Origin of the sequence: Streptococcus respiraculi (assembly GCF_003595525.1) — a bacterium.
Taxonomy (GTDB): Bacteria; Bacillota; Bacilli; order Lactobacillales; family Streptococcaceae; genus Streptococcus; species Streptococcus respiraculi.
The window spans coordinates 57672-115342 of record NZ_CP022680.1; the positions used below are offsets into that span (position 1 = coordinate 57672).

Below are 57671 nucleotides of genomic sequence, written 5' to 3' on the forward strand. Positions count from 1 at the left end.
TGGAAGCAAATCAACCAATACAGCAGAATCATCAACTCCTGCTTCATCTTCAAAAGAAGAGGCTGTTTCAGGAGCGTCAGAGAAGGTCTATACAGACCCAGCTGAGTTGAAGGACAGCTATGATATTGTCATTATCGGTTCAGGTGGTGCTGGTATGGCTGCTGCTATTTCTGCTCATGATGCAGGAGCAAGCGTAGCGATTCTTGAAAAAATGCCAGTCATCGGCGGGAATACAAGCAAGTCTTCAGGAGGGATGAATGCTTCTGAAACTAAATTCCAAAAAGAACAAGGGATTGACGATACCAATGATCTCTTCTATGAAGAGACCTTGAAAGGTGGAAAAGGTGCTAATAATCCTGAGTTGCTTCGTTACATGGTTGACCATTCTTCAGAAGCAATTGACTGGCTTGATAGCATGGGGATTACTCTTAATAATGTCACTTTCTCAGGTGGTTTTAGTAAGGCTCGTATTCATAGACCAGCAGACGGTTCAGCAGTTGGTGGCTACCTTGTTAATGGTCTGTACAACAACTTAATGGAGAGAAAAGTCCCTATTTTTGTCAATGCCAATGTCACTGAGATTGTAGAAAAAGACGGTGTTGCAGCTGGTGTTAAAGTAACAGTTGATAAAAAAGAGAAAGCCATTTCTGCTAAATCAGTTGTTGTGACATCAGGTGGATTTGGTGCCAATATGGCGACTGTTACAAAATACAAACCAGAATTGAAAGGGTATGTCACAACTAACCATGAGGGTGCAACTGGTGACGGAATTGAAATGGCGCAAAAATTGGGTGCAGATGTAGTGGATATGGAGCAAATCCAAATTCACCCGACAGTGTACCAAGAAAAAGCCTTCCTTGTTTCAGAAGCAATTCGCGGTGAAGGTGCTGTCCTTGTCAATGCACAAGGAAATCGCTTCTACAATGAAATGGAAACACGGGATAAGGTTTCAGCTGCTATCAATGCACTCCCAGAACAGTATGCCTATGTTGTCTTTGACCAACAACTGCGTGAGCATTCAAAATCAATTGATACTTATGAAAAAAAAGGTATGGTTGTCAAGGCAGACAGCGTAGAAGAGCTGGCAAAAGCTCTCAATGTTTCGGAAGAAAACTTGAAGAAAACGATTGAAAACTGGAACACATCTGTTGAAGCGAAAAACGATGCTGAATTTGGTCGGACAACAGGAATGGATCGCAACATTTCTAAAGCACCTTACTATGCGATTAAGGTAGCACCCGGTATTCACCACACTATGGGTGGTCTGAAAATCAATACTAATACAGAAGTGTTGAACAAAGAAGGTCAAGCAATCCCAGGACTTTACGCAGCGGGTGAAGTAACAGGTGGTGTTCACGGTAAAAATCGTATCGGTGGAAATGCCGTTGCAGATATCATCGTATTTGGTCGCCAAGCTGGTGAACAATCTGCAAAATTCGTGAAAAAATAATTCAGAAAGAAGTTGAGGAATAGGTGTTCTCAGCTTCTTGTTTTTGTGTGATATAATAGGAAAAGAAAAGGAGGGCTTGTATGAAGAAGCGCTACTGGCTGTTGCTAGTCTGTCTAGGGGTTGGCTTGCTGTCTTTCTTATTTCCGCAATCGTCTGTAAGAGATTCGTATGTGGCAGAAAGTTGGACAAATTCCCAACAGATTTGGTTAGTGACAGACATCCACTATCTTTCTCCTAGCTTGCATGATAATGGTAAGGCATTTTCTTATATTCAAAATACCGCAGCGGGAAAAGATGTCCGCTATAGTAAGGAGAGAATGGATGCTTTAGTGGTCCAAGTCGAAAAAGAAAAGCCCAAACTCCTAATTGTTAGCGGGGATTTGAGCTTAAACGGTGAGAAGAAAAGCATGGAAGATTTGGCAGGGCATTTTAAGGCTATAGAAGCTGCTGGAACAGAGGTTCTCGTCATACCCGGTAATCATGATATTGCGAGTGGTTGGGCGCGTGGATTTAAGGGAGAAGAGCAGGTTCAAACTGATCAAGTAACCAAGCAGGATTTTGAGAAGATTTTTTCAGATTACGGGTATGCCCAAGCTGCTCAGAGAGATAAGGTCTCGCTCAGTTATATGGCAAAACCTTTTTCAAATCTTTGGCTCTTGATGATTGATAGTAATATTTACGCAGACGGACTTGGAAAGGGAGCGCCTGCAACCAACGGTCGCCTCAAAAAAGAGACCTTAAACTGGATAAAAGAACAATTGGAGGAAGCAAAGACAGCAGGTGTTCAGGTGATTCCTATTATGCACCACAATGTTTTGGATCAGCATGCTGCGCCAACACGTGGATTTACACTTGATAATGCGATTGATGTGCGGGAGTTATATGATCAATATGGCATTTCGCTCACCTTTTCAGGTCATATCCACACCCAGCATATTAGCCGATCAGAGGGCAAGCAGTCCTCCCTTACAGAGGTTGTCAATGGTGCTTTTTCTATGTATCCAATGACGCTTGGTCGCCTATATCTGAAAGAGAAGCACTTGATCTATGACCAGACTCGACTTGATGTCACTTTATGGCGCAATAATGCCAATCCTGATTTGGCAGATCACGAGAAATATTTAATCGATGTATTTAACCGAGCTAGTGAGATTATGGTTCATACTGCCCTGCATGATGAGGCGGCTTATGACAGGAAATTGGCCGACCAATTATCTGAAGTCATGGCGCCAATCAATCTTGCTTTCTTTTCAGGTGAGCGCCTAAGTGACGATTGGTTTGAAACAAATGTGTATCGTAGTTCAGCCTATGCTACTCTTTTGAAACAAGAACCTGAGAGCATGCTGGTGGAGTATATGGGTATGATGATAGATGAAATGAACGAAGGTCCAGTTAACCATTTAGAGCTTGAGTGGAAGAAATAAAAAAGCCCAATTGGGGCTTTTTGACTGGAATAATATACTTGAACAATCAGCTTCTTCTGTCGTTAATTCACTTTGCTGAACCACTTGGGGAGAAAGAACTCAAATGGTTAAAGAGGGATTCAATGTTCAATTACCCTCGGTTTCGGTGCTTAATCAGATTGTGATAGAGTATTAGTTGTTTTCCACAGGAAGTAAGATTTTTAGTTGAACCCAGTTGTCCTCCTTGTTGAGCGTTAGATTGCCACCGTATTTTTGAACAATAAAGGCCATGCTTTTAAGGCCAATACCATGGAGAGCTTTCTCCTTTTTTGAAGTTTGTGGAAATTGCCCTGTGGATAAGTCGATATCTGAAGTGTCATAATTATCGAGACGAATGACGATAAATTGGCTATGTTGAGAGACTTTTAGGGTCATCAGGCGTTGTTCAGGATTGCTGATTTTCTCGACGGCCTCAATGGCGTTATCAATGGCATTTCCAAAGAGGGCGGAAATATCCATTACATCCATAAAATGAAGGAGCTGTCCTTGTACGATACAGGTAAAGTTAATTCCATTTTGGAGACAGTATTGATTTTTTTGTGTCAAAATGGTATCAAGGACGGGATTTCCTGTCTCAATCTTGGCTTCCAAATTCTGAATGGCTACCGTCATTTCCTTTAGGTATTGTTGTTGCTTTTGCTTGTTTGCTTCTTGCTGGATAATGTAGAGCTGATGCTTGAGATCATGGGCTTTTCGGCTGATGAGGTCGTTGTTTTCTCGATAGGCTTGGTATTGTTTATACTGCATTTGGAACATGTTGTGGATGGCAACCAATTCTTCACGAAGATAGCGATCATATTGCTGGGACTCTTGTGTGAGAAGGAGTAGGATACCAGAGAAATTAACCGTTGTTCTGAGGATAAAGATACTTGTTGAATCCTGAAATTGGGGTGTCCCAGAGAGGATAAATCCAATATTGCTTAAAATAAAAATACTTAATGAAGTAAAAACAGCGACCCAAACCTCTCGTTTTTCTATACTATTTTGCAATTCTTCGAGGTTGATTTTTCGATTTTGCTGATAGAAGAGAAGGAAAGCGATGCTGGAAATAATTCCCATGAATAGAGTCTGTGTCCACAAGTTATCCACAGGTTGTGAATAAATCGTGAGGCAGTAAAGATGCCAGGCAAGAGAGGCGACTAATTCTGCTGCAATAAAGGCTTTTGCAGTCAGATAAAGGGCGGTCTTTTGCTGTTTAACACCTAGTAGGTAAATCGAGGCAAACATCCAAGAGATATTGATACCCATACCAACTGTCCACAAGAGGATAGGGAATTGACCAGCCAGGAGTTGCAGTAGGATTTGGGCAGTAAAGATAAGAAGTAAGGTCCTCATCTTTCGTAACCAGTCCATGTTCATAATCAGGGGGAGGCACACCAAGCAACAGGCGATTGATTCGGAGAGTGCGGTATAGACCCGTGGAATATCAGGAAAGTGTGTCATCATAGCAGTGTGTCTCCGATGTAATTGGTTAGAGCAGTCAAGAAATCTTTCTTACGTGGACGACTGATTTGTAAGGCCTCGCCTTGGATATATGCCAAATTACCCTCAATCTTTTCAACATAGGCGAGATTAACAATATAGCCTGAATTGGAGCGGAAAAAGGTTTTTTTATCCAGTAATTGCTCCATGTTTTTCAGTGTATTGTTAGTGGTAATGGTTTCTTGCTTGCTATGGATATGGAGTTGATGTCCTTCGCTTTCAATATAGTAAATCTCTTTTTGGGCAATCTTAAAGGTAGACGCTTTGTTTTTGATATAGAGATACTGCTGCTCCTCCTCTAGATTTGGCAATTTTCGTAGCATTTTCTTGAAATGTTCTTTAAAGACGAAGTTGCTGAGGGGCTTGAGGAGAAAATCAATGGCTTCGACAGAGTAGCCCTGAATTGCTACCTGAGAATGATTGGTCACAAAGACAATCAGCACTTCCTTATCTATCGCACGAATCTTTTTAGCTGTTGTCATGCCATCCATGATTTCCATTTCGACATCTAAATAGATAATGTCAAAACGAGGCTGGTAGTCACTAATAATATCAATGCCGTCGTTAAAACAGGTAATCTCGATAGGCCGCTTGATAGTTTGGCAATAGTCTGTGATATACTTGCTTAATCTTTCTTGTTCGACTTTTTGGTCTTCGACAATCGCAATGTTCATAAGGGTCCTTTCTAGCCTTTTTCTTTAGTATACCAAAATTTAGCGAAAGACCATACTATTTGAAAACAGACAAATTATGCAGTCAAAATGACAGATTATGAAGAAAGGGTTTTCATCAAGTGTCCCGTTTGGTAAAGTAAGGGATGTACAAAAGAAAAGGCTTTCAAGCCGAGGAATACTAATGAGGAGGGTCTTATGAAGAAAAGGACTAAAAAACAAAGGGGTAAACTATATAAAGCTGCTATGACTATATTGTCAGCACTAGTGTCACTCATTCTGATAGGTGTTATTATTGTGACTAATACTATTTTACCGAACTTTAGTAAAATGGGAAATATGATTCTAAACGGTTATTCTCAGACCATTGATAACTCAAAAATAAAAGCTGAGGGCTTAGACTTAGAATACAATCCAAATACTTATACAGCAGAAACAATCAAAGAAGCCGAGAGACAGCTATATGATGAAATCTCAGCAGAGGGATTAGTACTATTAAAAAATACAGATAAAACTCTTCCATTTTCAAAGGGAACAACATTTTCTTTTGTTAGTGCTAATAGTAAAGATTTTAAAATTAACACTTCTCTTCTAGGAAGCTCATCTACAGGAGATTTGAAAGAAAGTTTTGAAAAAGAAGGTTTTTTAGTAAATAAAACTCTTTGGGATTTTTATAAAAAGGGGGCAGGAAAAAAGTATGGTCTTGCAAAAGGTTCTATTGATTTTGGAGATGCCGAGGATTTTAGAATTAACGAAGCACCATTGACTCTCTTGGAAGAAAATGGGGTTTTGGACTCTTTGACAGACACTGTCCCAGTTTTTGTTTTAAGTCGAGTTGCTGGAGAAGGACGAGATATGCCACGTTCTATGTATCAACACGCGGATAAAGAGGAGGATAAAGTAAAATCCTATCTTCAATTAGATTCGACAGAAACAGAGATTATCAAATACTTAAACGAACATTTTAAAGAGGTAGTTATTCTTGTCAAATCTAATGCAGCCTTAGATTTGAGCTGGGTTGAACAGTATCCAAATATTAAAGGAGTAGTGTATTCTCAAGGTACAGCAGAAGCAACTGCTAAGGTATTTGCAGGAGAAGTTAATCCTTCTGGTCGATTGGTTGATACATTTGCTTCAAATGCACTAGCCTCACCAGCTGCTCAAAACTTTGGTAGTTACCAATATTACGATGAAGAAGGTAACCCAACAAAGTATAATTATATCTCTTATGCCGAAGGAATATACGTTGGATATAAATATTATGAAACAAGATATGAAGATGTTGTCCTAAAACAAGGAAATGCAGGAGACTTTGACTATAAGAAGGAGGTTGTCTATCCTTTTGGTTACGGTCTATCTTATACAGATTTTAAATGGTCTAATTATCAGTTGACCGATCAAAAAGACACAATAACAGCAACTATTGAGGTAACAAATACCGGTGATGTTGCAGGTAAGGATGTAGTAGAACTCTATCTTCAGAGCCCGTATACTAATTATGATAAAGAAAATAAAGTAGAGAAATCTTCAGTTAGCCTAGTTGGATATGCTAAAACTAAGAATTTAGCACCAGGAGAAACTGAGAAAGTAAGTGTTACCTTTAATAAGGAGCAACTGAAATCGTATGATTATACCAATGCAAAAACCTATATTTTAGATGCTGGGGATTACTATGTAACAATAGCTCGAAATGCTAATGGAGCAACTAATAATATCTTGTCTAAAAAAGGGAAGACTACCGCAGACGGTATGACGGAAGCAGGTAATCCAGATCTAGTAGGAGTATATAGCCCAGATAATGTGGAGGTAGATATAACTACTTATGCTAAGGATAATTATTCTGGCCATAAGATTACGAATTTATTTGATCGAGCTCATGGAAGTGTGAAGTATCTCAGCCGTCAAGATTGGCTGGGCACATTCCCAAAACATGATGGAGAACCTTCTGCTGAACTTAGTACATGGGGAAATGAAATCAACGGAGTTGATAAGGACGGAAAACCAACTTCTTATACATGGTATAAGGTTGCAGGGAAAGATTTAATTCATGAGTTAGACAGTACCGATTCTGGAAATCCTGTAGATAAGGGGACAATTAGTGTAGATATTGTTTATAATCAAGATAATGGTTTGCAGTTGATTGATTTACGAGGATTGGATTTTGATGATGTTAAATGGGAGAAATTGCTAGATCAATTAAGTCCAGAAGATTATTATACTTTATTGACAGATTCTGGATATGGTACAGAACCTATTCACTCAATTGATAAACCATTCTCTATTGATGCCGATACAGCTGCAGGCTTGATTTATGGTGGTACTGGCTTTATGTTTCCGAATACAATGGTGCTAGCACAAACATGGAATACAGACTTGGCTAAACGCTTTGGAGAGATGATTGGAGAGCAAGCTAACATTGGTGGAGCCAGTGGTTGGTATGCACCGTCTATGAACTTACATCGTACACCATTTTCAGGACGAAATGGAGAATATTATTCCGAGGATGCGTTGTTGTCAGGAACAGTAGGCTCACTATCTATGCAAGGTGCAGCATCAAAGGGTATGTATACTTTTATAAAACACTTTGCATTGAATGACCAAGAAAACCATCGTGGAGATCGAACTGGTCAATTTGGTTTGGCTACTTGGACGAATGAACAAGCGATTCGAGAATTGTATTTATTGCCATTTGAAATGTCTATGAAAGCTAAGGATATTCCTCTAAATTACATAAAACAAAATCAAGATGGGACGTTTGAGAACGCAACAAAAAATATTAGGTCTGCTCAGGCTGTGATGACTGCTTTTAACCGCATCGGATCTACATGGACAGGCGGGTCATATCCATTGATTAATGGTATTTTAAGAGATGAATGGGATTTTGATGGCTTTGTTATTACGGATAATGCAAATACAGGGGTATTTATGGATACCTATCAGATGATTGAGGCTGGTGCAGATGCTAAATTGCTGAATGCAAAAGATCCAACGAATTATACATTTGATGCGGAAGATCCGGCAACTTATTACTATGCAAGAAATGCTGTTCATAGATTACTCTATACAATTGTAAATTCAAAATCTGTAGAAGGAGCAATGTCTGGTAGTCAATTTAAACAAGGTATTCACGTGATAACTAAAATCCGAGTAGGCCTTACTGGCATTAGTGTAGCGCTCATTTCCTTAATGGGCTGGTTTACCTATCGTAGATTTCATAAGCCTGTTGCAAAGAAAAAAGAAGTCGCATAGTGAAATAGGAGTTGTGGGGACAAAGTGTCCTCCTCTCCGTTAGAAGGAGAAATATGAAAGAGTGGATTGCCAAACATCCTGATTTGTGGGAATTTATTAAGTTTAATGTCTTGTCCAATATCGCAACGATTACGAATTTTGCGGTCTTGTGGTTGTCAACGAACTTTCTATTTACAGCTTTTTCAGGACAAGATTTTCATTGGATGATATTCCATTATTCCGTTGACAATGGTGGCTTAAACGGTTTTCTATCTTTCTTATTAGCCTATGTAGTCGCACAAATTGTCAACTATATCGTTCAGCGGAAATTGGTTTTTGGAGCTGAAAATGATATATCAAAAACCCTCCATTGGTATATTCTAACGGTTGTGGTTGCAGGGATTTTGTCGATTGTTCTACCACCTTATACGACTCAACTGTTCACTTCATGGGGTTTGAGTCTAGGTTGGGCACAGACAGCTGCCAACTGGGTTAATATCTTCGTCCAAGTTGCAGTCAACTATCCAATGATGAAATTTGTCATTATGAAATAGTATGAAGGTCCTCTCTTAACGGTTTTGTTAGGAGAGGATTTTCTGAATAAAAGTTTTCTAAAACAAATTATGTCGTAAACTTGTCAATTTATGAAGAAAGCGTTTTAATTACAGTTGTTCTTTGATATGCTAGGCTTAGCAGAATAGAAATAGGTGGGAATGTATGAAACATCGTGAGATTATTGAGCAATTAACATTAGAAGAAAAAGCAGCCTTAATGGCAGGAAAATCTGTTTGGGAAACGAAGGATTTTCCGGAAAAAGGAATTCCGTCGGTCTTTCTTTCAGACGGTCCGCATGGGATTCGCAAGCAAGAAGGAAGCGGAGATCACTTGGGTTTGAATGCTTCTGTACCTGCAACCTGTTTTCCGACAGCAGCAACCCTTGCCAACAGCTGGGATCAATCCTTGGTCGAAGAGGTAGGAGCAGCTCTAGGAGCAGAAGCCAGCAGTTTAGGCGTTCAGGTGGTACTGGGACCTGGTCTTAATATCAAGCGGAATCCCTTGTGTGGGCGTAATTTTGAATATTATTCAGAAGACCCTTATCAGGCTGGAAAAATGGCGGCAGCGATGATTCGGGGACTACAATCTCAAGGGGTGGCCGCAACACCCAAACATTTTGCAGTCAACAGCCAGGAACTCCGTCGCATGGCGTCTGATTCGATTGTAGATGAGCGTACCTTACGCGAAATTTACTTGACAGGTTTTGAAATCGCTGTTCGTGAGGGAAATCCAAAGGCGATTATGTCTGCCTACAACAAGATAAATGGCATTTATGCTAACGAGGACAAGCGTTTATTACGAGATATTCTACGAGATGAATGGGGCTTTACAGGTTTTGTCGTCTCAGACTGGGGTGGCTCAAATGACCATGTATTGGGAGTAGAAAATGGTAGCCATTTGGAGATGCCAGGAACGACAACCGTTGGTCAGAAGGAAGTGATTGACGCGGTTACATCTAGTCGCTTGTCTGAGCGTGTGCTTGATGAGCGTGTGGACGAACTCTTACAGATTGTCTTAGACTTGGCGGCACAGGAAAAACGAAGTATTGATGTTGACAAGCAACATCAACTGGCTAGGCGTGCAGCAGCAGAAAGCATTGTCCTTTTGAAAAACGAGGAGCAGTTGCTACCGCTTCAAGCAGAAAAAACAATTGCGATTATTGGTGAATTTGCACAAAATCCGCGCTACCAAGGTGCTGGTTCTTCCCTCATTAATGCGCGTCAGGTTGAAAATACGGTGGACAGTATTGCGGATTATCCTATCAATCTAATCGGTTATGCCCAAGGTTATCAGCGGATTGACCAGCCTGATGAAGCCTTGGTAACGGAGGCTATCAGCTTAGCGCAACAAGCAGATACCGTCTTGTACTACATGGGTCTGGATGAGATTAGTGAGAGTGAAGGACTAGACCGTCGTCACATGAATTTACCGCAAAATCAGCTTCACCTACTTGGAAAATTAGCGGCAGTTCATTCCAATATTGTAGTTGTCTTATCGGCTGGATCTGTTGTTGATATGAGCTGGGATAAGCATGTTAAGGCAGTTGTACATGGTTATTTATCGGGTGAAGCAGGGGCTAGGGCTATGCTGGATGCGTTGACAGGGGTCGTCAATCCAAGTGGAAAATTGAGCGAGACTTATCCACTTGCCTTAGCTGATGTTCCGTCATCAACTGATTTTCCAGCTGAAGGCGACTACGCACTTTATCGTGAGGGCTTGTACGTTGGTTACCGTTATTTTGACACGACCAAAACACCTGTCCAATACCCATTTGGCTATGGTCTATCGTATACTAGCTTTGCTTATAGCAATCTGCGTGTACATGAGGCGGGAATTTCCGCTACAGTGACTAATACGGGTGAGCGTGCGGGTGCTGAAGTGGTGCAGTTCTACATCGGAAAAGAAGATACACAGATCTTTTGTCCTAAAAAGGAATTAAAAGGTTTTGCCAAAGTTTATCTTGAGGCAGGTCAGTCAGAAGAAATAACGATTTCCTTTGATGATAAGACCTTCCGCTATTTCAATACCGTAACCAATGCCTTTGAGGTCGAAGGGGGCACTTACCAACTGTATCTCGGTGCTAGCGTTTCGGATATTCGCTTGGTTGCAGAAATCACACGGGAAGCTACGACGGAGCAACTGCCAGACATGACAGGGCTTGAAAGCTATCAATCTGGACAAGTTCAAAACGTTTCAGATGAGGAATTTGCCCGTATTCTTGGCCGCCCTGTTCCTCTAGAGTCATGGCACATTGGTCAAGAACTTCGTCTAAATGACCCCTTGTCTAAGATGCAGTATGCCAAGAGCCCTTTGGGTCGCCTAGTTTATAAAGTCTTACACCATTTACTGAAAAAAGCAGAGCAAAAAGGTAAGCCAGACCTCAACTTGCTCTTCCTCTACAATATGCCATTCAGAGCATTGGGAAAAATGACAGGTGATATGATTGACCAGCAAATGGTAGCTGCGATTTTGGTGATTGTTAACGGGCAGTTTATCAAAGGTGTCAATCAATTGTGGAAAGCCTTTCGGGCCAAACAAGGCTACCAAAAGCAACTTTCTTAAAATTGTGGTAAAATAGTACAAAATCTGCCAGTTTCTTCTGGCAGATGATTTGTTGATAGGGAGTAGGAAATGACCTTATTAAGTATTGCAATTCCAAGCTATAACGCAGAAGCCTACCTGCATTATGCGGTAGCATCACTGGTCGTGGGTGGCGATCAAGTCGAAATTTTAATTATCAATGATGGATCAAGCGACCGCACGCAAGAAATCGCAGAAGAACTAGCAGCTAAGTACGCAAATGTCCGGGCCATTTATCAGGAAAATAAGGGTCACGGTGGCGCAGTTAATACGGGTATTCGAGAAGCCAAGGGCCGTTATTTCAAGGTGGTAGATAGTGACGACTGGGTGGATGCCAGAGCCTATCTCAAGATTCTTGAAACCTTGACCAGTTTAGAAGCACAAGGCCATTCAGTCGATGCCTTTATTTCAAATTTCGTCTACGAAAAAGAAGGCCAATCTCGCAAAAAGAGTATGAATTATCAGAATGTCCTGCCAGAAAATCGCATGTTCACTTGGGATGATGTCGGTGCTTTTTCAAAAGGACAGTACATGATGATGCACTCGCTGATTTATCGGACAGACTTATTGAGAGAAGTAGGCTTGGTCTTACCAGAGCATACATTTTATGTGGACAATATTTTCGTCTTTACGCCGCTCCAAGCAGTGGAGACCATGTATTATCTGCCGGTTGATTTTTACCGTTACTTTATCGGACGAAATGATCAGTCAGTCAATGAGTCCGTCATGATTAAGCGGATTGACCAGCAGCTTAAGGTCAATCGCATTTTGGTGGACAGCTTAGACTTGGATGCCATTACGCAGCCTGATTTGCGTAGCTATTTGCTCAACCATGTAGAAATTACGACCATTATTTCTTGTGCTCTTCTTAATCGAGGGGGAACAGCTGAGCATATGCTGAAAAAGCAGGAATTGTGGCAATATATTCAAGAACAGAATCCAGCCCTCTTTAAGATTGTACGTAGTGGGTTACTGGGTCAGTTGACCAACCTATATGGCTATCCAGGGCGGAAGATTTCAAACGCTGTCTACAAGATTGCAAAGAGTATTTATGGCTTTAATTGATAGGAGAAAGCGATGCAAAAATTGGGGAAAACAGGACTAGAAGTATCTCGAATCGCACTAGGCTGTATGCGAATGGCTAGTTTGGAGGCCTCAGCAGCTCAAGCAGTTGTTAAAACAGCCTTAGAAAATGGTATTACTTTTTTTGACCACGCCGATATCTATGGCAGTGGAGAATCTGAACGCCGATTTGCAGCAGCTATGAAAGGCTTGGGAGTAAGTCGTGAGAACCTCATCCTCCAATCCAAGTGCGGCATTCGCAAGGGCTATTTTGATTTTTCAAAGGAGCATATTCTAGCTTCTGTAGACGGAATTTTATCGCGTTTAGAGACAGATTATCTGGATGTCCTAGCCCTTCATCGCCCAGATGCTTTAATGGAGCCAGAAGAAGTGGCTGAGGCCTTTTTAGCATTGAAAAAAGAAGGAAAGGTTCGTTATTTTGGTGTCAGCAATCAAAATGCCTACCAGATTGAGTTGCTTCAGTCCTATTTGGCAGAGCCATTGGTAGTCAATCAGTTGCAGTTGTCACCTGCCCACACACCGCTGATTGATGCGGGTCTCCATGTCAATATGAAAGAAGAGGCTGCAATAGTCCGAGATGGAAGCGTCTTAGATTATTGTAGCTTGAAAAACATAACCATTCAAGCCTGGTCGCCTTTTTTAATTGATTTGCAAAAAGGAATTTTTGTCGATCATCCAGACTATGTGCTATTGAATCAGACTATTGAGCGCTTAGCAAGTCAATATCATGTTTCACGTGAAGCAATCATTGTTGCGTGGATCATGCGTCATCCAGCTAAGGTTCAGACCATTGTAGGGTCGATGAGTCCAGAACGGCTCGCAAAGATTGCAGAAGCTGAAAAAGTGCACCTCACGCGACCAGAATGGTACGAGATTTACACTAGCGCAGGAAATAGTCTGCCATAGTAGAAAGGGCTAGTTAGTGTATTAAGCTCTGTCTAGAACAGAAATGTGAACAAGGTTGGGGAGAGTTACCCAGCCTTGTTCTATTCGACAAGGATTTTCAAGAAAATTCACTCGAATTGTTCCCGAATTACTGGCTTTTATGATAGAATAGTTAGGTATATAGTCATTCTGTTTTCATTTATCGCATCGTTAACTCATCTTGCTACTATTAAGTGAAAAGAGAAAGATTCTAAAACCAAGAATAGGTGGAGAGCTAGGCTACTCCATGCTATCCGGAGAGAGGAAAATATGAAACGTTCGATGTATGCAGGACGTGTTCGGAAAGAACACATCGGTCAAGAAATTACTTTGAAAGGCTGGGTTGGTCGTCGTCGTGATTTAGGTGGCTTGATTTTCATTGATTTGCGTGATCGCGAAGGAATTATGCAGTTGGTCATCAATCCTGAGACTGTATCAAGTGAGCTTATGGTACAAGCTGAAAAGGTACGGAGCGAGTTTGTTCTTGAAGTGACTGGACAAGTTGTAGCACGTGAACAGGCAAACCCTGCTCTACCGACAGGTGAAGTCGAGTTGCAAGTGTCTAGCTTGACCATTTTAAATACAGCTAAAACAACACCGTTTGAAATCAAAGACGGTATTGAAGCAAGTGACGATACGCGTCTTCGTTACCGTTATTTGGACTTGCGTCGTCCTGAGATGCTAGCCAACTTTAAATTGCGAGCTGCGGTAACGCACAGCATCCGCAACTATCTGGATGAGCTTGAGTTTATTGATGTTGAAACACCGATGCTGACCAAGTCCACACCAGAAGGTGCGCGTGATTATTTGGTGCCAAGCCGTATCAGCAAGGGGCATTTTTATGCTCTTCCACAAAGTCCACAGATTACCAAGCAATTGTTGATGAATGCTGGTTTTGACCGCTATTATCAAATTGTCAAATGCTTCCGCGATGAAGATTTGCGTGGGGATCGTCAACCTGAGTTTACACAAGTTGACTTGGAGACCTCATTCCTGTCTGAGCAAGAAATTCAAGATCTCGTCGAAGGTTTGCTTGCGCGTGTCATGAAAGAAACAAAGGGAATCGAAGTCACTCTGCCATTTCCTCGGATGAGCTATGACCATGCCATGAATGCCTATGGTAGTGATAAGCCGGACACTCGTTTTGAGATGTTGTTGCAAGATTTGACAGACCTTGTTAAGGGCGTTGACTTCAAAGTCTTTTCAGAAGCAGCGGCGGTTAAAGCTATTGTCGTTAAAAGTGCAGCAGACAACTACTCACGTAAAGATATTGATAAATTAACAGATTATGCAAAACAGTTCGGCGCAAAAGGTCTAGCTTGGATCAAAGTTGTAAATGGCGAATTGACAGGTCCAATTGCCAAGTTCTTGACAACTATTGCAGATAAGTTGACAGAAAGTTTACAGTTAGCAGACAATGATTTGGTCTTATTTGTTGCAGATGAACTAGAAGTAGCCAACAATACACTCGGAGCGCTTCGGACTCGTCTTGCTAAGGAACAGGGCTTGATTGACGAAGGCAAGTTTAACTTCTTGTGGATTATCGATTGGCCGATGTTTGAATGGTCAGAAGAAGAGGGGCGTTTCATGAGCGCCCACCATCCATTCACACTTCCGACAGAAGAATCCGCTCATCACTTAGAGGGTGATTTGGCAAGTGTTCGTGCAGTTGCCTACGACATCGTCTTAAATGGTTACGAGTTGGGCGGAGGTAGCCTGCGGATTAACCAAAAAGAGATGCAGGAGCGTATGTTTAAATCCCTTGGTTTTAGTGCAGAACAAGCCCACGAGCAATTTGGTTTCCTTTTGGAAGCTATGGACTACGGCTTCCCACCACATGGCGGACTTGCGATTGGTTTGGATCGCTTAGTCATGCTTTTAGCAGGTAAGGACAACATTCGTGAAGTCATTGCCTTTCCTAAGAACAATAAGGCGAGCGACCCGATGACCCAGGCGCCAAGCACGGTGGCTGATAGCCAATTAGAAGAATTAGCACTTCATATCCAAACAAACAATGAATAGGTATTTTAGAAAACTTCGGATTCGATTTTTGAGAAAGGCTAGACGCAATCGCTTTTGGTCTATCATCTCAAGTGTTTCAAAAGAGCGCTATGCTGAGCGGATTTCAGGCTCCATTATCTACGGGATTTTGTCCAGCATAGCTGTCAACTTCTTTTTCCAGCCAGGAAATGTTTACTCGTCAGGGGTGACAGGAATTGCGCAGATTGTTTCTGCCATTTCCGTCACCTATTGGGGCTTTGAAATTCCGCTTGCGCTGGTCTACTACGGCTTGAACATCCCCTTGCTCATCATTGCCTGGTACAAGATTGGTAATAAATTTACTATTTTCACCTTTATCACGGTTACGTTTAGCTCTTTCTTTATTCAATTTATGCCCCATATCACCTTAACGACAGACCCCTTGGTCAATGCGATTTTTGGAGGTCTCATGTTGGGGACGGGGATTGGTTTTGCACTCCGCAATAACGTATCAAGTGGCGGAACGGACATCGTCAGTATCTTGATCCGACAAAAGACAGGGCGTCAGGTGGGGAGTATTTCCCTCATAGTAAATGTTTTGATTATGCTTGCAGCAGGTGTGACCTTTGGTTGGAAATATGCCCTGTATTCTATGATTGCCCTTTTTGTTTGCAGCCAGATGACGGATGTCATCTATGTCAAGCAAAAGCGCATGCAAGCCATGATTATCACTAGTCATCCCAATCGTGTCATCAAGATGATTCAAAAGAAATTGCACCGCGGTGTGACCATTATCAACGGTGCAGAAGGAGCCTACAATCACGAACAAAAGACCGTGCTGATTACCATTATCACGCGGGCTGAATTTAACGATTTTAAGGCTATTATGAAAAAGACTGACCAGACAGCCTTTGTATCTGTTGCTGATAATGTCAATATTATCGGACGATTTGTCGAGGCAGATGAATAGTGAGCTATTGTTTTAAATTGACAAACATAAATATATTGAGGCTGGGGGAGTCCAGCTTCTTTTATAAGAGTTAGTATAGTGAATTGAATAAAGGTTAGGACATCGTTAAGTCGCTTTGATGAACGCCAGTTCTATCTGAAGCTCCTAGCCTTGTCCTATTCTGTTCTCAATCCACTATAAAACAGATTGACGCAGTGATTAATTGAAATCTTTGTTTACTTTATAAGTTCAAAAGATGATTGAATCAACTGTGCAGATATCAACAGTCAGGGAAGTGACTGTTGATACCTGAGCCTAGAAATAGGAAAGTGAGGTCTTTGTGGGGCGGGTTTGAGTTCTTTCCCACGTCCTATATATTGTGTTTTTTGAATGGAGAAGAGATGAAGAAAGTATACCTTGTTTATATCAGCTTGAGTGGCAATACAGAAAGTTTTGTCAAACGCTTGACGACTTTTTTACAGTTTCAGTCAGATTTGCAGGTGGAGCAAGTCCATGTCAAGGACTTGGTCAAGCAGGACATTCCCTTCTATGAACTTGATGCGCCTTTTGTGGCTTTTTTACCAACCTATTTAGAGGGTGGAAACGGTGTGGACAATGGCGATGTTGAGATTTTAACGACGCCTTTGGGAGATTTTATTGCTCATGGCAGCAATGTAGAGAAGTGTCTAGGGGTTGTCGGATCTGGAAATCGCAATTTCAATAACCAATATTGCCTAACAGCTAAGCAATACGCAGAACGTTTCGGATTTCCAGTCCTTGATAATTTTGAACTCCGCGGTCTCACTAATGATGTTGAGCGGGTGGGGAGAAAAATTATGGATTTGGTGTAAACGAGTGAAATAGAAAGAAACTCTAATCAGTATTCCGCTGATTAGAGTTTCTTTCTTATTTTGGTTCAGTTTCCAATATACATATACTCTGACCTGCAATCGTAATCTGATTGCTATCGTCTAGCATTGGTGGGAAAGTAAAGCGGACAGCCTGGTTCGCTTCTTTTTCATAGTTAAAGTCACTCGTTGAGAAGTTGATGATGAATTGAATGCTTTCATCATTGGATGTGACGGTGTAGCGGAGGACATATTCGGTCAGCCAATAGAAGTCGCAACTTTCTTGAATGGTGCGATAATCGCTCTGGCTCAAGATTGGATGCTCTTTTCGAAAGGCAATCAACTGGCTAATAAACTGGACATGCTCGCGGTAGCGAAGCGCTCTTGTCCAATCAAGACGGTTAATGCGATCAGGTACATTATAGGTGTTGTCGATTTCATCCTTGGTGCGGAAAAATTCTTGTCCGCTATGGAGAAAGGCCATGCCTTGGGAAATCAGAATTAGCTGAAGTCCAAAGCTAGCTGCGCGTTTCTGCTGATGTGGTGTCCAGTCAGGATTTTCGATGTGGAAATAATCAAAGGCGGTCGCATTGTCATGGCATTCAATATAGTTGACAGACTGCTCTGGACTGAGGAAATGACTAAAACGGCTTCCTGTTAGCAAGTGTTGTATCTTTTCATGCAGCTGCTTGTTTACCAAACGCTCTGGATTGAGCAAGACTTTTTTAACGGTATCACGGTAATCGTCATTGAAAAAAGCAAGTGTTTCTAGCTTTTCTGCATTGTACTGATGTGCTAGCTGGTCATAGCCCAGTCCTGTTGCCATTTTCCAGCCCTCGCCGTAGAGATAGACATTGTTGTGGAGTGTCCGCAATTCTGTCTCGATTTGATTCATGGTTTCGATGTCAAGAATGCCCATGAGGTCAAAACGGAATCCGTCAAATCCATAGAGACTGGTCCACTGGCGGAGTGATTGTTTGATATAGTTGCGGACCATGCTGCGTTCGCTTGCGACATCATTTCCACAGAAAGTACCGTCTGTGCGAAGACCATTTTCCTGGTAACGATAGAAATAACCAGGGACAATACGCTCAAAGGCATATTCTTCTGCGTGGTAAACATGATTGTAAACTACATCCATAATGACGCTGATATCGGCATCGTGGTAGGCTTGAATGGCTGTTTGCAATTCGCAAATTCGTGCGTACGGGTCATCTGGGTTGCTGGCAAAAGAACCTTCGGGGACATTGTACTGTACAGGGTCATATCCCCAGTTATACACAAGCTGTGGATAACGTTCATCGATACTCCCAAAATCATAAAGGGGCATGAGTTGGATATGAGTTACTCCAAGTTTTTTGATGTAGTCCATGCCAAGGGTCATGTCTTCTAGTTGAGGGGATTCTGTCAAGCCTAGGAATTGGCTGGGATGCGCAAATCCTGCACCTGCCTGCTGTGAGAAGTCACGGACACTCATTTCATAGATAATGGCTTGCGCAGGTACGAGCTGGGTACGGGCTCTTTTTGGAGTTGCAAGTCTAGCAAGATTGATGACGTAGCTGTCTCCGGAGTTTGCGGTTGAAGATAGTGCGTAAGGATCATGAATAGAAATCCATTCTCCATTGACCTTGTGGAGGTAGTGATAGCTAGACCCGTCAAAGTCACCTGCTACCGTCACCTGCCAGACACCTTTTTCCTGCTTTTGCATGGCGTAAGGTGTACCGTCAAGGATTAGAAAGACTGTCTTTGAAATGGGGGCCCAGAGTTTGAACTGGGTTTCTTTCAGACTGTAGTGAGAACCCAAATCCTGTCCGTCGTAGGTAAAGGTCTGCTCAAAGAGGTTTGAGCGAACAATCTGTCCGTAGGCTAGTTCAGTTTTGTTTCGATCTTGATCGTAAATAGTATAATCACCCGTCAAGCTGAGCGGATGAAGGCTGGCAAGCTGATAGGTTACCGTCTGATGTTCTTCAGTTCGGTTATGGATAACCAGTTCTTCTTCAGTCTTGTGAGAGGCAATGTGAAAGACCATATCAGGATGATCGAAGCGTTTTTCAAGAAGAACTCGGATGCTTGCTTCGTCATCAAGATAGGCTTTAAATTGTCGTAAGGCCATGAGCCAATGGCTCCTTTCTAAAGTTCAGTAATAGTATGTGGAATCACACGACGATAGCAAATCTGTTTTTCTTCTTTGCTATCATTGATAATTTGAAGTAGGGTATCGCAGGCGACACGTCCCAGTTGAATGGCATGAACGTCTACGTAGGCATCGATTGGAAGTTTCGGCTTGACAGAGTCAAAGGAAATAATTGGCAACTGCACATTGATTTCATTGAGATAGTGCAAGATTCCCTCTGCCACCATGGTATCGGTTGTGACAATAGCATCTGGTTTTTGTTTCATGAGTTTTTTCATGAGTTTATAGCTACTGTCCTCAAGAAGAAATCCTGAGCTGAACTTGACCTTGCTATCATCAAGTGGGATATTATAGGCTTTCAGAGCCTTTTTATAGCCCTTATAGCGGTCTTGAGACACAACCAGTTCCTTATTTCCAGCTACAAAAGCGAGATTCTGATACCCTTTTTGGATGAAGTAGCTCGTCGCTTCAAAGGCTGCCTGAATATTATCATTATCGACCAATGAGATAAAAGGTGATGCGGCCTTTCCCAAAATGAGAAATGGGAACTTGTGCTGAATAGCTAGTTGCACCAGCGGATCATCTGGCTTAGAGTAGAGGAAAATTAAGCCGTCAACTCGTCTGCCGTAGACCATTTGAGAAATGGCTTCTAACCGCTGAGCTTCATCTTTTCCGGTGCTAATTTGAATGGCATAGTTATGATCAGCTGCGACTTGCGAGATACCACGTAAGGCAGTCGGAAAGAATGGGTTTTGATAGAAAATATCCGAGTCATCTGGTAGAACAAGTCCAATCACCTGAGTATAGCTACTAACCAAGCTACGGGCATTGAGATTGGGATGATAATTGAGCTCTGTCATGGCCTTGCGGACACTTTCCTTGGTCTTTTGGCTGATAGCAGAGCTGTTTTGAATGACACGAGTGACAGTTGAGGGAGAAACCCCTGCTAATTTTGCAACATCTTTAATGGTAGCACGCATACAAACCTCCTAAGCATGATCTCGAAATTTTGTGGTGAAAAAGACCCAGAGTAAGACAAGCACAAACAGGATATTTTGTACCGTCATGACAGTTGTTACTGTTTGACCAAACAGGCCGACGAAACAGGCGATAATCGTTGGCAAACCGAGACAATTGAGGGCCAAATTATAGCACTCTTTAATGGATTGTAGGTGAAAGAGTGTCGATTTTTTTGTTAGGTAAAGAAAGAAGGTTGCTCCAAGAACAATAAAGAGCAGATTTGCGCCCAAGAGAAAGGCGGAAATAAGGGTAATCGTAAGGCTAATCGGAAGTCGATTTTGCTGGTACCAAGCCTGGGAAATCGCAGTGGTTAAGCCTTGTTTCGCATGGAAACTACTGGCCTCAAAGCCTTGATAAGAGGTTTCCACCAAGGTCGTCTCCCCCTTACGGATAATCAGCTTGTCAGTATCGAATTGGTAGGTAAAACCAGCTCCTTGTGGTACTTCTTTTCCAAAAGTGACGTCCTGAGTATGGGTTTCTCCTTGATAGGTCAACTGTCCATTAGAAAACTGGCTATGCTGGGCTAAATCTGTCACGACCTGTTCAGTCAAGGGTTCATAGATGCCGTCAATGAAGTTTTCAAGTGGGTAGGTGGTCAATTGAACGGTTTGTAAAGACGAGGGAATGACCAAGAGAGCAATCAGAAAGACAGTTGTAAACAGACGTTGCCAGAGGGTCATGGCATGCCGATTGGCAAACATTTTTTGTGGTGTTACAATGCTTGAAAAATAAGAAAAGGGGTAAGGTAACATAGGTATCCTCTCATTTCTTTCACTTTCTAGTTTTGCTTGATGACGCTGTTCATTCGTCCGATTGAGTAGGCTCCAAAAACGGAAAGATTGAATGATAATGTCTAGTCGTTTCTTAGAACCTTATTCACAGTTCAGCAACTCTATTCAGGGTTTATTTTTCAAAATACAGTCAGTATTTCTTCAAAAAATGCCTTGATTATCGTAAAATAAGCTCCCGATTAGAGTGACTTCGCTTATGAATAAGGTTCTTATACTCGTCAAAAATCAAAGTCTGACGCCGTTAACTCACCTTGCTTCAACAGTCCAGTGGACTGTTGAAGGTTGGAAATAAGGATTATTGTATAATCCTCAGTTAACATCAGTCCAGTGGACTGTTGAAGGTTGGAAATAAGGATTATTGTATAATCCTCAGCTACCATCAGTCCAGTGGACTGTTGAAGGTTGGAAATAAGGATTATTGTATAATCCTCAGTTAGCATTAGTCCGAACTAGTAGTTCAGTGGAGACGAGCTAAGCTCGCTCTATTTCTCACCTCCCACAATTCTTAATTGCAAGGGACGAGCTAGGCTCGTTTTATTTCTCATCTTCCACAATTTTTAATTGCAAGGGACGAGCTAGGCTCGTTTTATTTCTCATCTTCCACAATTCTTAATTGCAAGGGACGAGCTAAGCTCGCTCTATTTCTCACCTTCCACAATTCTTAATTGCAAGGGACGAGCTAGGCTCGTTTTATTTCTCATCTTCCACAATTCTTAATTGCAAGGGACGAGCTAGGCTCGTTCTATTTCTCACCTTCCACAATTCTTAATTGTGGAAGCTAGTCAGATTTTGATTTTTATAGAGTATTAAATGTTGGGTGTCACCTCTTGATTTCACTTCGTGCTCATAAGAAAAGGTGGGACAAAGATTATCCCTTGTCACCACCACTCGTTAAACCTGATACAAAGTTCTTTTGGAGGAAGAAGAATAGGGTACAAATTGGCAGAGCAATGAGAATTGCACCAGCTGCGAAGTATGCGATTTTCAAGTTTTTCGCATCGTTGACAAAGGTCTGAAGACCAACGGCAACGGTGTAGTATTCTTTTTCACGAAGCAAGAACTTAGATAAGATGTAATCGCCAAACGGTCCCATGAATGCCCAGAGTGCCTGTACCGCAATCATTGGACGAACGAGGGGAAGAACGATTTGCCAGAAACGTCTGAAGTGTCCAGCACCGTCTAGTTTTGCCGATTCATCAAGAGAAATTGGTACCGTATCAAAGTAACCTTTCATCAACCAAGCGTTCATCGGGATTCCGCCACCGACATAAAGGAAGATGAGGAACCAGCTTTGGTTGAGGGCGTTGAGCATTAAGGCCATAACGAAGAAGGCTGTAAGGGCAGCCATAGTCGGTACCATTTGGATAATCAAGAAGAAGACCAAACTTTGTTTACGAGCGAGGAAGTTATAACGACTGTAAGCGTATCCTGCTAGTACCACTATACTGGTTTGGACAACCATTGTCAAGAGGGCGATCACCAAGGTATTAAGGTACCAAGTGCCGTATAGGGTTTCGCTGAAAAGTTTGCTAAAATTCTCGAGGGTAAAGGTGATATTGCCGTCCAACTTGAAGGCCACCACGTTTCCTGATTTAAAGGCAGAGGTAATGGTAATCAAGAGTGGATAGATGATAACGACAGACAAGACAATCAAGTAGAGATAGGTCAAGGTCTGACTGAGACGACGTTTAAATTTTACAGAAAGTTTCATCTTACACATCCTCCATGTCAAACGCATTTAATTTCTTGAAGGCAATCATGGAGATACTGATGACAATCATTGAAATAATCAAGGTCACGGCTGCCGCCATTGAGTATTGAGGAGAAGTTCCTGTTGTCAATTTATAAATCCATGAAATCAGGATATCCGTTGAACCAGCTCCTCCACCGACACTACCAGGTCCACCGTTGTTAAAGAGGTAGATAATGGAGAAGTTGTTGAAGTTGAAGGTATATTGACTAATCAAGGTTGGTGCAGCAACCGCAAGAATCATCGGGAAGGTGATGCTACGGAATTTTTGCCAAGGACTAGCCCCGTCAATGTAAGCTGCTTCGTACAAATCATTTGGAATAGACTGCAAGATACCAAGGGTCAATACGTAGATGTAAGGGAAACCAAGCCAAGCCTGCATCATGATTAAAGCAACTTTTGTCCAGAATGGGTCTGTTTTCCATGGAATGAGGAAGTTGTCAATAAATGGCAAGAACTTACTCAAAAATGGGAGTACCTGCGTATTGATTGCACCGACACTATCGTTGAACATATTGCTAAAAGTCAAAATCGTCACAAAGGCAGGAACAGCCCATGGAAGCAGGAAGATGACACCGAAGATGCGTTTTCCTTTGATAAATGGCTGATTAGCGACAATAGCAGTTAAAATACCAATGACAATCTGAGCAGTTGAAGCGCACAGAGCCCAAATAATGGTCCATGATAAGACAGATCCAAAGGCACTGCGGAAGGTACTCAATGACCAGATATTCGAGAAGTTAGCAAGACCGACCCAGTCCAATAAGGCACCTGGTGGTAAATGTTGGAAGTCGTAGTTGGTAAAGGCAATTAAAAGCGTTACGACAACAGGGAAGATAATAGCAAAGGTCATGGCTACGTAGGACGGGATAATCAAGAGATACGGAAAACCATTCTCATAGATATTTTGAATCATTCCCTTGAGGGTTGTAGTGACAGGAATGCCACTATTCCAACGTTTTGCTGTATCTTTTGCGTCTTTCAAATTCAACACATAAAAGAAGAGATAGACTACAATGATGATAAGGTGGAAAGAACCACGAATCAGCATAAAAAGGGAATTGTCACGTCCACGTTGGCTGCCGAGTGTGACAAGATTTGCAATCTCTCCAGAAGCAATGGTGATTAAGTAAAGGAGAAAAGCAATGGTTACTCCGAGGAAAATAAATCCTTTTGCTTTTTGTTTATTATACAGTTGTCCTAGACCAGGAATCAAAGACAAAAGTAGGGCTTTACTAGGGTTTTGTTGGGTCATCCTGAAATTTCCTTTCTAGTAAGCGAGTATCACTGAAAATATAGCTCCTTGTGAGCTACCTGATCTTTCAATGAGTATAAAGCTGGAATAAAAGACTGGGAGTAAACCCAGCCTCATTCCATTCAATAGTCTGCTTATTGGCCGTATTTTTGTGAGATAGTATCTTCAATCAATTTCACAGCATCATTTGCAGCTGTTTTAGCGTCTTTTTTACCACTTGCAGCTTCAAAGAGCATGTTTGCAGCTGGTTCCCAAACTGTACTCATTTCAGAGATATTTGGAAGTGGTTGTGCAGAAGAGAATTGGGCAACAACGGCACTTGTCAATTCGTCTTTTTTACCGACAGCATATTCACGAGCCTCAGTATTTGCTGGAACTTCATTTGTCATATCGTAAAGTGCTTTTTGCTGATCAGTTGAAGTCAAGTAATCAACAAATTTTTGTGCCATATCAGGATTTTGTGATCCAACTGGGATAACCCATGCTTTACCACCACCAAATGCTTGGTAATCTTTGCCATTTGGAAGGGTTGGAATGGTTGCAACACCGTAGTTGACTTTTGCTTCTTTATAAGACGCTGCTTGCCATGGTCCATCGATGATTGCTGCAGTTTTACCTTCTGTAAATTGTGTCTTGATGAGATTTGCTGCTGCAGAAGTATCTTGAAGACCTTGAGGCCATTGTCCGTACCAAGTTTTTGCGTATTCAATTGCTTTGATTGCGCCGTCATTGTTCAAGCCAATGTCTTTTGGATTGGTACCATTGTCACCAAATACATAACCACCGTATCCAGCAAGAAGTCCATAAGTGTAGTAGAAGTTCGTCCAGTCAGCGAGGAAAGCAGTTGTTTTACCATTTTCACCTTCAAAGGCATATTTGGCATCTTTTGCCATTGCTTCTAATTCAGCAAATGTTTTTGGAGCTTCTTTGATAAGGTCTTTGTTGTAGTAAAGAACGAGTGTTTCGATAACAGCTGGTGAACCGTACACTTTTCCACCATTTGTGACAAGTGCTTTAGTTGTATCGTCTGTCATGCTCGTTTCAGCAAGTTTGACTTCTGACAATTGACCTTCTGAACCAAGGCTACCTACACGGTCGTATGGTGCCATCATGACATCAGGCGCTGACCCTGATTGGTTGTCAAGAGAAAGGTTTTCAAGTCCTCTAAGAGCATCCCCTGTTTTGACAGTGACTTTAACACCGTTGTCTTCTTCAAATTTTTTCGCTGCAGAGTCAATGTATTCTTTGTAACCTTGATCCACATAGACGGTCAATGATTTTCCATCAGCAGCTGAATCATTAGAAGCTGATTTATTTGAAGAACAAGCAGCAAGTACGCTTGTCGTAGCAGCAAGAAGAGCCATGCTCTTGATTAATTTGTGTTTCATATTATCCCCTCCAAGAATAATTGTAATATGGTGAGAAACGCCTACGCATAACGCAAACGTTTGCTTTTCGAACCTATTATATCGCAAAATGAATGCGTTTGCAAGTCTTTTTTGTGATATTTTTATAAAATTTTTGTCACGTGTCAAATAGTTGCTAAATCGGTATAAAACATAGAAAAAACATAGATTCTCGACAAATAGGACTTGATTTGTGAGCGCTAACATTATATAATGTTAGCGAGCAAACGTTTGCGATTAAAAAGCGCAAATAATCATTGTATTCTATATAAAAAGGGGTTAGTAATATGAAAGAACGGCAAAGTGGAGTCTTGCTGCATGTTTCCTCATTACCAGGAAAATACGGGATCGGAACTTTTGGACAGTCAGCCTATGACTTTGTAGATTTTTTGGTCAGAACCAAGCAGCGTTACTGGCAGATTTTACCATTAGGAACAACGAGTTATGGGGATTCTCCTTATCAGTCATTTTCAGCCTTTGCGGGGAACACCCATTTCATCGATTTCGATCGATTGATAGAAGAAGGATGGTTAGACGCCCATGAAGTAGAAGGGATTGACTTTGGCGAAAATCCGACAGAAGTTGATTATGCCAAGATTTTCTATGGTCGCCGTCCAGTTCTAGAAAAGGTTGTTGCACACATGAAAGCGCAAGGTCTACCAGCAGACTATCAGACTTTCTTGGAAGAGCAGGCTTCTTGGTTGGATAATTTTGCAGAATACATGGCTATTAAGGAACATTTTGACCTCAAAGCATGGACTGAGTGGGAAGATGCTGCCATTCGCAGACGAGAAGCGGCCGCCTTAGCCTCTTACCGTGAACAATTGGCTGACCAAATCGATTATCACCGTATTACTCAGTATCTGTTCTTTCGTCAATGGCGGGCCTTGAAAAACTATGCCAATGAGCGCGGTGTTGAGATTGTGGGAGATATGCCGATTTATATTGCGGCAGACTCATCTGATATGTGGGCCAATCCTCAATTCTTCAAAACAGATGAAGAAGGACGTCCGAGTGTGGTAGCAGGTTGCCCACCAGATGCTTTTTCAGAAATTGGTCAGTTGTGGGGCAATCCGATTTATGACTGGGACGCGATGAAGGCAGACGGTTTTTCTTGGTGGATTGCACGCTTGCGTGAGAGCTTTAAGTTGTACGATATGGTGCGTATTGACCACTTTATCGGTTTTGCGTCTTTCTGGGAAATCCCAGCGGGTGAAACAACAGCTGTCAATGGTTATCGCGTAGAGGCACCAGGTTTTGAATTATTTGCGGCCATTAAAGAAGCTTTGGGCGATTTGAATATTATTGCTGAGGATTTAGGTTCTGTGACAGATAAGGTTATTGAACTGCGTGAAACAACAGGCTTCCCTGGCATGAAGGTCTTGCAATTCGCCTTTGATCCTTATGGAGATAGCATCGAGATTCCTCATAACCACCGGCGAAATGTTGTGGCCTATACTGGTACGCATGATAATAGTACGGTTCGTGGTTGGTATGAGAATGAAGTCAGTGATGAAGCAAAGGCTTATCTGGATGCTTATAGCAACCGTCATTCGGATGAATCCATTAACCATGCCATGCTCCGTATGCTCTTTGGGTCTGTCGCCTTTATGGCAGTAGCAACCATGCAGGATTTGCTCGAATTAGACGGCTCTGCACGGATGAATTTGCCAAATACCCTAGGTGGAAACTGGACATGGCGGATGACAAAAGAGCAACTGACAGCAGAAGTAGAAGCAAATCTGCTAGATTTGACGACTACCTATCGCCGCCAGAATGTGAAACAATAGAGAGTTGTTCTGTTTGAAAGTGTGTAATATTTTCTTACGATTAGGATTGACAAGCCAAAAATAAAGGAGTATAATCGATTGTAACAAAACAATCATACAAGGGGGATGTGTTATGAAAAAACCAATTCATTTATATATTTTGGTAGTGTTGTCAATGATTTCGACTTTGATTAAAGTATGGACAACCTTCTTTCTCAAATTTGAAGAAGAAAAAATGGGTGCAGTCTTTGATCCTGCAACAGTGAGTGCTTTAAAAACAGCTTTTGCATTTGAGACGAATCTGGCAAATAAGGCTATCGTTATCATCTTGTTTGTGCTTCTGATTGTAACCATTGTCTTTCTATTCCAAAAGAAAAACGAGTTAGCTTCCTATGGCTATATTGCCTATCTCTTTGGCACCCTCTTACGTTCAACCTATTTTTACATTGGGGAACATATCTTAAACAATTATATTATATCTGTCATCCTTTTTGCCATCTTCTTTGGATTGACTGTTTTCTTCTTGGTCCGCAAACCAAAAGAAAAACCGTCAATGGAACAAACGGCAACAGATATTTAAAGAAAGTAAAGCTCCTTGGGAATGTCCAAGGAGCTTGTTGTTTACATTTTCTTAGGAGCTTCAACACCAAGGAGACGAAGAGCTTCTTTTAAGACAACACCTGTTGCGTAAGCCAAAGCTAGGCGGCTGTCGCGTTCTGGACTTTCATCAAGAATGCGGGTATGGGCATAGTATTTGTTAAAGGCTTGGGCAAGGTTAATCGCATACTTGGCAATCAAGGATGGGTCGTACTTGTCAGCAGCTTTTTCGATGACGTTGGCGAAGTTTTGGAGATGTTTGATAATCTCCCAGCTTTCTGCATCAGTCAATTGATACTGGTTGTCCGTTGCTGGTGTGAAGTTGCCTTTGCGAAGAATCGATTGAATCCGTGCGTAGGCATATTGGACGTAAGGGCCAGTTTCCCCTTCAAAGGATACCATAGCTTCCAAGTCAAAGTCATAGCCGTTTTCGCGGTCTGTTTTGAGATCGAAGAATTTTACAGCTCCTACACCAACAGCTTCTGCGATAGCTTCCTTGTCTTCCAAATCAGGATTTTTTGCTTCGATTTGAGAGAGGGCACGAGAAACGGCTTCATCAAGAGTTGGTTCTAAGAGGATGATATTTCCCTTACGAGTAGACAGTTTTTTCTTGTCTCTTGTCACCAAACCAAAGGCGATGTGAAGCATATCATCACTCCAGTCAAGTCCCATTTCCTTAAGGACAGCTTTTAATTGCTTGAAGTGGTTGGCTTGTTCTTGCCCCACGACGTAGATATTTTTAACGAAGTTATACTGTTCTTTGCGGTAAAGGGCTGTTGCAATATCACGGGTAATGTAGAGGGTTGCACCATCTGATTTCATGATGAGGGCTGGTGGGAGATTGTAGTTTTCCAAATCAACAATCATGGCACCTTTTGATTCTTGTAGGAGGTTTTTCTCTTTGAGAATCTCAATTCCCTTGTCCATCTTATCGTTGTAGAAGGCTTCACCTTGGATATAATCAAAGGTAATGTTTAGCTTGTCGTAAATACGGTTGAACTCAACCAAGCTCTCATCGCGGAACCATTGCCAGAGTTCAAGAGCTTCTGCATCTCCGTCTTCCAATTTTTTAAACCATCTGCGTCCTTCTTCGTCTAGTTCAGGATTTTCATCAGCCTCAGCATTGATACGGACATAGAGTTTGAGTAATTCTGAAATTGGATTAGCTTCGACAGCCGCCTTATCCCCCCATAGCTTGTAGGCCACGATTAAGAGTCCAAACTGTTTGCCCCAGTCGCCTAAATGGTTGATACGAAGCGCCTTGTAGCCCATTTTTTCATAGATATTGGCAAGGGCATCTCCGATAACCGTAGAACGTAAGTGACCAACTGAGAAGGGTTTTGCGATGTTTGGACTAGACATGTCAATCGTGATGTTTTTCCCTTCCCCACGTTTTTGTTGTCCATATTTCTCTTTTTCTTCAATGACTTGGGTTAAGGTAGCGTGTGAGATAGCTGCTTTATCTAGGAAAAAGTTCACGTAAGGACCAGTTGCAACAATTTTTTCAAATCCGTCTGTATCCAATTTTTCCACGATGTCAGCTGCAATGGCTTGAGGCGCCTTGCGCTCTACTTTTGCTAATGAAAAAGCAGGGAAAGCAATATCTCCCATTTCAGATGATTTTGGTTTTTCTAATAGTGCGTAAATCACTTCTAAATCGAGACTAGGAATGGCAGTTGCGAGTTTTTCAGCAACAAGCATTTTTTGATTCATAATAAACCTCCAGAGTTATTCATTCTATTTTAACATATTTCTGCTTTTACGCATGAGAAAACAGCTAAAATTTGTTATAATATTCCTAATGATACAGTTAGAGGTAGACGAGTGAATAAAGCAGAACGACAACAGTTAATTCAAACCATGATTCGTCAAGAAAAGATTCGGACCCAGGCAGAAATCAAGCAGGGGCTTGAACGGCATGGAGTTTCCGTGACTCAGACCACCTTGTCGCGGGACTTGCGGGAATTGGGGCTTGTAAAAATGCACGAAAATGGCAGTTCCTACTATAGCTTGCCAGCAAATGAAGAAGAAATGGCTTTTAGCCAGTTATTGGCCCAATATGCTTATAAGGTAGAGCGAGCAAGTTTCATTTTAGTGCTTCATTCCGAATTGGGAGAAGCAGCTTTAATGGCCAATATCATTGATATTGAAAAACCCGCAACCATTTTGGGAACCTTAGCAGGGGCTGACACCTTATTGGTTATCTGTCGTGATGAAGAGGCGGCTAAGCAGGTTGAAGCGGAAATCAATTCTTATTTAGACTGAGAGGGGCGAGATGACAAAAGAAAAAATTTCACCCGGCATGCAACAGTATCTGGATATTAAAGCCAATTATCCAGATGCTTTTTTGCTATTTCGTATGGGTGACTTCTATGAATTATTTTATGACGATGCGGTAGAGGCAGCGCAGATTTTGGAATTAGCGCTTACCAGTCGCAATCGCAATGCGGAAAATCCAATTCCAATGGCAGGGGTACCGTATCATGCGGCTCAGCAGTACATTGATACCTTGGTCGATTTGGGACACAAGGTCGCAGTGGCAGAGCAAATGGAAGATCCTAAGACAGCCGTGGGTGTTGTCAAGCGGGAAGTGGTGCAGGTCATCACTCCCGGCACAGTTGTGGATTCGTCAAAGATTGGATCTGAGAGTAATTTTTTAGTTGCGATTGAGCGGATGGGAGTGATCTATGCTTTATCTTATATGGATGTGGCAACAGGTCAGTTCTTTGTGACCAGTCTGGATGATTTTATGAGCCTATGCGGGGAAATCCGTAATTTGCGGGCCCGTGAATTGGTCATTGGTTATCAGGTGTCAGAAGAGGAAGAGCAGGTGTTGACCAGTCAGATGAATCTTCTCCTATCTTATGAGGATACGGTAGCAGATGACGTGCAATTGATTGACTCCTCCTTAATTGAGGTCGAAAAAAATGCCGCAGGAAAACTACTCAGCTATGTCTTGCGGACGCAGTTGCGTGACTTGGTGCATTTGCAAAAGGTACAACATTATGAGATTAAGGACTACCTGCAAATGGACTATGCGACCAAGTCCAGCCTTGATTTACTGGAAAATGCCCGAACAGGCAAGAAGCATGGCAGTCTTTACTGGCTTCTTGACGAGACTAGGACAGCTATGGGCTTACGCTTGTTGCGTTCATGGATTGACCGTCCCTTGATTGACCGGACAAAAATTGAATCGCGTCAACGTGTGGTACAGGTCTTCCTTGATTACTTCTTTGAGCGTAGCGACTTGATTGAGAGCTTAAAAGGCGTCTATGATATCGAGCGCTTGGCTAGTCGTGTTTCCTTTGGGAAAACACTACCTAAGGACTTGCTCCAACTGGCTCAGACGCTGGAAAATGTTCCTGCGATGAAGGCGATTTTAGAGCAGATGAATGAGTCTGCCCTTGCGCCCTTGATTGCAGGCTTGGATCCTATTCCTGAACTCCATGCTCTGATTAGTGAGGCAATTGATCCAGATGCCCAAGGTGCGATTACAGACGGAGATATTATCAAAACAGGTTTTGATGCGACCTTGGACCAATACCGTCTGATCATGCGAGAAGGAACAGGCTGGATTGCTGAAATTGAAGCCAAGGAGCGAGCTAACTCTGGCATCAACAATCTGAAAATTGATTACAATAAAAAAGATGGTTACTATTTCCACGTGACCAATTCCAATCTTAATAACGTTCCCGACCATTTTTTCCGTAAGGCAACCCTGAAAAATTCAGAGCGCTATGGCACGGAGGAGTTAGCAAAAATTGAAGGACAAATGCTCGAAGCGCGTGATAAATCGGCTCATCTGGAGTATGAAATCTTCATGCGTATCCGTCAAGAAGTCGAAAAATACATCAGTCGCCTGCAACGCTTGGCACGAATCATTGCGACGATTGATGTGCTACAATCCTTTGCCGTTGTCGCAGAAGCTCAGCGCTACGTGTGTCCGCAGTTTACCGATAGTAGTCGGCAAGTGCTGATTGAACAAGGACGCCATGCGGTTGTGGAAAAGGTCATGGGCAAGCAAACCTATATTCCAAACTCCATTGTCCTTGATGAAGCAACCAATATGCAGCTGATTACAGGACCAAATATGAGTGGTAAGTCTACTTATATGCGTCAGCTAGGCATGATTGTTATCATGGCGCAGATGGGCTCGTATGTGCCAGCAGAACAAGCGACTTTGCCGATTTTTGATGCTATTTTCACACGGATTGGAGCAGCAGATGATTTGGTCAGTGGGCAGTCCACCTTTATGGTAGAGATGATGGAAGCCAACAAGGCAGTTCGTTTGGCTAGTCAAGATTCACTGATTCTCTTTGATGAATTGGGACGGGGAACTGCCACCTATGATGGAATGGCACTGGCTCAGTCGATTATCGAGTATATCCATGACCGCATTGGGGCAAAGACTCTTTTTGCGACCCACTATCATGAATTGACCGATTTAAGTGAAACCTTGGCACATTTAGAAAATGTCCATGTATCCACCTTAGAACACAATGGTCAAGTAACCTTCTTGCACAAGATTGCTTCAGGCCCTGCTGATAAGTCTTACGGAATTCATGTGGCTAAAATTGCGGGTATGCCAGACGAACTCCTGCAGCGGGCAGACACTATTTTACAATCCCTAGAAAATCAAAATCAGTTGCCGCAGAGAGTAGAAGAGGCCCCTCTCCAGCCTCCTGTTGGTCAAATGGACCTCTTTTCCGCCCCACATCCAGCACTAGAACAATTAGAGAAGTTAGATATTTATGCCATGACCCCACTTGACGCCATGAATGCCCTAGCGGAGTTGAAGAAATTATTGTAAAAAGAGAAAAGCTAGGGGAACCTAGCTTTTTTAATAGCTTTATAAAACAACCACATAGATTGCTTCTTCTACCGTATAGGCAACGGATATTGAAATCTGTTCATAGATGATGTTTAATAAAGGTAAGAAAGGAGTTGTTATGAAAGTAAGAATTGAGATTGACCCGAATATTGCAGAAGACAGGGTCATGATTGAAGTGCGTGCCCTGACCCCAGTTATTTCGGATTGGGTTGCGTATACCAAACGGTTGGACACCGTTCCAACTAATTTAACGGTCAAAAAGGGAGAGGATATCTATTTTCTTGATTGGGATGATATTTACACCCTCTATTTGGAAAATCGTATCTTGCAGGCCAAAACGAAAGATGACTGTTACAAATCTTCTTTGCGACTCTATCAGGTCAAGGAGATGTTACCGCAGTATTTTTTGCAGATTTCGCAATCGGAAATCATCAATTTACATCAACTGGACCATTTACAAGTGACCACAAACGGTCTTGTCAAACTTGTTTTTAAAAATAGAGAAGTGACCTACTCGTCCCGTCGCTATCTCAAACATATCAAGGAGGCATTACACCTATGAAACGCTATCTTTATTCCGCTAGTTTAGGCGTCACCATCGGCCTTAGCATCTCGCTCATCATGTCCGCCTGCTTTGGACACGGCATCTACCTTCCACTGAACCCTTCATCAACTCTGGGACAATACTATCTGAGCCATTTTAGTCCTGTGGTTATCATGTTTATCTCGGTTCTTATATGGGCTATGATTGGCCTGTTATTTCAAATAGCGAATCAGATTTTTAAGCAAGATTGGAGTTTGCTTAAAATGACGGTGGTGCATTTTCTTCTAACCGCAATCGGCTTTACTTCGCTCGGCTTACTAGCAGGTTGGTTTCCGCTTCGTCTCCCTTGGCTTATCTTCTTTGAAACCATCTTTATTGCCATTTATGCCCTTATCTTTTTCATCAATTATCATGACATGAAAAAGCAGGTGACAGCCATTAACCAAGGTTTGGAGAAATAGAGGCTTTTATATAACAAAGTCTAGTTTACCAAGGAGCAGAGTAGTTACCCTACCTGCTCTTTTTATTTCCCTTTATGGTATAATAAGGTCATTAGAAAGACAGGAATACTTATGGCAACTATTATTGAACTACCAGAAGTCCTTGCCAATCAGATTGCGGCAGGTGAAGTGATTGAGCGTCCTGCTAGTGTAGTCAAAGAATTGGTGGAAAATTCGATTGATGCAGGTGCTAGCCAAATCAGCATCAGTATCGAAGAATCAGGACTTAAAAAAATTGAAATTAGTGACAATGGAGAAGGAATTGCCCCTGATCAGGTATCTTTAGCCCTTCGCCGTCATGCAACCAGTAAAATCAAAAGTCAGTCAGACTTGTTCCGCATTCGGACCTTGGGATTTCGTGGAGAGGCCCTGCCGTCTATCGCATCCGTCAGTCGGATTCGGATTGAGACTGCAACAGAAACTGCACCTCATGGTCTGTTACTGGAGGCTGAAGCAGGGCAAGTGACGAGAGAAGACGTCATGAGCCGACCTATCGGCACACGCATCTCCGTGGAAGAATTGTTCTATAATACTCCCGCAAGGCTCAAGTACATTAAAAGTCAGCAGGCGGAATTGTCCCATATTGTGGATGTGATGAATCGCTTGAGCTTGGCTCACCCTGAGATTGCCTTTAGCTTGGTCAATGAGGGACGAGAGTTAATCCAAACAGCAGGAACGGGCAGTTTGCGCCAAGCTATTTCAGGTGTATACGGTATTGCATCAGCTAAAAAAATGGTTGGGATTGCAGCTGAGGACTTGGATTTTCTGGTGTCAGGTTATGTGTCCCTACCAGAGTTGACACGGGCCAATCGCAATTACATCAGCATCTTCATCAACGGGCGCTACATTAAGAATTTCTTGCTCAATCGTGCGATTTTAGACGGTTATGGTAGCAAGCTTATGGTCGGTCGTTTTCCGCTCGCTGTGATTGATATTCAGATTGATCCCTATTTGGCGGATGTTAATGTGCATCCGACCAAGCAAGAAGTGCGGATTTCAAAGGAAAAGGAACTGATGAGCCTTATTCGTGAGGCGATTGCAGCTGCGCTCAAGGAACAAGATTTGATTCCAGATGCTTTGGAAAATCTAGCCAAATCAAGCACCCGAACCAAAATCAAGACCGAGCAAGTCACCCTCCCCTTAAAAGAGACCAATCTTTATTACGATACCGTTCGGCAGGATTTCTTTGTCAAACCGCAAACTGTTTCTGAAGAAATCAAGGAATTTCAGCCCACCAAAGAGGTTGACAATATAGTTGACAAGGAAGTTGACAAGTCTGTCAATATCAAGTTTGCCCAGCGAGAAGAATTAGCGACCGATGACCTAGAGCACCCAAGTATTGGAAAAAAAGAGTTGGCAAAATTAGCCGATCGCTTAGAAAATGAAGAAATTTCAACTTTCCCAGAATTAGAATATTTCGGACAAATGCACGGCACCTACCTGTTTGCGCAAGGAAAATCAGGTCTTTATATCATTGACCAGCATGCAGCCCAAGAACGGGTCAAATATGAAGAATACCGCGAAAGCATTGGAAATGTTGAGCATTCCTCCCAGCAGCTATTGGTCCCTTATATCTTTGACTTTCCTGCAAATGATGCCTTGTTGCTCAAGCAAAAATTAGATGCCTTGTGTCAAGTCGGTGTCAACTTAGAGGAATACGGCGTCAACCAATTCATTCTACGCGAACATCCGATTTGGATGAAAGAAGACGAGATTGAGTCTGCTGTCTATGAGATGTGCGACATGCTCTTGTTAACAGATGAAGTTTCCATCAAGCGTTACCGAGCAGAACTGGCGATTATGATGTCTTGTAAACGGTCGATTAAAGCAAATCATTCGCTCGATGATTATTCGGCTCGCCACTTGTTGCGCCAATTAGCAACCTGTAAAAATCCCTATAATTGTCCGCACGGGCGACCCGTCTTGGTTCATTTTACAACGTCCGACATGGAAAAAATGTTCCGCCGTATTCAGGAAAATCATACCAGTCTTCGGGAATTGGGCAAGTATTGACCCATTAAGGAGAGCGTTATGAAAGAGTTTTTTGCCCTGCCCAAACAGATTCAAATCCGTGAGGGGTTCAAATTTTTATCCGCTATGTTGGGAAATACCATTTTCCCTTTTATGGCGCTTTATTATTCCCATTATTTTGGGAATTTTTGGACAGGCATTTTGCTGATTATCACTCAGCTTGTCAGCTTTGTGTCAACCCTGTATGGTGGACACATGGCAGACTCTATGGGTAGAAAAAAGGTTGCTGACCTTGGGAATTTAGGTGTTTGCATAGGTTTTATGATCGTTCTTTTGGCAAATATCCCTCATCATACCTTGCCTATCTTCACTTATATTGGATTTCTTTTGGTGGGAGCTATGCACAATTTTTCGCAGCCTGCCTATGAAGCTATGTTGATTGATTTGACAGATGAGAGCAATCGGAAGTTTGTCTACACGATTAGCTACTGGCTCATTAATATTGCCATTATGTTGGGCTCTGCCTTAGCTGGTCTCTTTTACGAAAGTCACTTTTTCGAGTTACTACTTGCCATGGCTCTGCTCTATGTTTTCATTTTTTTCTACATGTGGAAAAATTTTGAGGAAACAAGGCCAGCAGATGTTGACTTTTCCCATGGTGTAGGAGTCTGGGATGTCTTCCACAACTATGGCGGAATCTTGAAAGATAGGGTCTTTCTCCTCTATGTGGCGGGCTGTGTTGGTTCAGCCTGCATTTGGTTGCAGATTGACACATGGTTACCAATCCATTATGCTCAAGATTTTCAAGTGACAAAGCTGTTTGGCGTTATGATTACAGGTCCTAAAATGCTGAGTTTATCGGTTTTTATCAATACCTTTATGGTGGTCTTTCTCATGACTCGTGTTGGCAAATGGACCCAAAAAATGCCCGTGTTGCCCCAATATTCGCTTGGTTTTCTAATTTTTGCGACGGGGATTTTTCTTGCTATGCAGTTTCAGGCCTTGCTGGGTATTGCTTTTGCAGCAGTGCTTTACACGATAGGAGAGATGGTGCAGGTTCCAGCCAGTCAACTTTTGCGGATTGAGATGATGGATGAGGACAAGCTTGGTTCCTATTCGGGATTCATGTCTTTGGCGCAACCATTGGGAAATATCCTAGCCGGTATAATGGTGTCCTTGACTGCCTTGACAGGTCCGATTGGCTTACATATCAGCTTCATAGTCATTGTCATAGTCAGTCTTAGTTTGATTATAAAAGCAGCGAAATTACATAGAAAGTAAGGAAACATGTACGAATATTTAAAAGGAATTGTCACAAAGATTACAGCGAAATATATTGTCGTAGAGGTGAGTGGTATTGGCTATCTGCTAAATGTTGCGAATCCCTATGCTTACTCAGATAAGCTTCAAGACAGCATACAAGTCTACGTTCACCAAGTGGTGCGAGAAGATGCACATCTCTTGTACGGTTTTCGGACAGAGGCTGAAAAATCAGTCTTTCTGAGTTTAATCTCCGTTTCAGGGATTGGTCCGACAACGGCTCTTGCCATTATCGCAGTCGATGATAATGACGGATTGGTGCGGGCGATTGAGCAGAAAAACATTACCTACTTGACTAAGTTTCCAAAGATTGGTAAAAAAACAGCCCAGCAAATGGTGCTCGATTTGGAAGGCAAGTTTGTGCTTTCTGAAGAAACTGAGCTTCCAAGCCTAGCTGTTGAGGAATCAGCCAATACCGCTCTTGATGAGGCTATGGAAGCAATGGAGGCCTTGGGTTACCGTCCAGCTGAATTGAAGAAAATCAAGAAATTCTTTGAAGGAACGACGGATACGGCTGAAAATTACATCAAGTCAGCCCTCAAAATGCTAATGAAATAGGAGTAACGTCCATGAAACGATGCGGTTGGGTTAAGGAAAGTAATCCCTTGTATGTCGCCTATCACGATGAGGAGTGGGGGAGACCTGTCAAAGACGAGCAAGTTCTTTTTGAACTCTTGTGTCTCGAAAGCTACCAAGCGGGGCTATCATGGGAAACCATTCTCAATAAACGCTCAGCTTTTCAAAAAGCTTTTCATGGGTATGATGTGCAAGTCGTTGCGCAGATGTCAGACAGCGAATTGGAAAGTCTACTGCACAATCCAGCCATTATCCGCCATAGAGCCAAGATTTTTGCGACACGACAAAATGCACGAGCCTTTCTCAAGGTTCAGGAGGAGTATGGTACCTTTGCAGACTATCTCTGGTCTTGGGTTAACTTTACACCAATTGACAATCGTGTAAAGTGCTATCGTGAAGTGCCTAGCAAGACAGTTTTGTCAGAACAACTATCAAAAGATTTGAAAAAACGAGGTTTTACCTTTGTTGGTCCAGTCTGTGTCTATTCCTATCTTCAGGCAGCAGGTCTTGTCAATGATCATGAACTGGATTGCTTTTGTAAAGGAAATTCTCATGAATGAAATAACTGTAAAACCCTTGGTAGCTTTTGCCCAGAACACCCACATTGAAACCGAGCGCTTGAAACTTCGTCCAATGGTAGTGACAGACTTGGAGGATTATCATGCTTTTACATCTGATGATGAACTTTTGAAGTATAATTACCATGCTCATAAGGATAAGCGGGAAAGTTTGGAAGGCCTCGTCATGTACAATATGGCAAGTCCCCTTGGTCGTTATGCAATAGAGTTAAACGAAAATCAACGGATGATTGGAAATATTGTCCTATATTTGAATGAGGGGCAAGATGTAGCAAGCATTGGCTATACCTTGCATGCAAATTATCACCATCAAGGTTATGCTATCGAAGCTGCCCTAGCTTTGAAGGAATTATTCTGGCAAATTGCCGATTTGAAAACCTTAACGGCATCTTGCGATTCTCGAAATAGTGCTAGTGAAAAGGTAATGAAAAAATTAGGCATGCAACTGGCTAGACGCCGTGAGGGAGCAAAGAATTTACGCGGAGAAATCGTGACCATGTTGGACTACGAGATTCGAAAGCCTGTAAATAAAGTGGAGATGTATTCCGATGGGGTCAGATAATCCCGTTGTAAAAGCATTTTGACCTATCTTGTCAAAGGATTTGGCCTAGACAACTTTCATGTGCTACTGTAAACTGAGGAGGAAATATGACAATAGGACAAGTGATAAAAGACAATCGTCTAAAAGCAGGTCATTCACAGGAGTATCTCGCTACAAAACTAGGTGTCAGCCGCCAAACCATTTCCAATTGGGAAAATGAGCGAACCATTCCAGCGGCGGACTACCTAAAAGACTTGAGCCGGCTATACAGCATTTCCTTTGATGTACTGATAGGCTTAGAAGTGCCAAACGCTTCAAGAAAGCCGCTGTTCCTCAAATATGCTCTGCTCAGCCTCATTCTCGCACTACTTCTAATATCAAGTCGGGGGAGTTTAATCTTCTATGCTGATTTGACTGTAGGTGCTATTTTACTCCTTTTCCTATTGGATATTTCAACATTTATCAGGAAAAAGGTGGTATTATGGAAAGGAAAAAAAGCCTAGTTTTAGCATTTGTAGTCTTATATACTGTGATGTTTTGGACACGGTGGACCCATTGGCTTGTTTCTGAAACATTCAAAGGTCCGATTGTCTTTACGGCTTATACTGTTTTATGCTTCATAGGTATTTGTGCTTATTGGGATAGTTTTGTTGAAAAGGCAAGGTGGTTGAAAAAGCATCCTTTGAAGGCCCTTGGAATCGTATTGTTGAGCTTACTCTTCTTTTTTGTAGCTACTCTTCTCTTTTCAATGATTGAAGATGTGCTGAGACAGTTCGTTCATGTAAGAGCAGAATTGAGCAATGATACGGGAATATATGCTGCGGTCAAGCAGTATCCGGCATTTCTGATTCTCGGTGTAATGGGCGTCTTAGGTCCAATTGTCGAAGAATTGATTTACCGTCAGTTTTTGCTTGATTTTCTGCCAGGTTATATGTCCAAAAGTCTAGCTGTTCTTATCTCTTCGGTCTTATTTGCAGTTTTACATGTCCATCATCTACAGCTGGCAGAATTTATTAGTGTTATCGGCCATTTTGGTTATGGATTAGTCTTTGCCCTTATTTATTTAAAAACCAATAAAAACATTTATTTTCCAATCTCGCTTCACGTTCTCAATAATCTTATGGGCTTATTAGCGATAGTGCAAAACATTTAAAAGAAAAGAACCGCTTGGTTCTTTTTTGTGTTATGATGGTATCATTAAGAAAATCTTTAACGAATAATAAGATAAGGAGGTTTATATGAAGGCAGAATTGATTGCAGTTGGGACTGAGATTCTGACAGGTCAGATTGTGAACACCAATGCTCAATTTTTATCAGAAAAACTTGCAACCTTGGGCATCGATGTCTTTTTTCATACAGCAGTTGGTGACAATGAAGCGCGTCTCTTATCTGTATTAGATATTGCACGTAAGCGCAGTGATTTAGTTCTTCTCTGTGGTGGGTTGGGGCCGACCGAAGATGATCTGACCAAGCAAACTCTAGCCAAGTTTTTAGGTAAGGAACTGGTCTTTGACCAAGCAGCCTTGGAGAAATTAGACCGCTTTTTTGCAAGTAGAAAAGGGCGTGTTCGTACGCCAAATAATGAGCGTCAAGCCCAGCTTATCTCAGGTAGCATACCGCTTCACAATCCAGCAGGTCTAGCAGTTGGTGGCTTGATTGAGCATTCTGGCGTGACCTATATCGTGCTACCTGGTCCACCGAGTGAATTAAAGGCCATGTTTACAGAAAGTTTACATCCCTTGTTGCTTCATTCAGGTGAGAGATTATACTCTCGCGTTCTTCGATTCTTTGGCATTGGTGAAAGTCAACTGGTGACGGATTTGGCTGATTTGATTGATGCTCAGACTGATCCAACCTTGGCTCCTTATGCTAAGACAGGAGAAGTTACCTTACGTCTGTCTACGAAGGCAGAAGATGAGGCAAAAGCTAATCAAAAACTAGACCAATTGGAAAAAGAGATTTTATCGAGAAAACAACTTGCTAACTACCTGTATGGCTATGGTGAAGACAATAGTCTGGCCAAGATTGTGACTCGGGAATTAGAAGGGCAAGGGATTCGCTTTGCTATTGTGGAAAATAATACAGCTGGAATGCTGCAAGTTGACTTGACACTTTCTTTACAAAATCGTCAACTTTTTAAAGGCGGTCGAGTAATGACAGACGAGGGGGTAAGTGCTGAAACAGCAGAACAATTTGCAAGGTCGATCTGTAAAGAGTTAGATGCTGATGTCGGTCTTGTTCTTTTAGGAGGCATAAAACCCGAATCTCAAGTTGATAATGTCATGGCAAGCTACTTTATCGCTCTTTCTTTCAATGATCAAGTGACGGTGACAGAAGTTGATTTAGGAGGTTATACAGAGTTACACATCCGTCAGATTGCCTGTTTACATGCTCTGAATGCTATGCGTAATATTTTGTTAAACCATAAAATTTTGCTATAATGAGCTAAGAAATTAGAAGTAGAGGAGAAAGAAATTGGCGAAAAAACCAAGTAAAAAATTAGAAGATATTACCAAAAAATTTGGTGAGGAACGCAAAAAGGCCTTAGATGACGCTCTAAAAACGATTGAAAAAGATTTTGGTAAAGGGGCGATTATGCGCCTTGGAGAGCGTGCTGAACAAAAGGTTCAAGTTATGAGTTCAGGAAGCTTGTCGATTGATATTGCCTTAGGTGCTGGTGGTTATCCGAAAGGACGGATTATCGAAATCTACGGACCTGAAAGTTCAGGTAAGACGACAGTGGCTCTTCATGCGGTTGCCCAAGCACAAAAAGAAGGTGGTATTGCAGCCTTTATCGATGCTGAGCATGCACTTGACCCGGCCTATGCCCAAGCGCTTGGTGTGAATATTGATGAGTTGCTCTTGTCTCAACCAGACTCTGGTGAGCAGGGACTCGAAATTGCTGGTAAGTTGATTGATTCAGGTGCAGTTGACCTTGTAGTTGTTGACTCGGTTGCAGCCCTTGTGCCTCGTGCGGAGATTGATGGTGAGATTGGGGATAGCCACGTTGGTTTGCAGGCACGTATGATGAGCCAGGCTATGCGTAAGCTGTCTGCTTCCATTAACAAGACCAAAACGATTGCGATTTTCATCAACCAATTGCGTGAAAAAGTTGGTGTGATGTTTGGAAATCCTGAGACAACGCCTGGTGGGCGTGCGCTTAAATTCTACGCTTCTGTCCGTATGGATGTTCGTGGAAATACTCAGATTAAGGGGAGTGGTGACCAAAAAGATACCAATGTCGGAAAAGAAACCAAGGTGAAAATTGTTAAAAATAAGGTCGCTCCTCCTTTCAAGGAAGCCGTTGTTGAAATCATGTACGGCCACGGTATTTCACAAACGGGTGAATTGATTGAAATCGGTAGCAATCTTGGTATCATCAAAAAAGCTGGTGCTTGGTATTCTTACAACGATGAGAAAATCGGTCAAGGTTCAGAAAACGCTAAGAAATACTTGGAAGAGAATCCAGAAGTATTTGCTGAAATCGATCGCAAAATCCGTGTTCACTATGGCTTGATTGAAGATACAGAGCCTGCAGCAGTTGCTGAAAAGACAGAAGTTCCAGCAGACATTCAAGATGTTGTTCTTGATTTGGACGGCGGGATTGAATTAGAAGATTAGAAATCAAAGGAGGTGGAGATTTGTTCTCGCCTTTTTTTGTATAAAAACACCCCCCCATTTTACGAATATTTTTGTTAGAGTTTACAAAATAATGAGGTAAAAAGTGAAAAATAGGTCTTTAGACTGAAGCCTTTCTATGGTATAATGGAGTATAATGTGTTTAAGAAAATGTAGCAAAGGAGAGACTACATGATTAAAATTTATACAGTTTCCAGCTGTACAAGTTGTAAAAAAGCGAAAAACTGGCTCAATGCTCACCAGTTATCATACAACGAGCATAATTTAGGAAAAGAAGCTATCAGCAAAGAAGAGATTTTAAATATTCTAACGAAGACTGAAAATGGGATTGCGAGTATTGTATCCTCTAAAAATCGCTATGCTAAAAATCTCGACTGTGATATTGAAGATTTGAGTGTCAACGAAGTGATTGAGTTGATCACGGAAAATCCACGAATTTTAAAAAGCCCCATCCTAATTGATGAGAAACGCCTTCAGGTAGGCTATAAAGAAGACGACATCCGTGCTTTTCTACCCCGTTCTGTACGCAATGTAGAGAATGCACAAGCTCGTTTGCGTGCAGCTCTATAAGGTGCGCACTAGAGAGAAAAGTTTGATTTTTTGGTCAAACTTTTTTTGTCGCAGATAATAGAATTTGCTACGGCTAACATTTAGCCTGTAAAAGCCAGTAATATAAGGTCGAATCATTGATAGTATAGACTAAATATGGTATACTAAAGGTAGTAGAATAAGGAAAGAAGGTGTAAGTATGGGATTCACAGAAGAAACTGTTCGTTTTCGTTTGGATGATGTTAATAAACAAGAAATTAGCGAAACCTTGACAAATGTTTACCGTTCTCTCGATGAGAAAGGTTACAATCCAATTAACCAAATCGTAGGCTATGTATTGAGTGGAGATCCAGCTTATATCCCTCGTTACAATGATGCGCGGAACCGGATTCGTAAGTATGAACGCGATGAGATCGTAGAGGAATTGGTCCGTTTTTATTTGAAGGGAAATGGGATTGACCTCTGATGAGAATAATGGGATTAGATGTAGGTTCCAAAACAGTTGGAGTAGCAATTTCAGATCCTCTTGGCTTTACAGCGCAAGGATTGGAAATTATTCCGATTGATGAGGAGAAGGGTGAATTCGGATTTGACCGCTTGACAGAGCTGGTTCAAGAATACAAGGTGGATACATTCGTTGTAGGTCTACCGAAAAATATGAATAATACTAGCGGGCCGCGCGTTGAGGCTAGTCAAGCCTATGGTGACCGCTTGGTAGAACGATACGGTTTGCCAGTCAAGTATCAGGATGAACGCCTGACTACAGTGGCAGCAGAGCGCATGTTAATTGAGCAGGCAGACATCAGTCGCGGCAAACGCAAGAAAGTAATTGATAAGTTAGCTGCACAGCTCATTTTACAAAATTATTTAGATAGAACATTTTAAGGAGTAACACATGGCACACAATCACGAACATGATCATGATCATAACCACGATGAACGCGAGTTTATCACTCTAGTAGATGATAATGGAAACGAAACTCTATTTGAAATTCTTTTGACCATTGATGGACAAGAAGAGTTTGGCAAAAATTACGTTCTCCTTATCCCTGCAAGCGCAGAAGAAGATGAAAACGGTGAAGTTGAAATCCAAGCTTATTCATATATTGAAAATGAAAACGGCACAGAAGGCGACCTCCAACCAATCCCAGAAGACGCAACAGCAGAATGGGATATGATTGAAGAAGTCTTCAACAGCTTTATGGAGGAGTAAAAACGTCCAGTGGACGTTTTTAGCCCTGTCCTTAAAAATTCGAAGGGATAGGAAGTCCAGCGGGCTATTTTAGCTTCGCTCTTAAAAACAAGAAAGAGCGGGAAGTCCAGTGGACGTTTTTAAATGGCTCTTTGTCAACTGTAGTGGGTGACTTATAGCTACATACGAGAGGAGACGAAATTCGTCTTCTCTTTTTCGATGTTCAAAGCGAGGTAGATGCGTTTTTTGAAATTGTCAAAGTTCCGATAGCCGAATGCATTGCGCTTGATGTCTTTGATGAGTTTGTTAGTGGCTTCTAGCTTGGCATTAGAATAAGGAAGTTCGATGGCATTGGTGATATATTCCTGATAGCGTCTGAAAGTGTTCAAAGCTACCTTGAAGGTGTGATTGAGATGCGGTAAGGCATCGTGAATTAAGTTAAAGAAATGCTCGGAATTCTTCTCTTGGAGGTGAAAAAGTAATAACTGATAAAGGTCGTAATAGCCTTTTAACTCAGGGACCCGTTTGAACAACTTCTGGAGACATTCTCTAGGAGATAAGGTTTCTCTAAAGGTTCGGGAATAGAAAACATTTAGAGAGAGTTTTCGGCTATCTTTTTGAATTAGTTTCCAGTAGTATTTGAGGGCACGATACTCAATAGATTTTTTATCATATTGGTTCATGAGTTGGATACGCGTTTGGTTCAAAGCCCTACTCATGTGCTGAACGATATGAAAACGATCCAGAACAATTTTAGCTTTTGGGAATAAGCTCTTAATGAGAGGAATATAACTTCCAGACATATCAACCGTAACGACTTTTACCTTGTTTCTAGCTTCTTTAGAATACTTGAAGAAATGGTTTCGGATGGTCGTTTGTCTTCGATTATCGAGAATTGTTATGATTTTCCTTGTATTGAAATCTTGAGCAATAAAGGCTAGTTTTCCCTTCTGATAGGAGAATTCGTCCCAAGATAAAATTTCAGGTAGAGAAGAATAGTCCTCCTTGAACTGGAATTGCTTGAGTTTTCGATAGGCTGTGGAGATGGAGATAGCGAGCTTAGAAGCGATGTGAGATAGCGCTTCTCTATTGAGTAATAGTTGAGCAATCTTTTTCCAGACTAGTTCAGAGATTTGGCAGTTTTTCTTAACGAGACTAGTTTCAGAGACAGTCACTTTACGACAGGACTTACATTGAAACCGTCTCTTTTTCAAGCGAATAAGACTAGGGAAACCACCGATTTCAATGAAGGGGATTTTAGAAGGTTTTTGGAAGTCGTATTTGATTTGTTTCGCCTTGCAGTATTTACATTTGGGAGGGTGATAATCAAGTGTAGCGATGAGTTCGATATGGGTCTCGTGTTGAATGGCATGATTCAAGGTGATATTTTTATCTTTCATTCCGATGAGTAATGTGGTATTATTGAGGTGTTCCATAAGAGTCTTTCTAATGAGGGTTTGGTCGCTTTTCATTATAAGTCTTATGGGACTTTTTTGATACTCAAAAAGCTCTATAATCTCCATAGTGGAGTTACCCACTACAGAAATTATAGAGCCTTTTAAATAAGGCTAACAGAATCCTTTTGTAAATAGTAAGCAGAAATACGAGAGTGTAGGTCACGACTCGTATTTTTTCTGCGAAAAATGGGGAATATAACCTAGATAAAATTGTCATACTTAATTATTTTTGGTATAATATATAGATATTTTGAGGAGAGTGAAGGATGAAAAAGGAAGGATTTGGCGAGAAAGTTCGTAGACTACGAGAGAAACGAGGCTGGACGAGAGAGCAATTTTGTAACGATGAGCTAGATTTAACTGTACGACAGTTGACACGTATTGAACATGGGATATCGAAGCCCACCTTGACTAAAATATTTTTTATTGCGCGTCGTTTAGGCTTGTCGTTGTTTGAGCTGATGCCTGATTATATTGACTTGCCAGATCAGTACGTGAAGCTCAAATATGATATTTTGCGTACGCCAACCTATAATCAGCTCGATTTGGTTGAAAAGCGCAATCAGAAGCTGCTTGAAATCTATGATCACTTCTACGATATGCTGCCTGAAATCGAGCGACTTGCTATCGATACCTTACAGTCCACCATTGATGTGTTAGAAACCCAATCAGACACCTTTGGCAAAGATATTATCAATACCCATATTCCCCGAATCGAACGAAAGAAAAAATACGATGTTCATGATTTATTAATTATCCGTCTTTTTATTGAACATGCCTACCTGTCAACAACGGCGAAGACTGCTACTAGCAGAAAAGTGTTTTTAAAGCTGGTATCTGAGTTACCTAAACAGGTGGCGTTGATAGAGCCTGAGGATCTTTTTGTCCTTCGGAATGTCATCTTTGCTGCTATCCGTGTATTGGGTGCAAAAGGGATCTGTGAACCTATTCCAGTCTTACTTCAAGGGATTGATCAGATCATGCAGATTACGCAGGACTTTCAAAAATACCCGATTTTTAGTATGCTTCGGTGGAAATATGAGCTCTTGGTACACCGTGACGTTAAGCAGGCCTATGCTTATTGTAAGGAAGCACTTATCTTTGCAAGATTAATGGGAAATCGACATCTGATGGAGCAATTGCATAATCAGTGGCGACTAGATACAATGGATTTTGCGACATTTTTGTCCTGTTGATTTTCTTGATGGTTTACTATACTAAGACTATCAAGAAAGAAGGAGGCAAGAATGATGAAGACAATGCGTTATGCTGCTACAGTTGACTGGTCGGATTGGTGGGTGAAATAACCCACCGCTTTTTTGCTTTTTTGAACGAAAGTTGCTACTATAGAAAAAGTAGGAAAGGAGGCTGAAATGACGAGATTAGATAGGTGGTTAGATGCCAAGCAGGGACAAGTTTATCGTTACAAGATGGACAAAGTGCAGTATGCGCTCGACTTGCTCGGTCATCCTGAAAAAGACTTACCGGTTGTTCACGTGGCAGGAACGAACGGAAAAGGCTCTACCATAGCATTTTTACATCGTTTATTAGTTGCTCAGGGGTTTCGGGTTGGGACTTTTGTTTCTCCCCACATGGTGACTGTCCATGATCGGATTTGCATTAATGGACAGCCTATTTCAGAAGTTACTTTTCAAGAATTGTTAGAAAAAATTTTTAACCTAGAGCAGGAGGTGGAGCGCAAATATGAACCTTTTCGTTATTTTGAAGTGCTGACTCTGCTGATGTTCCTTCATTTTAAAGAACAGAATTTGGACTTTGCACTGATTGAAGTAGGAATAGGTGGCTTGCTTGATACGACTAATGTGGTAAATCCTTTGGTAACAGTGATTACGTCTATTGGTCTTGATCACCAGGATTTACTTGGTTATCATTTAGAAGATATTGCAGAGCAAAAAGCAGGAATTGTAAAACTACAAGTTCCGCTACTAGTCGGTCCATTGCCTGCCTCAGCTATTGAAATCTGTCGTAGAAAGGCAGAAGCTCTACAAGCACCGATTTATTGCGAAGGTCAGGACTTTTCCTTAGAAAATGGTCTATTTACCAATAGGGCACAAAGCATAGATGATATTCGTTTAGGATTGGTCGGTCAACACCAAAAAGAGAATGCCGCCCTTGCTTTGCAGGTCTTTAGTTTGCTCATGGAGGCTCGCAATCTGCCAGTAGATAGTAGAATGGTTCGTCATGCTTTAGCGACAACAAGCTGGGTAGGTCGTTTAGAAAAAGTAGGGCAACAGGGACGTATCTACCTGGACGGTGCCCATAATCTTCCCGCAATTGAGCGCTTGGTGGATTTTATACAATCGCAATCGGATGTTCAGCCTATGATTCTCTTTTCTGCTTTGAAACGAAAAGATTTTCGAGAAATGCTAGCCTATATCGAAAAAAGGTTGCCTCAGGCTACATTAGTCTTGACGAGCTTTGCCTATGACGGTGGTATAGAAGAGATAGATTGCCCAGAGGAATTGCGCTATGAAGCGGATTATGAGCGTTTCATACAGGAATGGGAAATAAACGCTGAAGCAGATGAAGTACTATTTATCACGGGTTCGCTCTACTTTATTTCAGAAGTTCGGAATTATTTTCAAAAAAGAGGTAATACTCTATAAAAATCAAAATCTGATTAGCTTCCACAATTGAGAATTGTGGAAGGCTGGAAATAGAGCGAGCGTAGCTCGCCCCCTTGCAATTGAGAATTGTGGAAGGCTGGAAATAGAGCGAGCGTAGCTCCCCCCCCTTGCAATTGAGAATTGTGGAAGGCTGGAAATAGAACGAGCGTAGCTCGAATCTTTGAACCCCTAGTTCAAACTAAAGGTAGCTGAGGATTATTGCATAATCCTTATTTCCAACTTTCAACAGTCCACCGGACTGTTGAAGCAAGGCGAGTTAACGACATCCGAGTTTGATGTTTGACGAGTATAAAGTGATTCTTTTTTACGAATAGACAGGTATGACAGATGAAGAAAAAGCTCAGTTTTTGGAGGAATTTCAGAAACAAACCGATCATATTTTTTGAGAATTGGAGTGCTATGCTCAGGTCCTGCACAATCAAAATAAGAAATGACATACGGCATACTTTTTGTTATAATAAAATGAATTGTGTAAGGAGGAACCAATGACAGAGACAGAAGTGACGTATAGTCGTTCAGAGAGCTATTCAAGACGCGGTCGCCGTGTTCGTCAAAATAAACAACCGCTATCCCTAAATGAAGATTTTCAGAAAAACATTCCCAAAACTAAGATTGTCCCCTCCTTATTATGGAGTTTGGTCTTGAGTATTCTTAGCGTTGCTAATCCGTTTTTGACCTCATTTGCTACGAATATGCAATCACAAGATTTGTATGCAGGTCTTGCAATGCAGGCAGGTCAGAGCCCTTATGGCCACTTTTTCGGTACGAGTGGTGTACTGTACTATTTACTTGTATCTGTCGGATCTTCATTTGGGACGACAGCTGGCCTTGTGTTCTTGCAGTGGCTTGTTTTATCTGCTGCGGGTATTTATTTCTATAAAATCTGTAGTTATGTTAGTCAGTCGAGTCGTTTGGCCCTAAGATTACAAAATTGGTTTTATTTATTTATTCTGGCTTTGAATATTGGAGGCGTCCAAGCAAGCTTGTTTGCCTTGCCATTTGTTCTGGCTGGTTTGTGGTTTGTCTTGCGTTACGTTGAACGAGCGGTTCGTGATGAGGGATTCATTTTATATGGCATCTATGCTGCAGTTGCCTTTATGATTTATCCTAAGAGCGTCTTGTTGTGGGTAGTGTCTGCTCTTGTCTTGACGGTTTACAATGTGACACGGCGCCAGATGGCGAGAGGTGTTTACCAAACCTTGGCAGCAATTTTTGGCTTCCTTCTCATCGTTTATTCAGTAGGTTATTACACCTTCGTAGAGCAAGTCTTGGGGGCTGCGATTCAACAGACGTTTTTCTATGAGTTTACCTTGAAATTTTCATATAATGGTATTCTCTGGACGCTTACTCAAATCTTTTTATTCCTGCTTTTGTCAGGCTTTTTAAAGAATTTCCTGCATTTACTCTTGTCTATGAAGCAAGGGAAACTTGTTTATTTCAAGGTTATTCTTGTGATGGTCTTTACCCTGCAACTTCTATTTCTCATAGCAGATAGCCATTTCGAGTTGAGCCATTTGGTGCTTCTTTTGCCAGCAGGTTTTATTATGGGATTGCTGGATCTATCTTCTGTCGCCCAAGGTGAAGAATTACTTGCGAAAAAAATGGCCCATTACTCTTACCTCCAATCACATATTTATCTACCATTACTTGGCTTGCTGTTACTCTTAGTCGTGAAACCGGCGGTTTCTTACTTTGTTGCTGGGGATGTGATGAAGGATCGCCAAGAAGTAGCTCGTTATATCAAGGAACACTCACAAAGTTCGGATGAAATGTATGCCTGGGATGATAGCGCTCAGATTTATCTTCAGAGTGAGCGTCGGTCAGTAGGAAAGATATTGACAGCTAGTCCTTATTTAGATACGAAGACCAATCAAGATAGTCTCGCCTTTGATTTAAACAAGAATAAGGCTCGCTATATTGTCATCAACAAGCAGATTCCGCTTCTTGATAGAGTCAAATCAAATTTGGAAAAGAATTACGAAGAAGTAGATTTGAAGATGAGTCAGCTGACTTTATATGAGAAAAAAGAATGAAAATGATTGTGTAAGCAATCATTTTTTGTTGTCTAAATGAAACTATATATTGTGTTTTTTATAAAAAAATAAGAAAATCAATACTAGATGTTGATTTTGTTTTTGTGAAGTGATACACTAGAGAAAGACAATGAAAGGAGAGAGTGAGAAAAAATGCGAGTACAAACAGAACAGACGATAGTCCCTGATATTCTTGTCCTCAAACGAGATGGGCGGACTGTCGCCTTTGATGCAGATAAAATTTTAGTGGCGCTTGGTCGGGCGAATGCTGAGCTGGAACATCCTAGCTCAAGGACGGCGCTTTACCAGGTGGTCGAAGCTGTGCTAGTAGAGATTGGTCGTCGCTTTCATGAGGATATTCAGATTTATGAGATTCAGACCATTGTGGAGCAGGAATTGCTCAAGGCGCATTTGTATGACTTAGCTGAGGTTTATATTCAGTATCGGACCAAGCGAGATTTTGAGCGTCATCAAGCGATGGACATCAATTTCACCATTGAGAAGCTTTTGACAAAAGATCAGACGGTGGTCAATGAAAATGCTAACAAGGACAGTGATGTTTTCAATACCCAACGCGATTTGACCGCAGGAATTGTTGGGAAGTCCATTGGTCTCAAGCTTCTACCAGCTCATGTGGCGAATGCCCATCAAAAAGGGGAACTTCATTTCCATGATTTGGATTATAGTCCTTATACGCCGATGACCAACTGTTGCTTGATTGATTTTAAGGGGATGCTGGCAAATGGTTTTAAGATTGGCAATGCCGAGGTAGAAAGTCCCAAATCGATTCAAACAGCGACAGCTCAGATTTCGCAAATTATCGCAAATGTCGCCTCAAGTCAGTATGGTGGTTGTACAGCAGATCGTGTAGATGAGTTGTTAGCGCCGTATGCAGAATTGAATTATCAGAAGCATTTAAAGGATGCAAGAGAGTGGGTATTACCTGAAAAGCAGGAAGAATATGCGCGTGAAAAGACTAAAAAAGATATCTATGATGCCATGCAGTCCTTGGAATATGAGATTAATACCTTATTTACCTCAAATGGACAGACGCCATTTACTTCTTTGGGCTTTGGTCTTGGAACATCTTGGTTTGAACGAGAAATTCAAAAAGCGATTTTACAGATTCGGATTAAGGGATTGGGGAGTGAAGAGAGGACAGCTATTTTTCCAAAGTTGATTTTTACCTTGAAACGGGGGCTAAACTTGGAAGAGGATAGTCCTAACTACGACATCAAGTTGTTGGCCTTGGAGTGCGCGACGAAGAGAATGTATCCTGATGTCTTGTCTTATGATAAGATTGTTGACTTGACGGGATCGTTCAAAGCACCTATGGGCTGTCGCTCGTTCTTACAGGGCTGGGTAGATGAAAATGGTGAAGAAGTCAATTCTGGTCGGATGAATCTGGGAGTTGTGACCCTCAATCTTCCTCGGATTGCCATGGAATCTGGCGGTGATATACTCAAATTTTGGGATATTTTCGAGGAGCGTATGGGGATTGCCAAAGATGCTCTAGTCTACCGTATGCACCGAGTTATGGAGGCGCGACCGGCCAATGCCCCTATTCTCTATCAGTATGGTGCTTTTGGAAAACGTTTAGGTAAGGATGATGCGGTGAGCCAACTCTTTATCAATCGTCGTGCAACGATTTCGCTGGGCTACATCGGCTTGTATGAAGTTGCGGCGGTCTTTTACGGTAGCGATTGGGAGACTAATCCAGTTGCCAAAGAATTTACACTGGATATTATTCGGGTCATGAAAGAGCGGGTTGGTGCTTGGTCGGATGAGTATGATGTGCATTTTTCAATTTACTCGACACCGTCTGAGAGTTTGACAGATCGATTCTGTCGTTTGGATCGGGAAAAATTTGGTTTGGTCAAGGACATTACAGATAAAGAATACTATACAAATTCTTTCCATTATGATGTACGGAAAAATCCAACACCGTTTGAAAAATTAGAATTTGAAAAGGATTATCCCGAAGCGGGTGCAACAGGTGGATTTATCCACTATTGTGAATATCCTGTTTTGCAGCAGAATCCTAAGGCTTTGGAGGCTGTGTGGGACTTTGCTTATGACCGCGTGGGCTATTTGGGGACTAATACACCGATTGATCGCTGTTATGAGTGCCATTTTGAAGGTGATTTTACACCGACTGAGCGGGGCTTCAAATGCCCGAACTGTGGCAATACAGATCCTAAAACGGTTGATGTGGTTAAGAGAACCTGTGGTTATTTAGGAAATCCGCAGGCAAGACCCATGGTCAATGGCCGTCACAAAGAGATTGCTGCGCGGGTCAAACATATGAATGGATCTACGATAAGGATAAAAGGAGATACAAATGGGGAAATACCAGCTAGATGATAAGGGGAAAGCCCTCGTTGAGCGCTACCATGAAAAACATTCCAAAGGTGGCATGAATAAGAAAGACAAGATTGCCCAACTACGGGAGCAGTTTTTGAAAAAACAAGAGAAATAACAATAGAGGAGGGCGTTGCTCTCCTTGTCTTGTAAGGAGGAGACGATGGAACTAAGAAGAGCAACTTTCGCAGATAAAGCAACCATTTTAGAGATGATAGAGGAATTTCGCAGTGTGAACAGCCCCACGGATGGATTTTTTGGTGGGGCAGATTTTAATTATGAAAACTGGTTGGAAACAAATGCGGCTGCAGAAATGGGGCTAGAGCTTCCTGCGGGTTTTGTACCATATATCCAGTATGTCTCTTTTGATAATAGCAATCGAGCGCTGGGCTTTTTGAATCTGCGTTTGCGGTTAAGTGATCAACTACTGCAACACGGAGGTCATATCGGCTATAGCATTCGTCCTAGCGAGCGCGGGAAAGGCTATGCTAAAGAGCAGTTGCGTCTAGGATTGGTGGAAGCAACATCCAAAAATATTTCTCGGGTGCTAGTGACCTGCCGTGTGGACAACGAAGCTAGTCGCAGAACCATTTTCTCACAAGGTGGACGGTTGGAGAATCAGGTTGGCGAGACTGAACGGTATTGGATTGATGTGGAGGAGTTATGAACAATCCCAAGCCACAAGAGTGGAAAAGTGAAGAACTGAGCCAGGGGCGAATTATTGACTACAAGGCCTTTAATTTCGTGGACGGAGAAGGGGTACGCAATTCTCTCTACGTTGCAGGCTGCATGTTTCATTGTGAGGGCTGCTACAATGTTGCGACCTGGTCTTTTAAGGCGGGTATTCCCTATACTCAGGAGCTGGAGGAGCAAATTATGCAAGATCTTGCCCAACCCTATGTACAGGGATTGACCCTGTTAGGCGGCGAGCCCTTTTTGAATACGGGCATTCTTCTTCCCTTGGTGAAGCGGATTCGAAAAGAGCTACCTAACAAGGATATTTGGTCTTGGACGGGCTATACCTGGGAAGAAATGATGTTGGAGACGCCTGATAAGTTGGAATTATTACGCCATATTGATATTCTAGTGGACGGACGATACGATCGCACCAAACGTAATCTCATGTTGCAATTTCGTGGGTCAAGTAACCAGCGAATCATCGATGTGCAGAAATCGCTAGCGCAAAATCAAGTCGTCGTCTGGGAGAAATTGCAGGACGGAACGAGCCAATATGAACAGGTGGTGCGAGAGGAAAAATAGGTCCAATTTTCTTCATAATTGTGATATAATGGTAGGGTTATTTTAGGGAAGAGAGTCAGAATATGTACGATTATATTATTGTTGGAGCAGGATTATCAGGTGCTGTATTTGCCTACGAAGCAACTAAACGTGGTAAGACCGTCAAGGTGATTGACAAGCGAGACCATATTGGAGGCAATATCTATTGTGAATCAATCGAGGGGATTAATGTCCATAAATATGGGGCCCATATTTTCCATACGTCGAACAAACGGATTTGGGAGTATGTCAATCAATTTGCAGATTTTAATCACTATATCAACTCGCCTGTTGCGAATTATAAAGGAAAATTGTATAATCTGCCCTTTAATATGAATACCTTTTATGCCATGTGGGGTACTAAGACCCCGCAGGAGGTTAGGGACAAAATAGCAGAGCAGACCCAGCATTTAAAAGATACGAAACCTCGGAATTTAGAGGAGCAGGCTCTGAAATTGATTGGAAAAGATGTCTATGAAATCCTCATCAAGGGCTATACAGAAAAGCAGTGGGGACGTTCCGCGACAGATTTGCCAGCCTTTATCATCAAACGCTTACCAGTTCGCTTTACTTTTGATAACAATTACTTCAATGACCGCTATCAAGGGATTCCAGAGGGGGGCTATAATGTCATCATCGAGAAGATGCTAGAGGGGATTGATCTAGATCTTGGGGTGGATTTTTTTGAACAGAGAGAAGTCTTGGAAGCGCAGGCTAAAAAAGTGGTCTTTACAGGGATGATTGACCAGTATTTTGACTACAAGCACGGGGAATTGGACTATCGTGGTCTCCGCTTTGAACATGAGGTACTGGAGACAGATAATTTCCAAGGAAATGCCGTGGTCAATTATACAGAACGAGAAGTTCCCTATACTCGGATTATTGAGCATAAGCATTTTGAATTTGGAAATCAGGAAAAGACGGTTATTACGAGAGAGTATCCGGCCAATTGGTACAAGGGTGATGAGCCTTATTATCCGATTAACGATGCAGAAAACAATGCTATTTTTGCCAAGTATGCGAAAGAAGCAGAAAACATCAAAGACAAGGTCATTTTCTGTGGTCGCTTGGCAGATTACAAGTACTACGATATGCACCTCGTCATTGAGCGAGCGCTTGAAGTGGTAGAAGCAGAGTTTGGGGAATGATATAGTCATCTATTACACTGTTGACTAGCCTTGCCTAGCATTGAAGTAGATTGAATAAAGGCTAGGACATCGTTAAGTCGCTTTTATGAACGCCAGTCCTTGCCTTGCCCTGTTCTTTTCTCAATCCACTATAAATCAAAACTAAAAGACTATACGAAAAGCCCCTAGATTGGAATCGACCAGTCTAGGGGTTTGTGTACAGTAGAACAAATTTGCTTATCGCAACCAAAAAGCCTTGCGGTACAAGGCTTTCGGAGATATGCGAACATCCTCCCTGTAGGGATCGAACCTACGACCCACGGATTAAGAGTCCGCTGCTCTGCCAGCTGAGCTAAGGAAGGAAAAGAAAAACGCTGTATTGGTACCGGTGATTCATGAATTGTATTGATCCCGCACAGTAAGTAGCAGGTGGGTAACTCGTTTCTAACTTCAGTCGCTTCCGTGTGAGACGGCCTGCATACTGTTAGAAAACTCTTGTTTCCCTAGTAATACAAAAATAGTCGGTCAACACATAGGTATGAATTCGTATACCACAGCAGTTCTTATCTATGTATTTATCTTATCATATTTTTGAAAAAAATCAAGAGAAAATTTGTAAAAAAGAAAGCGTTGCCATAAAGAAAGCGTGTTTTCCTTACTCTCTCAAGGTCTTTTGGCCTTTCGTTTTTTTAGTTCTTGAATTTTCTCCTGGGTTAGTTTGAGTGCTCGCTCGTATTTCCCAGTGTCATTAGCTGAAAAATATTGCTTATCTCGTAATTTATCTGGTAGATATTGCTGGTCGACCCATTTTTCAGGAAAGTTATGAGGATAGAGATAATCTTGCGCATTGCCTAATTCCTTGCTTCCCTTGTAATGACCATCTCGGAGATGACGTGGAATGGGAAGATGCCCTGTTTTTTTGAGGTCAGCAATCGCTTGATCCATGGCTAGATAAGCAGAGTTTGATTTTGGTGACAGGGCGAGATCGATGACAATGTTGGCAAGGGGAATGCGAGCTTCTGGAAAACCAATTTTTTGAGCGGCTTCAAGGGCCGTTACCGTGTGGATTTGAGCTTCAGGATTGGCAAGTCCGATGTCTTCGTAGGCAATCACCATGAGTCGCCTTGCAAGGCTTGGTAAATCACCAGCTTCAATCAAGCGGGCGGCATAGTGGAGACTGGCGTTGACATCACTCCCGCGGATGGATTTTTGAAGAGCAGAGAGGACATCGTAATGTCCGTCGCCATTCTTGTCCATGGTGATATAGCTTTTTTGTAAACTATTTTCCATGGTGTCACGTGTGATATGGCGGATGCCCTCATCATTCTCAGGGGTGGATAGAACGGCTAATTCTAAGGAGTTGAAAGCAGAGCGTAAATCTCCGTTGGTACTGGTTGCAATGAAATCGAGCGCCTCATCATCGAGGATAACAGGAAAATCAAAGCCACGCTCAGTATCAGTAATGGCAATCTGAACAGCTGTTTTGATGTCATCGTTTGAAAGTGGTTCTAACTCAAAAATTTGAACACGACTGCGAATGGCAGGTGTCACAGAAAAGAAAGGATTTTCTGTGGTGGCGCCAATCATGATGAGGTTGCCGTTTTCAAGGAGAGGCAATAGAAAATCTTGTTTGGTCTTATCCAAGCGATGAATCTCATCAAGAAGTAGAATCAGACCACCTGAAAATTTGGCTTCTTCTGCAATTTCTTGGAGTCGCTTTTTGGTGTCAACAGTCGCATTGAAGGTGCGAAAGGCGTATTTTGAGGTGCCTGCAATAGCGCTAGCAATACTGGTTTTTCCAATTCCTGGTGGACCATATAAAATCATGGACGACAGCCGTTTTGCCTCAACCATCCGGCGGATAATTTTTCCTTCTCCGATTAAGTGGTCTTGTCCAATAATCTGGTCAATGGTTTTGGGACGCATGTTAAGAGCGAGGTTGTTGATCATGAGGCTCCTTTCTGTCCTATCTTTTTACTTGGTTTTGTGTTACACTTATCTATATATTCTATCATAAATACAGCAAAGTGAGGCAAGATGAGTAAGTACGGATTTTTAGATGTGTTGGACCAGAAAATGGAGAAGGATTTTCCATACGATTTTGAAATCAATTGGGATAAGAAAAATCATGTGGTGGAGGTCGCTTTTCTGTTAGAAGTGGAAAATCAGGCAGGTATTGAAACAGTTGATGATGAGGGGATTCGGACAACAGAAGATATCTTCTTTGAAGAGGCAGTCTTATTTTATAATCCTTTAAAATCAACCGTTAAGGAAGAGGAGTATTTAGCGACTATTCCTTATGAGCAGAAAAAAGGCTTATCCAGTGAGTTTTTGGCTTATTTTGTCGGATTTTTGGCAGAAACAGCTGAAAAAGGACTGGATGATTTAATGGACTTTTTGGCAGATGATGAGGCAGAAGAATTTGCGATTGTCTGGGATAAAGAGGCTTTTGAAAATGGCAGAGTTGCTCTTAAAGAGGGAGATTTTCACCCTTATCCGAGGTATTAGAGATGTATCATCGTAGTAAAAATATCAATATTTTTCTAATGGATGGAGATGTTACAGGGAGAATGAAGTGCACCTTGTCCAAT

Annotated in this window: 50 protein-coding genes, 1 tRNA gene and 1 other RNA gene (2 of these 52 cut by a window edge); 39 read left to right on the forward strand and 13 right to left on the reverse strand. The window is 41.9% G+C overall.

The window, feature by feature from the left end; genetic code table 11:
- Together CHF41_RS00285 and CHF41_RS00290 are read left to right on the forward strand one after the other, a co-directional pair.
- Positions 1–1450: the 3' portion of a flavocytochrome c gene (locus CHF41_RS00285; RefSeq protein ID WP_119875482.1), read on the forward strand. It extends 65 nt beyond the left edge of the window; only the last 1450 of its 1515 coding nucleotides appear in the window; the start codon falls outside the window, past its left edge; its stop codon occupies positions 1448–1450.
- A gap of 80 nt (positions 1451–1530) precedes the next feature.
- A complete protein-coding gene (locus CHF41_RS00290) occupies positions 1531–2874 on the forward strand; it encodes a metallophosphoesterase (RefSeq protein WP_119875483.1) in 1344 nt (447 codons plus the stop codon).
- Positions 2875–3045: 171 nt separating this feature from the next.
- Here CHF41_RS00290 and CHF41_RS00295 read toward each other — a convergent pair whose 3' ends face one another.
- Both CHF41_RS00295 and CHF41_RS00300 read right to left on the reverse strand, forming a co-directional pair.
- On the reverse strand, positions 3046–4359 hold the full coding sequence (locus tag CHF41_RS00295; protein ID WP_240622958.1) for a sensor histidine kinase: 1314 nt from the start codon (positions 4357–4359) through the stop codon (positions 3046–3048).
- Positions 4356–5069, reverse strand: coding sequence for a LytR/AlgR family response regulator transcription factor (locus tag CHF41_RS00300; RefSeq protein WP_119875484.1), 714 nt, complete (start codon positions 5067–5069; stop codon positions 4356–4358). The genes CHF41_RS00295 and CHF41_RS00300 overlap by 4 nt, the downstream gene beginning before the upstream one ends.
- Before the next feature lie 195 nt (positions 5070–5264).
- Here CHF41_RS00300 and CHF41_RS00305 point away from each other — a divergent pair, with 195 nt between their 5' ends.
- From CHF41_RS00305 to nrdI, 8 genes are all read left to right on the forward strand, one after another.
- Positions 5265–8315 carry a glycoside hydrolase family 3 N-terminal domain-containing protein gene (locus CHF41_RS00305; protein ID WP_162911894.1) on the forward strand — a complete coding sequence of 1017 codons (3051 nt, stop codon included), beginning with the start codon at positions 5265–5267 and terminating at the stop codon, positions 8313–8315.
- A 53-nt stretch (positions 8316–8368) separates the two neighbouring features.
- A complete protein-coding gene (locus tag CHF41_RS00310; protein WP_119875485.1) occupies positions 8369–8848 on the forward strand; it encodes a GtrA family protein in 480 nt (159 codons plus the stop codon).
- Positions 8849–9011: 163 nt separating this feature from the next.
- Positions 9012–11411 carry a glycoside hydrolase family 3 C-terminal domain-containing protein gene (locus tag CHF41_RS00315; protein ID WP_119875486.1) on the forward strand — a complete coding sequence of 800 codons (2400 nt, stop codon included), beginning with the start codon at positions 9012–9014 and terminating at the stop codon, positions 11409–11411.
- 69 nt (positions 11412–11480) lie between these two features.
- Positions 11481–12494 (forward strand): glycosyltransferase family 2 protein, encoded by a 1014-nt coding sequence (locus tag CHF41_RS00320; RefSeq protein WP_119875487.1) that lies wholly within the window; start codon positions 11481–11483, stop codon positions 12492–12494.
- Positions 12495–12506: 12 nt separating this feature from the next.
- Entirely contained in the window at positions 12507–13418 is a 912-nt protein-coding gene (locus CHF41_RS00325) for an aldo/keto reductase (RefSeq protein WP_119875488.1), read from the forward strand.
- Between the two features lie 288 nt (positions 13419–13706).
- Positions 13707–15458 carry an aspartate--tRNA ligase gene (aspS, locus tag CHF41_RS00330; RefSeq protein ID WP_119875489.1) on the forward strand — a complete coding sequence of 584 codons (1752 nt, stop codon included), beginning with the start codon at positions 13707–13709 and terminating at the stop codon, positions 15456–15458.
- Positions 15451–16386 (forward strand): YitT family protein, encoded by a 936-nt coding sequence (locus CHF41_RS00335; protein ID WP_119875490.1) that lies wholly within the window; start codon positions 15451–15453, stop codon positions 16384–16386. The genes aspS and CHF41_RS00335 overlap by 8 nt, the downstream gene beginning before the upstream one ends.
- A 380-nt stretch (positions 16387–16766) precedes the next feature.
- A complete protein-coding gene (gene nrdI, locus CHF41_RS00340; RefSeq protein WP_119875491.1) occupies positions 16767–17216 on the forward strand; it encodes a class Ib ribonucleoside-diphosphate reductase assembly flavoprotein NrdI in 450 nt (149 codons plus the stop codon).
- Between the two features lie 55 nt (positions 17217–17271).
- Here nrdI and pulA read toward each other — a convergent pair whose 3' ends face one another.
- The 6 genes from pulA to CHF41_RS00370 all read right to left on the reverse strand — a co-directional run bounded on the left by pulA (position 17272) and on the right by CHF41_RS00370 (position 25551).
- Complete coding sequence (gene pulA / locus CHF41_RS00345) at positions 17272–19326, reverse strand: type I pullulanase (RefSeq protein WP_119875492.1); 2055 nt, start codon at positions 19324–19326, stop codon at positions 17272–17274.
- Positions 19327–19343: 17 nt separating this feature from the next.
- Positions 19344–20327, reverse strand: coding sequence for a LacI family DNA-binding transcriptional regulator (locus tag CHF41_RS00350; protein ID WP_119875493.1), 984 nt, complete (start codon positions 20325–20327; stop codon positions 19344–19346).
- 9 nt (positions 20328–20336) lie between these two features.
- On the reverse strand, positions 20337–21119 hold the full coding sequence (locus CHF41_RS00355; protein WP_119875494.1) for a DUF1189 family protein: 783 nt from the start codon (positions 21117–21119) through the stop codon (positions 20337–20339).
- 907 nt (positions 21120–22026) lie between these two features.
- A complete protein-coding gene (locus CHF41_RS00360) occupies positions 22027–22869 on the reverse strand; it encodes a sugar ABC transporter permease (protein WP_119875495.1) in 843 nt (280 codons plus the stop codon).
- A 1-nt stretch (position 22870) separates the two neighbouring features.
- Positions 22871–24163, reverse strand: a complete 1293-nt coding sequence (locus CHF41_RS00365; RefSeq protein WP_119875496.1) for a carbohydrate ABC transporter permease — start codon at positions 24161–24163, stop codon at positions 22871–22873.
- Positions 24164–24297: 134 nt separating this feature from the next.
- Complete coding sequence (locus CHF41_RS00370) at positions 24298–25551, reverse strand: extracellular solute-binding protein (RefSeq protein ID WP_119875497.1); 1254 nt, start codon at positions 25549–25551, stop codon at positions 24298–24300.
- Between the two features lie 305 nt (positions 25552–25856).
- On the opposite strand from CHF41_RS00370, the gene malQ reads away from it, so the two are divergent.
- Positions 25857–27359, forward strand: a complete 1503-nt coding sequence (gene malQ / locus CHF41_RS00375; RefSeq protein WP_119875498.1) for a 4-alpha-glucanotransferase — start codon at positions 25857–25859, stop codon at positions 27357–27359.
- 112 nt (positions 27360–27471) lie between these two features.
- A complete protein-coding gene (locus CHF41_RS00380) occupies positions 27472–27918 on the forward strand; it encodes a hypothetical protein (RefSeq protein WP_119875499.1) in 447 nt (148 codons plus the stop codon).
- A gap of 41 nt (positions 27919–27959) precedes the next feature.
- Here CHF41_RS00380 and argS read toward each other — a convergent pair whose 3' ends face one another.
- The gene (gene argS / locus CHF41_RS00385) at positions 27960–29648 is read right to left on the reverse strand and encodes an arginine--tRNA ligase (RefSeq protein WP_119875500.1); all 1689 of its coding nucleotides are present in this window, start codon (positions 29646–29648) and stop codon (positions 27960–27962) included.
- A 111-nt stretch (positions 29649–29759) separates the two neighbouring features.
- Here argS and argR point away from each other — a divergent pair, with 111 nt between their 5' ends.
- From argR to CHF41_RS00470, 17 genes are all read left to right on the forward strand, one after another.
- A complete protein-coding gene (argR, locus tag CHF41_RS00390) occupies positions 29760–30200 on the forward strand; it encodes an arginine repressor (protein WP_075105151.1) in 441 nt (146 codons plus the stop codon).
- A gap of 10 nt (positions 30201–30210) precedes the next feature.
- Positions 30211–32745, forward strand: coding sequence for a DNA mismatch repair protein MutS (mutS, locus tag CHF41_RS00395; RefSeq protein ID WP_119875501.1), 2535 nt, complete (start codon positions 30211–30213; stop codon positions 32743–32745).
- 139 nt (positions 32746–32884) lie between these two features.
- Positions 32885–33328 (forward strand): LytTR family DNA-binding domain-containing protein, encoded by a 444-nt coding sequence (locus tag CHF41_RS00400; RefSeq protein WP_119875502.1) that lies wholly within the window; start codon positions 32885–32887, stop codon positions 33326–33328.
- Entirely contained in the window at positions 33325–33771 is a 447-nt protein-coding gene (locus CHF41_RS00405; protein WP_119875503.1) for a DUF3021 domain-containing protein, read from the forward strand. The genes CHF41_RS00400 and CHF41_RS00405 overlap by 4 nt, the downstream gene beginning before the upstream one ends.
- Positions 33772–33882: 111 nt before the next feature.
- A complete protein-coding gene (mutL, locus tag CHF41_RS00410) occupies positions 33883–35823 on the forward strand; it encodes a DNA mismatch repair endonuclease MutL (protein ID WP_119875504.1) in 1941 nt (646 codons plus the stop codon).
- 18 nt (positions 35824–35841) lie between these two features.
- On the forward strand, positions 35842–37062 hold the full coding sequence (locus CHF41_RS00415; protein WP_119875505.1) for an MFS transporter: 1221 nt from the start codon (positions 35842–35844) through the stop codon (positions 37060–37062).
- 6 nt (positions 37063–37068) lie between these two features.
- Complete coding sequence (ruvA, locus tag CHF41_RS00420) at positions 37069–37659, forward strand: Holliday junction branch migration protein RuvA (RefSeq protein ID WP_119875506.1); 591 nt, start codon at positions 37069–37071, stop codon at positions 37657–37659.
- 11 nt (positions 37660–37670) lie between these two features.
- On the forward strand, positions 37671–38237 hold the full coding sequence (locus tag CHF41_RS00425) for a DNA-3-methyladenine glycosylase I (RefSeq protein ID WP_119875507.1): 567 nt from the start codon (positions 37671–37673) through the stop codon (positions 38235–38237).
- Entirely contained in the window at positions 38230–38817 is a 588-nt protein-coding gene (locus CHF41_RS00430; RefSeq protein WP_240622959.1) for a GNAT family N-acetyltransferase, read from the forward strand. Before CHF41_RS00425 ends, CHF41_RS00430 begins: the two co-directional genes overlap by 8 nt.
- 86 nt (positions 38818–38903) lie before the next feature.
- A complete protein-coding gene (locus CHF41_RS00435) occupies positions 38904–39299 on the forward strand; it encodes a helix-turn-helix transcriptional regulator (protein WP_119875508.1) in 396 nt (131 codons plus the stop codon).
- On the forward strand, positions 39278–39949 hold the full coding sequence (locus CHF41_RS00440) for a CPBP family intramembrane glutamic endopeptidase (protein ID WP_119875509.1): 672 nt from the start codon (positions 39278–39280) through the stop codon (positions 39947–39949). The genes CHF41_RS00435 and CHF41_RS00440 overlap by 22 nt, the downstream gene beginning before the upstream one ends.
- A gap of 85 nt (positions 39950–40034) precedes the next feature.
- A complete protein-coding gene (locus CHF41_RS00445) occupies positions 40035–41237 on the forward strand; it encodes a competence/damage-inducible protein A (RefSeq protein WP_119875510.1) in 1203 nt (400 codons plus the stop codon).
- A 34-nt stretch (positions 41238–41271) separates the two neighbouring features.
- The gene (gene recA, locus CHF41_RS00450; RefSeq protein WP_119875511.1) at positions 41272–42417 is read left to right on the forward strand and encodes a recombinase RecA; all 1146 of its coding nucleotides are present in this window, start codon (positions 41272–41274) and stop codon (positions 42415–42417) included.
- 189 nt (positions 42418–42606) lie between these two features.
- Positions 42607–43005: a transcriptional regulator Spx gene (spx, locus tag CHF41_RS00455; protein WP_075105162.1), complete on the forward strand. Its 399-nt coding sequence runs from the start codon at positions 42607–42609 to the stop codon at positions 43003–43005.
- 178 nt (positions 43006–43183) lie between these two features.
- Positions 43184–43450, forward strand: a complete 267-nt coding sequence (locus tag CHF41_RS00460; RefSeq protein ID WP_075099514.1) for an IreB family regulatory phosphoprotein — start codon at positions 43184–43186, stop codon at positions 43448–43450.
- Positions 43450–43869 (forward strand): Holliday junction resolvase RuvX, encoded by a 420-nt coding sequence (ruvX, locus tag CHF41_RS00465; protein WP_119875512.1) that lies wholly within the window; start codon positions 43450–43452, stop codon positions 43867–43869. Before CHF41_RS00460 ends, ruvX begins: the two co-directional genes overlap by 1 nt.
- Before the next feature lie 10 nt (positions 43870–43879).
- Positions 43880–44197, forward strand: coding sequence for a DUF1292 domain-containing protein (locus CHF41_RS00470; RefSeq protein WP_075105164.1), 318 nt, complete (start codon positions 43880–43882; stop codon positions 44195–44197).
- Between the two features lie 158 nt (positions 44198–44355).
- Here the strand turns inward: CHF41_RS00470 and CHF41_RS00475 are convergent, their stop codons facing one another.
- Entirely contained in the window at positions 44356–45612 is a 1257-nt protein-coding gene (locus CHF41_RS00475) for an ISL3 family transposase (RefSeq protein ID WP_119875513.1), read from the reverse strand.
- 287 nt (positions 45613–45899) lie between these two features.
- On the opposite strand from CHF41_RS00475, the gene CHF41_RS00480 reads away from it, so the two are divergent.
- The 8 genes from CHF41_RS00480 to glf all read left to right on the forward strand — a co-directional run bounded on the left by CHF41_RS00480 (position 45900) and on the right by glf (position 55101).
- Positions 45900–46829, forward strand: coding sequence for a helix-turn-helix domain-containing protein (locus CHF41_RS00480; protein WP_119875514.1), 930 nt, complete (start codon positions 45900–45902; stop codon positions 46827–46829).
- A gap of 177 nt (positions 46830–47006) precedes the next feature.
- Positions 47007–48260 (forward strand): bifunctional folylpolyglutamate synthase/dihydrofolate synthase, encoded by a 1254-nt coding sequence (locus CHF41_RS00485; protein ID WP_119875515.1) that lies wholly within the window; start codon positions 47007–47009, stop codon positions 48258–48260.
- 506 nt (positions 48261–48766) lie between these two features.
- Complete coding sequence (locus CHF41_RS00490) at positions 48767–50314, forward strand: glycosyltransferase family protein (protein WP_119875516.1); 1548 nt, start codon at positions 48767–48769, stop codon at positions 50312–50314.
- 153 nt (positions 50315–50467) lie between these two features.
- Positions 50468–52678, forward strand: a complete 2211-nt coding sequence (gene nrdD, locus CHF41_RS00495) for an anaerobic ribonucleoside-triphosphate reductase (RefSeq protein WP_119875517.1) — start codon at positions 50468–50470, stop codon at positions 52676–52678.
- Positions 52656–52793, forward strand: a complete 138-nt coding sequence (locus CHF41_RS10015) for a hypothetical protein (RefSeq protein WP_162911895.1) — start codon at positions 52656–52658, stop codon at positions 52791–52793. Before nrdD ends, CHF41_RS10015 begins: the two co-directional genes overlap by 23 nt.
- Before the next feature lie 45 nt (positions 52794–52838).
- Positions 52839–53342 carry a GNAT family N-acetyltransferase gene (locus CHF41_RS00500; protein WP_119875518.1) on the forward strand — a complete coding sequence of 168 codons (504 nt, stop codon included), beginning with the start codon at positions 52839–52841 and terminating at the stop codon, positions 53340–53342.
- The gene (gene nrdG, locus CHF41_RS00505; RefSeq protein ID WP_119875519.1) at positions 53339–53935 is read left to right on the forward strand and encodes an anaerobic ribonucleoside-triphosphate reductase activating protein; all 597 of its coding nucleotides are present in this window, start codon (positions 53339–53341) and stop codon (positions 53933–53935) included. Before CHF41_RS00500 ends, nrdG begins: the two co-directional genes overlap by 4 nt.
- Positions 53936–53997: 62 nt before the next feature.
- Positions 53998–55101 (forward strand): UDP-galactopyranose mutase, encoded by a 1104-nt coding sequence (glf, locus tag CHF41_RS00510; protein WP_119875520.1) that lies wholly within the window; start codon positions 53998–54000, stop codon positions 55099–55101.
- Between the two features lie 268 nt (positions 55102–55369).
- Here glf and CHF41_RS00515 read toward each other — a convergent pair.
- From CHF41_RS00515 to CHF41_RS00525, 3 genes are all read right to left on the reverse strand, one after another.
- A tRNA-Lys gene (locus CHF41_RS00515) sits at positions 55370–55442 on the reverse strand.
- Positions 55443–55447: 5 nt separating this feature from the next.
- Positions 55448–55643, reverse strand: a non-coding RNA gene (gene ssrS, locus CHF41_RS00520) — 6S RNA.
- Positions 55644–55743: 100 nt separating this feature from the next.
- Complete coding sequence (locus CHF41_RS00525; RefSeq protein ID WP_119875521.1) at positions 55744–57030, reverse strand: replication-associated recombination protein A; 1287 nt, start codon at positions 57028–57030, stop codon at positions 55744–55746.
- An 87-nt stretch (positions 57031–57117) separates the two neighbouring features.
- Here CHF41_RS00525 and CHF41_RS00530 point away from each other — a divergent pair, with 87 nt between their 5' ends.
- Both CHF41_RS00530 and CHF41_RS00535 read left to right on the forward strand, forming a co-directional pair.
- The gene (locus tag CHF41_RS00530; RefSeq protein ID WP_119875522.1) at positions 57118–57588 is read left to right on the forward strand and encodes a DUF3013 family protein; all 471 of its coding nucleotides are present in this window, start codon (positions 57118–57120) and stop codon (positions 57586–57588) included.
- Between the two features lie 2 nt (positions 57589–57590).
- Positions 57591–57671, forward strand: the start of a protein-coding gene (locus CHF41_RS00535; RefSeq protein WP_119875523.1) for a GIY-YIG nuclease family protein. It continues 828 nt past the right edge of the window; 81 of the gene's 909 nt are visible here — the first part of the coding sequence; the start codon lies at positions 57591–57593; its stop codon lies beyond the right edge, outside the window.

Coding starts and splice junctions, on each gene's coding strand:
- malQ (WP_119875498.1), top strand. CDS start 25,857: ATGAAAGAACGGCAAAGTGGAGTCTTGCTGCATGTTTCCTCATTACCA.
- spx (WP_075105162.1), top strand. CDS start 42,607: ATGATTAAAATTTATACAGTTTCCAGCTGTACAAGTTGTAAAAAAGCG.
- nrdD (WP_119875517.1), top strand. CDS start 50,468: ATGCGAGTACAAACAGAACAGACGATAGTCCCTGATATTCTTGTCCTC.
- CHF41_RS00310 (WP_119875485.1), top strand. CDS start 8,369: ATGAAAGAGTGGATTGCCAAACATCCTGATTTGTGGGAATTTATTAAG.
- CHF41_RS00400 (WP_119875502.1), top strand. CDS start 32,885: ATGAAAGTAAGAATTGAGATTGACCCGAATATTGCAGAAGACAGGGTC.
- glf (WP_119875520.1), top strand. CDS start 53,998: ATGTACGATTATATTATTGTTGGAGCAGGATTATCAGGTGCTGTATTT.
- ruvX (WP_119875512.1), top strand. CDS start 43,450: ATGAGAATAATGGGATTAGATGTAGGTTCCAAAACAGTTGGAGTAGCA.
- CHF41_RS00500 (WP_119875518.1), top strand. CDS start 52,839: ATGGAACTAAGAAGAGCAACTTTCGCAGATAAAGCAACCATTTTAGAG.
- CHF41_RS00470 (WP_075105164.1), top strand. CDS start 43,880: ATGGCACACAATCACGAACATGATCATGATCATAACCACGATGAACGC.
- CHF41_RS00295 (WP_240622958.1), bottom strand. CDS start 4,359: ATGATGACACACTTTCCTGATATTCCACGGGTCTATACCGCACTCTCC.
- CHF41_RS00355 (WP_119875494.1), bottom strand. CDS start 21,119: ATGTTACCTTACCCCTTTTCTTATTTTTCAAGCATTGTAACACCACAA.
- CHF41_RS00480 (WP_119875514.1), top strand. CDS start 45,900: ATGAAAAAGGAAGGATTTGGCGAGAAAGTTCGTAGACTACGAGAGAAA.
- CHF41_RS00530 (WP_119875522.1), top strand. CDS start 57,118: ATGAGTAAGTACGGATTTTTAGATGTGTTGGACCAGAAAATGGAGAAG.
- CHF41_RS00415 (WP_119875505.1), top strand. CDS start 35,842: ATGAAAGAGTTTTTTGCCCTGCCCAAACAGATTCAAATCCGTGAGGGG.
- nrdI (WP_119875491.1), top strand. CDS start 16,767: ATGAAGAAAGTATACCTTGTTTATATCAGCTTGAGTGGCAATACAGAA.
- CHF41_RS00525 (WP_119875521.1), bottom strand. CDS start 57,030: ATGATCAACAACCTCGCTCTTAACATGCGTCCCAAAACCATTGACCAG.
- CHF41_RS00335 (WP_119875490.1), top strand. CDS start 15,451: ATGAATAGGTATTTTAGAAAACTTCGGATTCGATTTTTGAGAAAGGCT.
- CHF41_RS00440 (WP_119875509.1), top strand. CDS start 39,278: ATGGAAAGGAAAAAAAGCCTAGTTTTAGCATTTGTAGTCTTATATACT.
- CHF41_RS00430 (WP_240622959.1), top strand. CDS start 38,230: ATGAATGAAATAACTGTAAAACCCTTGGTAGCTTTTGCCCAGAACACC.
- argS (WP_119875500.1), bottom strand. CDS start 29,648: ATGAATCAAAAAATGCTTGTTGCTGAAAAACTCGCAACTGCCATTCCT.
- CHF41_RS00360 (WP_119875495.1), bottom strand. CDS start 22,869: ATGAAACTTTCTGTAAAATTTAAACGTCGTCTCAGTCAGACCTTGACC.
- CHF41_RS00425 (WP_119875507.1), top strand. CDS start 37,671: ATGAAACGATGCGGTTGGGTTAAGGAAAGTAATCCCTTGTATGTCGCC.
- CHF41_RS00300 (WP_119875484.1), bottom strand. CDS start 5,069: ATGAACATTGCGATTGTCGAAGACCAAAAAGTCGAACAAGAAAGATTA.
- CHF41_RS00315 (WP_119875486.1), top strand. CDS start 9,012: ATGAAACATCGTGAGATTATTGAGCAATTAACATTAGAAGAAAAAGCA.
- mutL (WP_119875504.1), top strand. CDS start 33,883: ATGGCAACTATTATTGAACTACCAGAAGTCCTTGCCAATCAGATTGCG.
- CHF41_RS00365 (WP_119875496.1), bottom strand. CDS start 24,163: ATGACCCAACAAAACCCTAGTAAAGCCCTACTTTTGTCTTTGATTCCT.
- CHF41_RS10015 (WP_162911895.1), top strand. CDS start 52,656: ATGGGGAAATACCAGCTAGATGATAAGGGGAAAGCCCTCGTTGAGCGC.
- CHF41_RS00370 (WP_119875497.1), bottom strand. CDS start 25,551: ATGAAACACAAATTAATCAAGAGCATGGCTCTTCTTGCTGCTACGACA.
- CHF41_RS00475 (WP_119875513.1), bottom strand. CDS start 45,612: ATGGAACACCTCAATAATACCACATTACTCATCGGAATGAAAGATAAA.
- CHF41_RS00320 (WP_119875487.1), top strand. CDS start 11,481: ATGACCTTATTAAGTATTGCAATTCCAAGCTATAACGCAGAAGCCTAC.
- CHF41_RS00380 (WP_119875499.1), top strand. CDS start 27,472: ATGAAAAAACCAATTCATTTATATATTTTGGTAGTGTTGTCAATGATT.
- CHF41_RS00435 (WP_119875508.1), top strand. CDS start 38,904: ATGACAATAGGACAAGTGATAAAAGACAATCGTCTAAAAGCAGGTCAT.
- CHF41_RS00490 (WP_119875516.1), top strand. CDS start 48,767: ATGACAGAGACAGAAGTGACGTATAGTCGTTCAGAGAGCTATTCAAGA.
- CHF41_RS00325 (WP_119875488.1), top strand. CDS start 12,507: ATGCAAAAATTGGGGAAAACAGGACTAGAAGTATCTCGAATCGCACTA.
- CHF41_RS00350 (WP_119875493.1), bottom strand. CDS start 20,327: ATGCGTGCTACCATTAAAGATGTTGCAAAATTAGCAGGGGTTTCTCCC.
- CHF41_RS00445 (WP_119875510.1), top strand. CDS start 40,035: ATGAAGGCAGAATTGATTGCAGTTGGGACTGAGATTCTGACAGGTCAG.
- pulA (WP_119875492.1), bottom strand. CDS start 19,326: ATGGCCTTACGACAATTTAAAGCCTATCTTGATGACGAAGCAAGCATC.
- CHF41_RS00460 (WP_075099514.1), top strand. CDS start 43,184: ATGGGATTCACAGAAGAAACTGTTCGTTTTCGTTTGGATGATGTTAAT.
- CHF41_RS00405 (WP_119875503.1), top strand. CDS start 33,325: ATGAAACGCTATCTTTATTCCGCTAGTTTAGGCGTCACCATCGGCCTT.
- mutS (WP_119875501.1), top strand. CDS start 30,211: ATGACAAAAGAAAAAATTTCACCCGGCATGCAACAGTATCTGGATATT.
- CHF41_RS00305 (WP_162911894.1), top strand. CDS start 5,265: ATGAAGAAAAGGACTAAAAAACAAAGGGGTAAACTATATAAAGCTGCT.
- CHF41_RS00485 (WP_119875515.1), top strand. CDS start 47,007: ATGACGAGATTAGATAGGTGGTTAGATGCCAAGCAGGGACAAGTTTAT.
- nrdG (WP_119875519.1), top strand. CDS start 53,339: ATGAACAATCCCAAGCCACAAGAGTGGAAAAGTGAAGAACTGAGCCAG.
- aspS (WP_119875489.1), top strand. CDS start 13,707: ATGAAACGTTCGATGTATGCAGGACGTGTTCGGAAAGAACACATCGGT.
- ruvA (WP_119875506.1), top strand. CDS start 37,069: ATGTACGAATATTTAAAAGGAATTGTCACAAAGATTACAGCGAAATAT.
- CHF41_RS00290 (WP_119875483.1), top strand. CDS start 1,531: ATGAAGAAGCGCTACTGGCTGTTGCTAGTCTGTCTAGGGGTTGGCTTG.